43 protein-coding genes and 1 pseudogene (2 of these 44 cut by a window edge) are annotated in these 57,671 nt (G+C 64.1%); 22 read left to right on the forward strand and 22 right to left on the reverse strand.

The features are described from left to right. The 7 genes from ACYCVF_RS03235 to ACYCVF_RS03265 form a co-directional block, all read left to right on the forward strand. Positions 1-791, forward strand: partial view of a GNAT family N-acetyltransferase gene (locus ACYCVF_RS03235; protein WP_459597099.1) — the 3' portion only. It extends 400 nt beyond the left edge of the window; 791 of the gene's 1,191 nt are visible here — the last part of the coding sequence; its start codon lies off the left edge, out of view; its stop codon occupies positions 789-791. Between the two features lie 119 nt (positions 792-910). Next, entirely contained in the window at positions 911-2,059 is a 1,149-nt protein-coding gene (locus ACYCVF_RS03240; protein WP_459597100.1) for a glycosyltransferase family 4 protein, read from the forward strand. After that, positions 2,049-3,089 (forward strand): glycosyltransferase family 2 protein, encoded by a 1,041-nt coding sequence (locus ACYCVF_RS03245; protein ID WP_459597101.1) that lies wholly within the window; start codon positions 2,049-2,051, stop codon positions 3,087-3,089. The genes ACYCVF_RS03240 and ACYCVF_RS03245 overlap by 11 nt, the downstream gene beginning before the upstream one ends. A gap of 659 nt (positions 3,090-3,748) precedes the next feature. Further along, on the forward strand, positions 3,749-6,493 hold the full coding sequence (locus tag ACYCVF_RS03250) for an Ig-like domain-containing protein (protein ID WP_459606479.1): 2,745 nt from the start codon (positions 3,749-3,751) through the stop codon (positions 6,491-6,493). Between the two features lie 286 nt (positions 6,494-6,779). Next, positions 6,780-8,522: a type I secretion system permease/ATPase gene (locus ACYCVF_RS03255; protein WP_459597980.1), complete on the forward strand. Its 1,743-nt coding sequence runs from the start codon at positions 6,780-6,782 to the stop codon at positions 8,520-8,522. Further along, complete coding sequence (locus ACYCVF_RS03260; protein WP_459597103.1) at positions 8,519-9,832, forward strand: HlyD family type I secretion periplasmic adaptor subunit; 1,314 nt, start codon at positions 8,519-8,521, stop codon at positions 9,830-9,832. Before ACYCVF_RS03255 ends, ACYCVF_RS03260 begins: the two co-directional genes overlap by 4 nt. Before the next feature lie 825 nt (positions 9,833-10,657). Continuing rightward, positions 10,658-11,272 (forward strand): transglutaminase-like cysteine peptidase, encoded by a 615-nt coding sequence (locus tag ACYCVF_RS03265; protein ID WP_459597104.1) that lies wholly within the window; start codon positions 10,658-10,660, stop codon positions 11,270-11,272. A 4-nt stretch (positions 11,273-11,276) separates the two neighbouring features. On the opposite strand, the gene ACYCVF_RS03270 is transcribed toward ACYCVF_RS03265, so the two are convergent. Together ACYCVF_RS03270 and ACYCVF_RS03275 are read right to left on the reverse strand one after the other, a co-directional pair. After that, positions 11,277-12,272, reverse strand: a complete 996-nt coding sequence (locus ACYCVF_RS03270; RefSeq protein WP_459597105.1) for a methionyl-tRNA formyltransferase — start codon at positions 12,270-12,272, stop codon at positions 11,277-11,279. 1 nt (position 12,273) lies between these two features. Next, positions 12,274-13,236, reverse strand: coding sequence for a hypothetical protein (locus tag ACYCVF_RS03275; protein WP_459606478.1), 963 nt, complete (start codon positions 13,234-13,236; stop codon positions 12,274-12,276). Positions 13,237-13,761: 525 nt separating this feature from the next. On the opposite strand from ACYCVF_RS03275, the gene ACYCVF_RS03280 reads away from it, so the two are divergent. After that, entirely contained in the window at positions 13,762-14,010 is a 249-nt protein-coding gene (locus ACYCVF_RS03280) for a hypothetical protein (protein ID WP_459597107.1), read from the forward strand. A 69-nt stretch (positions 14,011-14,079) separates the two neighbouring features. Here the strand turns inward: ACYCVF_RS03280 and ACYCVF_RS03285 are convergent, their stop codons facing one another. Further along, complete coding sequence (locus ACYCVF_RS03285; protein ID WP_459597108.1) at positions 14,080-14,424, reverse strand: H-NS histone family protein; 345 nt, start codon at positions 14,422-14,424, stop codon at positions 14,080-14,082. Between the two features lie 914 nt (positions 14,425-15,338). Between ACYCVF_RS03285 and ACYCVF_RS03290 the strand changes: the two genes are divergently transcribed. From ACYCVF_RS03290 to ACYCVF_RS03300, 3 genes and pseudogenes are all read left to right on the forward strand, one after another. Then, positions 15,339-16,016, forward strand: a complete 678-nt coding sequence (locus tag ACYCVF_RS03290; RefSeq protein WP_459597109.1) for a response regulator transcription factor — start codon at positions 15,339-15,341, stop codon at positions 16,014-16,016. A 451-nt stretch (positions 16,017-16,467) separates the two neighbouring features. Then, positions 16,468-16,785, forward strand: a pseudogene (locus tag ACYCVF_RS03295) (hypothetical protein); the annotation flags it as partial. Between the two features lie 589 nt (positions 16,786-17,374). Further along, positions 17,375-18,232, forward strand: coding sequence for an SDR family oxidoreductase (locus ACYCVF_RS03300; protein WP_459597110.1), 858 nt, complete (start codon positions 17,375-17,377; stop codon positions 18,230-18,232). Positions 18,233-18,337: 105 nt separating this feature from the next. On the opposite strand, the gene ACYCVF_RS03305 is transcribed toward ACYCVF_RS03300, so the two are convergent. Further along, positions 18,338-18,853 carry a YciE/YciF ferroxidase family protein gene (locus tag ACYCVF_RS03305; RefSeq protein WP_459597111.1) on the reverse strand — a complete coding sequence of 172 codons (516 nt, stop codon included), beginning with the start codon at positions 18,851-18,853 and terminating at the stop codon, positions 18,338-18,340. A gap of 87 nt (positions 18,854-18,940) precedes the next feature. Between ACYCVF_RS03305 and ACYCVF_RS03310 the strand changes: the two genes are divergently transcribed. The 3 genes from ACYCVF_RS03310 to ACYCVF_RS03320 all read left to right on the forward strand — a co-directional run bounded on the left by ACYCVF_RS03310 (position 18,941) and on the right by ACYCVF_RS03320 (position 22,065). After that, complete coding sequence (locus ACYCVF_RS03310; RefSeq protein WP_459597112.1) at positions 18,941-19,135, forward strand: hypothetical protein; 195 nt, start codon at positions 18,941-18,943, stop codon at positions 19,133-19,135. Positions 19,136-19,261: 126 nt separating this feature from the next. Beyond that, entirely contained in the window at positions 19,262-19,444 is a 183-nt protein-coding gene (locus ACYCVF_RS03315) for a hypothetical protein (RefSeq protein WP_459597113.1), read from the forward strand. A 299-nt stretch (positions 19,445-19,743) separates the two neighbouring features. Beyond that, positions 19,744-22,065, forward strand: a complete 2,322-nt coding sequence (locus ACYCVF_RS03320) for a molybdopterin guanine dinucleotide-containing S/N-oxide reductase (protein ID WP_459597114.1) — start codon at positions 19,744-19,746, stop codon at positions 22,063-22,065. A gap of 43 nt (positions 22,066-22,108) precedes the next feature. Here the strand turns inward: ACYCVF_RS03320 and ACYCVF_RS03325 are convergent, their stop codons facing one another. Then, the gene (locus ACYCVF_RS03325) at positions 22,109-23,083 is read right to left on the reverse strand and encodes a helix-turn-helix domain-containing protein (protein ID WP_459597115.1); all 975 of its coding nucleotides are present in this window, start codon (positions 23,081-23,083) and stop codon (positions 22,109-22,111) included. Between the two features lie 343 nt (positions 23,084-23,426). On the opposite strand from ACYCVF_RS03325, the gene ACYCVF_RS03330 reads away from it, so the two are divergent. Continuing rightward, complete coding sequence (locus ACYCVF_RS03330; protein WP_459597116.1) at positions 23,427-26,306, forward strand: ATP-binding protein; 2,880 nt, start codon at positions 23,427-23,429, stop codon at positions 26,304-26,306. A 25-nt stretch (positions 26,307-26,331) separates the two neighbouring features. Here the strand turns inward: ACYCVF_RS03330 and ACYCVF_RS03335 are convergent, their stop codons facing one another. The 3 genes from ACYCVF_RS03335 to ACYCVF_RS03345 form a co-directional block, all read right to left on the reverse strand. Then, positions 26,332-27,282 carry an alpha/beta fold hydrolase gene (locus ACYCVF_RS03335; protein WP_459597117.1) on the reverse strand — a complete coding sequence of 317 codons (951 nt, stop codon included), beginning with the start codon at positions 27,280-27,282 and terminating at the stop codon, positions 26,332-26,334. Between the two features lie 167 nt (positions 27,283-27,449). Continuing rightward, the gene (locus ACYCVF_RS03340; RefSeq protein WP_459597118.1) at positions 27,450-28,157 is read right to left on the reverse strand and encodes a hypothetical protein; all 708 of its coding nucleotides are present in this window, start codon (positions 28,155-28,157) and stop codon (positions 27,450-27,452) included. A gap of 118 nt (positions 28,158-28,275) precedes the next feature. Continuing rightward, positions 28,276-31,134 (reverse strand): ATP-binding protein, encoded by a 2,859-nt coding sequence (locus ACYCVF_RS03345; protein ID WP_459597119.1) that lies wholly within the window; start codon positions 31,132-31,134, stop codon positions 28,276-28,278. Between the two features lie 320 nt (positions 31,135-31,454). Between ACYCVF_RS03345 and ACYCVF_RS03350 the strand changes: the two genes are divergently transcribed. The 6 genes from ACYCVF_RS03350 (at position 31,455) to msrA (ending at position 36,484) form a co-directional block, all read left to right on the forward strand. Next, the gene (locus ACYCVF_RS03350) at positions 31,455-32,123 is read left to right on the forward strand and encodes a sensor histidine kinase (RefSeq protein ID WP_459597120.1); all 669 of its coding nucleotides are present in this window, start codon (positions 31,455-31,457) and stop codon (positions 32,121-32,123) included. Between the two features lie 45 nt (positions 32,124-32,168). Continuing rightward, positions 32,169-32,858: a VOC family protein gene (locus ACYCVF_RS03355; protein ID WP_459597121.1), complete on the forward strand. Its 690-nt coding sequence runs from the start codon at positions 32,169-32,171 to the stop codon at positions 32,856-32,858. Between the two features lie 241 nt (positions 32,859-33,099). After that, the gene (locus ACYCVF_RS03360; RefSeq protein ID WP_459597122.1) at positions 33,100-34,413 is read left to right on the forward strand and encodes an epoxide hydrolase family protein; all 1,314 of its coding nucleotides are present in this window, start codon (positions 33,100-33,102) and stop codon (positions 34,411-34,413) included. Between the two features lie 31 nt (positions 34,414-34,444). Further along, positions 34,445-35,293 (forward strand): enoyl-CoA hydratase/isomerase family protein, encoded by an 849-nt coding sequence (locus ACYCVF_RS03365; RefSeq protein ID WP_459597123.1) that lies wholly within the window; start codon positions 34,445-34,447, stop codon positions 35,291-35,293. 110 nt (positions 35,294-35,403) lie between these two features. Then, the gene (locus ACYCVF_RS03370) at positions 35,404-35,826 is read left to right on the forward strand and encodes an OsmC family protein (protein WP_459597124.1); all 423 of its coding nucleotides are present in this window, start codon (positions 35,404-35,406) and stop codon (positions 35,824-35,826) included. Positions 35,827-35,968: 142 nt separating this feature from the next. Next, positions 35,969-36,484, forward strand: coding sequence for a peptide-methionine (S)-S-oxide reductase MsrA (gene msrA, locus ACYCVF_RS03375; RefSeq protein ID WP_459597125.1), 516 nt, complete (start codon positions 35,969-35,971; stop codon positions 36,482-36,484). Positions 36,485-36,501: 17 nt separating this feature from the next. Here the strand turns inward: msrA and ACYCVF_RS03380 are convergent, their stop codons facing one another. The 8 genes from ACYCVF_RS03380 to ACYCVF_RS03415 all read right to left on the reverse strand — a co-directional run bounded on the left by ACYCVF_RS03380 (position 36,502) and on the right by ACYCVF_RS03415 (position 49,273). Continuing rightward, positions 36,502-39,345: an ATP-binding protein gene (locus ACYCVF_RS03380; RefSeq protein WP_459597126.1), complete on the reverse strand. Its 2,844-nt coding sequence runs from the start codon at positions 39,343-39,345 to the stop codon at positions 36,502-36,504. Between the two features lie 320 nt (positions 39,346-39,665). Then, positions 39,666-40,826, reverse strand: coding sequence for an MFS transporter (locus ACYCVF_RS03385; protein WP_459597127.1), 1,161 nt, complete (start codon positions 40,824-40,826; stop codon positions 39,666-39,668). 59 nt (positions 40,827-40,885) lie between these two features. Next, a complete protein-coding gene (locus tag ACYCVF_RS03390) occupies positions 40,886-42,217 on the reverse strand; it encodes an ATP-binding protein (RefSeq protein ID WP_459597128.1) in 1,332 nt (443 codons plus the stop codon). Further along, a complete protein-coding gene (locus tag ACYCVF_RS03395; protein WP_459597129.1) occupies positions 42,214-42,924 on the reverse strand; it encodes a response regulator in 711 nt (236 codons plus the stop codon). Before ACYCVF_RS03395 ends, ACYCVF_RS03390 begins: the two co-directional genes overlap by 4 nt. Before the next feature lie 90 nt (positions 42,925-43,014). Beyond that, on the reverse strand, positions 43,015-44,976 hold the full coding sequence (locus tag ACYCVF_RS03400; protein ID WP_459597130.1) for a MacB family efflux pump subunit: 1,962 nt from the start codon (positions 44,974-44,976) through the stop codon (positions 43,015-43,017). Between the two features lies 1 nt (position 44,977). Continuing rightward, complete coding sequence (locus tag ACYCVF_RS03405; protein WP_459597131.1) at positions 44,978-46,210, reverse strand: efflux RND transporter periplasmic adaptor subunit; 1,233 nt, start codon at positions 46,208-46,210, stop codon at positions 44,978-44,980. After that, complete coding sequence (locus tag ACYCVF_RS03410; protein ID WP_459597132.1) at positions 46,207-47,766, reverse strand: efflux transporter outer membrane subunit; 1,560 nt, start codon at positions 47,764-47,766, stop codon at positions 46,207-46,209. Before ACYCVF_RS03410 ends, ACYCVF_RS03405 begins: the two co-directional genes overlap by 4 nt. A 1,138-nt stretch (positions 47,767-48,904) precedes the next feature. Next, the gene (locus ACYCVF_RS03415) at positions 48,905-49,273 is read right to left on the reverse strand and encodes a hypothetical protein (protein WP_459597133.1); all 369 of its coding nucleotides are present in this window, start codon (positions 49,271-49,273) and stop codon (positions 48,905-48,907) included. Positions 49,274-49,569: 296 nt separating this feature from the next. On the opposite strand from ACYCVF_RS03415, the gene bamA reads away from it, so the two are divergent. After that, complete coding sequence (gene bamA, locus ACYCVF_RS03420) at positions 49,570-52,080, forward strand: outer membrane protein assembly factor BamA (RefSeq protein ID WP_459597134.1); 2,511 nt, start codon at positions 49,570-49,572, stop codon at positions 52,078-52,080. A gap of 104 nt (positions 52,081-52,184) precedes the next feature. On the opposite strand, the gene ACYCVF_RS03425 is transcribed toward bamA, so the two are convergent. The 6 genes from ACYCVF_RS03425 to ACYCVF_RS03450 all read right to left on the reverse strand — a co-directional run. Then, positions 52,185-53,417, reverse strand: coding sequence for a hydantoinase/carbamoylase family amidase (locus ACYCVF_RS03425; protein ID WP_459597135.1), 1,233 nt, complete (start codon positions 53,415-53,417; stop codon positions 52,185-52,187). Beyond that, the gene (locus ACYCVF_RS03430; protein ID WP_459597136.1) at positions 53,410-54,195 is read right to left on the reverse strand and encodes an ABC transporter ATP-binding protein; all 786 of its coding nucleotides are present in this window, start codon (positions 54,193-54,195) and stop codon (positions 53,410-53,412) included. The genes ACYCVF_RS03425 and ACYCVF_RS03430 overlap by 8 nt, the downstream gene beginning before the upstream one ends. After that, the gene (locus tag ACYCVF_RS03435) at positions 54,192-54,965 is read right to left on the reverse strand and encodes an ABC transporter permease (RefSeq protein WP_459597137.1); all 774 of its coding nucleotides are present in this window, start codon (positions 54,963-54,965) and stop codon (positions 54,192-54,194) included. Before ACYCVF_RS03435 ends, ACYCVF_RS03430 begins: the two co-directional genes overlap by 4 nt. Before the next feature lie 71 nt (positions 54,966-55,036). After that, entirely contained in the window at positions 55,037-55,981 is a 945-nt protein-coding gene (locus tag ACYCVF_RS03440; RefSeq protein WP_459597138.1) for an ABC transporter substrate-binding protein, read from the reverse strand. Positions 55,982-56,087: 106 nt separating this feature from the next. Beyond that, positions 56,088-56,816 carry a histidine utilization repressor gene (gene hutC / locus ACYCVF_RS03445; protein ID WP_459597139.1) on the reverse strand — a complete coding sequence of 243 codons (729 nt, stop codon included), beginning with the start codon at positions 56,814-56,816 and terminating at the stop codon, positions 56,088-56,090. Beyond that, positions 56,813-57,671: the 3' portion of a formimidoylglutamate deiminase gene (locus ACYCVF_RS03450; protein WP_459597140.1), read on the reverse strand. The gene runs 500 nt beyond the window's last position; only the last 859 of its 1,359 coding nucleotides appear in the window; the start codon falls outside the window, past its right edge; its stop codon occupies positions 56,813-56,815. Before ACYCVF_RS03450 ends, hutC begins: the two co-directional genes overlap by 4 nt.

A 57,671-nucleotide genomic window follows, 5' to 3' on the forward strand; every position in this document is an offset into this window, starting at 1 on the left:
CGGAGATCAGCTCCTCCCTCGTAAAACATGCCTGCGGTCTTCCGACCTGGTGGTGCGCCGATCATCTGATCAGCCCGCAAGCTCACCGGTTGCGTGCACTTCCGGAGAAAGCTGGCTCGTTCCTGGCTGGCCTTCCGAAGAAGGGGCGATACAACCAGCGCAAACGCGTCGAAGATATCGCCTGCGCTTTTGCGGAAAGCAGGATCGAGCGATTTGGCTCGTCGGCCGACCTGGATCAATTGATGCGTGACGCGGAGACCATCGCGGCCAAGTCTTATCAGCGGGGGCTGGGTGTAGGGTTCTCGGAAACGCCGATCATCCGATCGCGCCTCCGTTTCGAGGCAAGCAAGGGCTGGCTGCGAGGATACATTCTTTACCTCGACGGCCAGCCGGCCGCTCTCTGGATCGGCTCGCTACGCAATGGCGTCTTTCTCAGCGAGTATGTGTCCTACGATCCTGCCTACGCGAAGTATGGCCCCGGCCTCCACCTGATTCTCAGCGTATTGGAAGAACTGCAGGCGTCGTCGAGCCGGCCGGTGCGGCTGATCGACTTTGGCATCGGCGATGCGACCTACAAGGAGATGCTGGCCAACCTCTCGAGACAGGAATCGACAGTTTACATCTTCGCCCCGCGATTGAAGGCGGTCAGCATCAATCTCCTGCGCACCTGCGTCGGCAAGATGAATCGTCTGGCCAAGAGTTTTCTGCGGAGATCGTGGCTTGCGGGAATTAAGCGAAAGTGGCGGACCGGGATTAGCGGCCAGCCGTCCTATCGGGTGCCGCCGTCATGAGTGTGAAAGCCCGCGATTGGGACCGCAACAGGACTGAGGCGGAGGGCGTGGCTCCCGGAGACATGGCGGGAGATCCTGGACGTGTTGGTGAGGATCGAGCCTTTGAGCGCGAGGTCGCAATGAGCGTCTCACTCGGTGTGCTCATGCCGCTGCCGCTCAACGGAATGGGAGTCGGCTATACCTGCAGTTCCCTCGCAAAGGGCATGGCGAGCGAGAATTTCGACGTGACGCTCGTGACGCCGCGGGCGCAGTGGGCGTTGCCATCGGTAAAGCTCGTCCAAGTCCTGCCGGATTGGGCGCGATACATCCCGTACCGGTACGTGCGAGGCTGGGTCGGCCGTAGAATCGAGGGAATATTTCTCTCTTCTATCGATGACTCTCCATCCAGGAGGGGGGCAGCCTATCTTTGGCCGGATGCGAGCCTGGGTACCATCCAGGAGCTGAAACGGCGCGGCGTCACCGTCTTTCGTGAACAGTTCAATTGCCACACGGGGACAGCAAAGAGGATTCTTGATCAGGCGTACGAGCGGCTCGGGGTGGGCGCGGCGCACGGGATCACGTCCGAGAAGGTCGAACGTGAAGCGCAGGTCCTGGCAGCGGTGGATCACGTGTTTTGTCCCAGTCCGCTGGTCGAGGCCTCATTGTTGGAGAACGGCGTACCTCGATCCAAGTTCTTGAACGCGAGCTATGGTTGGGAGCCGGCGCGGCTTTCCGGAAGGCGGCCGTTGCTCGCACCGAGCGCGGGCGTCACAGCGGTGTTCGTCGGTGCTATTTGTGTGAGGAAGGGAGCCCATCTGCTCCTGGACTACTGGGCCCGAAGCGGGGTGAAGGGAAGGCTCGTGCTTGCAGGGGAGATGGAGCCTGCCATCAAGGAGAAATGCGCCGGCCTTCTTGCCAGGGATGATGTGATCGTATTCGACTACCTCAAAGACGTTGGCGCGCTTTATCAATCGGCCGACCTGTTCATATTCCCTTCGCTGGAGGAGGGGAGTCCCTTGGTCATGTACGAAGCGTGCGGCTCTGGACTTCCGGTCATCACGACCGAGATGGGGGCCGGGCGGTTCGTGCGAGACGGTCATGAAGGCTTTGTGCTCGATCCCTACGATGCGCCGCGTTGGGTCGAGGCCATTCGTTCGCTGGCCGGCGACCTCGGGCTTCGGCGAACCATGTCCGAGACCGCTGTCGCGCGCGCAGAACGTTTCGTTTGGGCTGAGGTCGCCAGCCAGCGCCGTCAGCAGATCAAGGAATGTCTTGGCAATGGCCTCTGATCGCGCAAAGCTTGCCGTGCTGATCGTCGGGTACCGCAATCCCGACGACATTAGGCGTTGCTTGAGGTCGCTCGCAGCGTCCGATTGGCAGGAATTTGAAGTCTTCGTTTGCGAGAATGGAGGGAGCGAAGCTTTCGAAACTCTGGTAGATGCGCTGATCGGTCAGGAGCGGATGCTGCCATGCATTCAGGATGAAGATGATGCCGCCGTGGATGCACCCGGCGGACGCTTTGGCTCTGTCGTCAAATGCCGATTCCAGGACCGGCCTGTTGTCGTTCGAATTGGACTCGCGACGGATAACCTCGGTTATGGCGGCGGGGTAAACGCCTGGCTCGAACGCCTGCTCGGCACGCGCGGCTGGGAAGCCGTGCTCGTTCTCAATCCCGATACCGAGGTCCATGCTAGCTGCCTGACGGAATTCATGGCCAAGGCAAATCAGGGTTTCGGAATGATCGGCGGCACCCTGGTTTTTGATCATGCGCCGGACAAGATCATCAATTATGGGCTTCAATGGTCGCCCGTGACAGGCCGGGTTCTCGCCGTCGGCAGGAATTTGGCGGCCGGCACCTCTCCAGCGCCGGAGGTGCTTTCACGGATCGATTCGATCAGCGGCGCCTGCGTGCTGGTCACGCGTGGGTTCATCGAGGACGTCGGATTGATGGCCGAGGACTATTTTCTCTATATGGAGGATGTGGACTGGGGGCATCGCCGCGGTAAGCACAGGATCGGCTTCGCGGAACGAGCGATCATACGTCACGTTGGCGGCACCGCTATCGGTTCTGCGACGGACCCCAGAAAGCAGTCATTCCTTTCGGTCTATCTGTCGGCGCGCAACAGCATCCTCTTCGCTCGCCGGTGGGCTGGACGCCGATGGGTGCTTCACTTTGGATGGGGTTTGCTACACGCCGTCAGGTACGCCGCTATTGGCGCTCCTTTGGCCGGGAAGATCACCCTCGTCGGCCTCATGGACGGTGCACGAGGAAAGTCCGGGAAGCCCGACGCATTCATGCGATTGTCTCGGTCCCGATAGGCGCCAAGAATTTCCAGCTTCGATTTCTTGAGGCGAGCCTTGTGCCTGTATGTTCTGCGCGGGCGGGCATGTCGGTAAGCACCTCAAATTCCACGCAGGATGGGGCCGCGTCTGAGTCCGGGCAATCCGGGTGGCAGCGATCCGCGCTTGGCAGTCTTCGCCCCCGAGCAGCTCGGTGGAATTGGTTGAACTCGCCCAAATATTGTGGCGTTGGCTTGGCGTATTGGCTTTGGTCAGGACGGCCGGCTTACTTTGTCGCAATGACCCCTGTTATTTGTTGCCGTTAAGTTCATTATTAGGAAGCCAGTATTGATTCGCGGCGCAAGTTCTCTGAGCCTTCCTAGGCCATTCTATCACCGGCAAATTTGGCTGCCGGTGTCCTGCGTGCCCGGTAATAATACGAGTTTCGTCAGATGCATGCGGTGCGGTATAAATGCGTCTGGATAAGCCGCGTATTTAATTCGTGTCGCGTGAGTGTGGCGGTCTGAGCCAAACATAACCCCAGCACAGCCTCGTTGTAGTCCAAAAAAAGTCCGTGGTACTCAGCCAAGAGTTGCCGTGGCCGAGATGATCGGCTCCAAGCCTGGCGTGTCGCTCTGGGGGACTCTCGAAATTGAGCGCATGCCGTCGGCGGTAATTAAATCAGGAGAACAGGGTAGATGGCAATTAACGACGGCTCCGCAAATGCTCCAATTGGAACGCCGCAGCTTCCGAACTTGCTCGATTCCTACGGCGCGAACCGGCCCGGATGGAATGTCGCGGGCGTGGATTACTACGTGGGGGTGCCTCAGGGATTAACGCTGAAAAATCCGGCGACGATCTCGATGGCCGGGGTATCGGTGGATACGGCCAATCACATCGTCACAGTGACGGGCAGCAACGTTGCGCTCGACGGCTATGATTTCTCGCTCAACGGTGGCTGGGGCGTCGTCGTCCAGGGCGCCAATACGACGATTCTGGATTCCAACTTCAAGGTCGGGGCCAACGGCAACAAGCCGATCTTGATGACGACGTCGTCATCGAATCTGACGGTCAAGTACAGCACGCTTGACGGCAATAACAACGGCAGCGTCAGTGGCCTCATTGAACATCGTGGTTCGGGCACGCTGACCGTGGAGTATTCCTGGCTCAAGAATGCCGGCGGCGACATGATTCAGATGCACAATGGCGGCAAGTCGGCCGGCCTTGTCGCTGAATATAATCTGCTTCAGAACGCCGGAATGGCATCCGGTGCGCACGGCGACTACACCGAGTTCATGGATGGGCCGTTTACCGCCACCATCATGTACAACACCACCACCCAGAACGGGGGGGCGAGCCAGGGCTTCATGGTGGAGCCCGACATCGGCAGCAGCCCGGGCACAATTGTTTCCGGCGAAATCGGCAATAATGTATTCACTGGCAGCGTCAACGCCTTCACTGGCGTCACGGTGGCAGATATCCAGAATACGTTCACAGTCCACGACAACTACTTCGATCCGTCCAGTTCGTCTTCGGGACTGGCGTTCGGCGGCGTCCGGGGCGGTCCCAACGACTCCAGCTCGAAGTCGATCTATATCCACAACGTCAACATGAAGACTGGTGCCGTCCTTCAGGATGCAAATGCGCCGACATCACCGACAGCGCCGACGTCGCCGACCGGGCCGACTGCGCCCACTATCGCCTCCATCTCGAACGATAGCGGCACCGCTGGCGATGGCATCACGAACGACAACACTCTCGAGCTGAAGGGGAAGGCGGCTGCCGGCAGCGCGGTCAAGGTCTATGACGGCACGACCCAGATCGGTTCGACCACTGCGGACTCGAGCGGGAATTGGGACTACATCACAAAGGTGCTGACTGACGCCAAGCATACGCTCACCGCAACGGCGACCAATTCATCGGGGCAGACCAGCGCGACGTCGGCTGCGGTGGTGGTCACCGTCGATACCAAGGCGCCGACTGCGCCGACCATTGCTAGCAACAAGGTGAACAGCGCCAATCAGGTGGTGATGTCGGGCAATGCCGAAGCGGGCAGCGCCGTAAAGGTGTTCGACGGCACGACCCAGATCGGGACCGCGACGGCAAACAGCAGCGGTGTGTGGGCCTATACGTCCGCTGCCCTTGCGGTCGGTGCGCACAGCCTGACGGCGAAGGCCACGGACGTGGCAGGCAACATCAGCGCGGCGTCGTCCGTGGTCACGGCCAGCATCACCTCGACGTCCCCCACCGCTCCGACATCTCCCACCACCCCGACTTCGCCCACTGCCGGTACGGTGATCGAGTCGGCCGGTGCGACACGTCTCGTTGAGAGTGGTGACAAATACTACCTCAACAGCAGCACCGGGACTGGCCCGTCGCTGAAGTATAAAGGCGTGGAGTTTGTCGAGGGGTCAGATCACACCTGGGCGCCGATCGGTGCGGAGAAGTCGGCGACCGGCTATCAGGTCGTCTGGAAGGAGGCGAGCACGGGTCGGTACACGGCCTGGAACACCGACAACAACGGCAACTACCTTTCCCACGTGGCCTTGGCCGGCTCCACGTCGGGCGGCACCGTGTCTGGTACGAGCTCTGCCCTTAAGTCGCTGGAGACGACCTTCCAACAGGATCTGAACGGTGACGGACAGATCGGTTCCAGCACGTCCACACCGACCTCCCCCACCTCTCCGACGTCTCCCACCTCTCCGACGTCGCCCACTGCTGGCACGGTGATCGAGGCGGCTGGTGCGACACGCCTCGTGGAGAGTGGCGACAAGTTCTACCTCAACAGCAGCACCGGGACGGGCCCCTCGCTGAAGTATCACGGCGTGGAGTTTGTGGACGGGTCAGATGGCAGCTGGGCGCCGATCGGTGCGGAGAAGACGGCCACGGGCTATCAGGTCGTCTGGAAGGAGGCGAGCACGGGTCAGTACACGGCGTGGAACACCGACAGCAACGGAAACTACGTTTCCCACGTCAGCAGCCTGACCGGCTCCACCTCGGGCGGCTCCGTGTCGGGCACGAGCTCAGGCCTTAAGTCGCTCGAGACGAGCTTCCAGCAGGATCTGAACAGCGATGGACAGATCGGTACTTCCAGCACAACTGCGTTGTCCACGAGCAGCACTCAGGCCGTCGCTACGTCAAGCCCGACAGGCAACGTACAGACGAGCACTTCGAACGATGAAGTCTTCGTTGGCACCACCAAGGCCGACACGTTCTCGTTTGCCGCGAATTTCGGCAACGATGTCATCAAGGACTTCACTGCCAGCGGACCTGCTCACGACACGATCCAGTTCAGCAAGAGCGTGTTCGACAGCTTTGCGAGTGTTCTTTCCCATGCGACCCAATCGGGTCAGGACGTCGTCATCGCGACGGGGGACGACACGCTCACGCTGAAGAACATGAAGGTCGGTTCGTTGACCAGCCAGGACTTCCACTTCGCGTAGGAGTCGGGCGAACCACACAGGCTAGTATTCAACAACTGTCTCGGGGCTCTTGGGGGGCCCCGGCGCAGACGGGATTGAAGGGCGGGTTGTCATGACTGACATTGGACGGCGGGGGGTGATCCCCCCGCCTGCGAATCTTTATCGAATCCCTCTCATTGTGCATTTGTCAGGACTATGGTCGGCCGGACGGCAGTGGGCCGGCGACGCCGAATTGCCGACGGCACGACTGGCCGGTTGGGCCAGGCGTTTGGTCGAAGGCCTCCGGCAGAGAATATTCGCTGATCGCATGCGGTCGACGGAGGATTATGAGGGGCCGCAGTCGGAGATGTCGGCATTCCTGCGGTCTTGCCGCAGGATCTTCTGGGCTCTCGCGGCCTTCAGCGGAATGAGCAATCTGCTCATGCTCACCGGTTCGTTCTTCATGCTGCAGGTCTATGATCGGGTGCTGCCCGGGCGCAGCATACCGACCTTGGTGGCCTTGATGGTTCTGGCCACGGTCCTTTACCTGTTTCAGGGCGGGCTCGACTTCGTCAGGGGCAGGATCTGCGTGCGGGTCGGCCGGTACTTTGATGAAAGGCTGGGCATTCGCATATTCGACGCGCTCGTTCGTCTGCCGTTGAAGACCAGGGCCGATGGCGACGGCTTGCAGCCGGTTCGGGATCTTGATCAGGTCCGCAGTTTCCTGTCGAGCGGCGGGCCGACTGCGCTGTTCGATCTGCCCTGGATGCCGATCTATCTGGGCGTTTGTTTTCTCTTCCACTTCTGGATCGGCGTCACCGCGATGGCCGGCGCGCTGGTGCTCGTCGGCATTACGATCCTCACGGAAACCCGGACGCGCGGACCGGCGAAGGCGTCCTCGCGTCTCGCAGTCTCGCGAACGGCACTGGCGCTCGAGGGGCGACGAAATGCCGAGGTTCTGCAGGCCATGGGCATGCGGCAACAGGCGGCGTTGCGTTGGCGGGATGTCAACGCGAAGTATCTCGCGGCGCATGAGCGAGCCAGCGATGTCGCGAGCGGGCTCGGGGGCGCCTCCAAGATCTTCCGGGCGATCCTGCAATCGCTGGTTCTTGCCGTTGGCGCAGTCCTCGTCATCAACCAGGAATCGACGGCCGGCATCATCATTGCCGGATCGATCCTCACTGCGCGGGCCTTGGCGCCCGTCGAAATGGCCATCGCGAATTGGAAAGGATTCGTCGCTGCGCGACAATCGGGACAACGGCTGGATGCTTTGCTGAAGCTCCTGCCCGGCGAAGAGGAGCGGCTGGCATTGCCTCCTCCTGTTGAAACTCTCACGGTCGAGAATCTCTATATCGGGGCTCCAAACTCGGAGAGGCCCACCGTCAGTGACGTGTCGTTCCAGCTGCGGAGCGGGCAGGCGGTCGGCATCATTGGACCGAGCGGATCCGGCAAATCGACGCTGGCACGTGCGCTTGTGGGGGTTTGGCCCGGCATTCGAGGCCGGATCCGGCTTGACAATGCCGCGCTCGATCACTGGTCTTCTGACGCCCTCGGCAAGCACATTGGCTATCTACCCCAGGACGTCGAATTGTTCGACGGCAGCATTGCGATGAACATTGCAAGGTTCGACCCGCAGGCAACCGCCGCCGTCGTCCTGGAAGCCGCGCGTGCCGCCGGCGCGCACGACCTCGTCCTCTCCCTTCCGGACGGCTACGGCACGAAGATCGGCGAGGGAGGGCTGGCGCTGTCGGCAGGGCAGCGGCAGCGTATCGGGCTCGCACGTGCCTTCTACGGCAAACCGTTCCTGGTCGTGCTCGATGAGCCCTCCTCCAATCTCGACGCCGAGGGCGAGGAGGCGCTGACAGAAGCGATCCTGAACGTGCGTCGCCGCGGCGGGATCGTCGTCGTTGTCGCCCATCGTCCCAAGGCGCTTGAAGCCGTCGATCATGTCCTGTGCCTCGGGGAAGGCAGGGTTCAGTCTTTCGGCAAGAGAGAGGAGGTCCTCAGGAAAGTCTTGCGGAATCCCGTACCGCTCAAGGTGGTCGCAGAAGCTCACGGAGGCGGCCGATGAGCAGCCTGGTGTCACCGGCGATGCAATCCATCCAGCGCTACATGATCGTCGGAATGATCATGTTCGGTGTGGTGACTTTCGGCATCGGCGGTTGGGCGACGACGAGCCAATTGTCCGGCGCGGTGATCGCCCAAGGCGTGGTCGTGGTCGATTCGAGCGTCAAGAAGGTTCAGCACGCCACCGGTGGGATCGTGGGAGAGTTGCGCGTGCGCCAGGGCGATCGCGTCAATGCAGGCGACGTCTTGATCCGCCTCGACGAGACTCAGACGCTCGCGAATGCGACGATCGTCACGAACAGCATCGATGAGCTGCTCGCGCGGCAGGCTCGTCTCGAGGCCGAGCGCGATGGTGCCGAGCAGGTCGTGTTTCCCAAGGTGCTGCTCGACCGGGCCAGGGAGAACAACTCCGAGGCGAGCCGTGCGATGACGGCGGAGCGGAAGCTGTTCGATCTTCGCCGTCAGGCAAGGAGCGGCCAGAAGGCGCAGTTGCAGGAAAAGGGTGCGCAGCTGGAAAACGAGATCAAGGGCTATTCGGGGCAGACCGAGGCAAAGCAGAAGGAAGTCGAATTCATTCGGCAGGAGCTGGAGGGCGTGCGCAGCCTCTGGCAGAAGAATTTGGTGCCGATCACCCGGCTCAATTCCCTCGAGCGCGACTCCGCCCGTCTCGAAGGCGAGCGCAGTCAGCTCGCAGGAATGATTGCGCAGTCGAAGGGCAAGATCTCCGAAATCGGGCTTCAGATCATTCAGATCGACCAGGATTTGCGGACGGAAGTCGGCAAGGACCTGATAGAAACGCGTTCGAAACTCTCCGAGCTGGGCGAGCGCAGAACTGCGGCGGTCGATCAGCTGAACCGGATCGATATCAGGGCACCGCAATCCGGCCGCGTCCACGAGCTCAGCGTCCACACCGTCGGGGGTGTCATCTCGCCCGGCGAGCAGATCATGCTGATCGTGCCTGACGCGGACTCGCTCGCGGTCGAAGTCAAGATCGCACCGCGCGACATCGATCAAGTCTATGTCGGGCAGACCGCGACCATGCGGTTCGCGGCGTTCAACCAGAAGACCACGCCCGAAATCGACGGGGAGGTCAGCATGGTCTCGGCAGATATCACGCAGGATCAGCGCGCCGGCACGAGTTACTACACGGGCCGTGTCCTGCTGAAGCCGGAAGAGCTGGCGAAGCTCGGCTCGGCCAAGCTGCTGCCCGGCATGCCGGTCGAGGTCTTCATCAAGACGGCAGGTCGGACCGCGCTTTCGTACCTGCTCAAGCCGCTGCAGGATCAGGCGGGGCGCGCGTTCAAGGAGCGCTGAGTTGATGCAGGATGGCGGCGGCGCTCGACTGCATGTGTTCGGGACTGGCGCCCTTTCCCTGGGCGTCGGTGTTGCGATCAGGCCCTGACAACTCGGCCGGGCGATCGCAAGCACCGGGCGTGGGCCTGCCAGTTCGACGGAGGTCCGTCTCAACCCGGACCGGTGTCTGCGATCTGGTTTGAAAGATTGACCGCAGCATTCTGGTCATCGGCGGGCCGGAGGAAATCGAGTGAAACGAACGCGGCGAGATCGCCCTTTCGATTAACCGTAGTAAATCGCGCGCCTCTCGAGGGCTCGCCCGCGCAGGATGTTCGTTGCCAGTCGAAGAAGCGATGGGGTGCTCGAACGAGCGTCCGCTCAGGACGTCCATCCGTTTGGCGCGCAGGCTCATTGCGGCCACGAAGCAGAGTATTGAAGCTTCAACTCCCAGAATGACGAGTAGCTCGACTGGCATTCGAAATCGGTCCTGTCCGAGGAAGCTCGCTGACGTTTTCTGGCTCCAGTGAATAATTAAATCAATGAAAAATTATATGGACACAAAATAATCGTCCGCCACTGCGCGACGCAGGCCTGTGCCGCGCCGCGCTTCAACCCCCTCCATCAAAGCAAGCGGCGTCGATCGAGGTCTCGCTACATCTCCTCTGTTCCCGAGTCAGCTCTGCAGGCGCTGCCGGCGAGACCGCCGTGTCTTGCGATGGCCTATTCAATATCCGTTGCCATTTAAATTAAATATATTTAAAGTAATTTAAATGCCTTTCCAGGCTGCCGGACAAGCCCGCGCCGGGCGGACCCGACACTGTATGGCATTCGAAGGGGGATCGGCAGATGCAGCGGACCTCGGGCACGGCGATCGCGGTAGCCATAGCGATCATGATCGCGGGCGTTCAGTGGGCGCGTGCGGCATTGTCGGCCATGCCAAGGGTCTCCCGAGCGGACCTTGCCCACATCGAGTTGGGGCGCCCCGCTCTTCCGCCCCTCACTTACACGACGTTCTGCCTGCGTTATGCGGCCGAATGTCGCCCGCGACGCTCTTTCCGCGGCGGACCGATTCGCTTGACCGAGAAGCGCTGGACCGACCTGCGGGAGATCAATCGCTCGGTCAATCAGGCGATCGAGCCGGCTCGCAACGAACGTGGTATTGCGGGTGAGGCGTGGACGATCAACCCCGCTCGTGGCGATTGCAACGACTACGCCGTGAGCAAGCGCCACGAATTGCTTCGGCGCGGCTGGCCGCCGCGCGTCCTCCTGTTGAGCGAAGTCGTCGTTGATTCCGGCGAACATCATCTGGTGTTGCTCGTGCGCACGAGTGACGGCGACTTCGTGCTCGACAATCTCACGCCACAGGTCAAGCCGTGGTCGCAGACGCTCTATCGCTGGCTTCGCGTGCAAAGCCCGGGTCGTGACGGGCTCTGGGCCACCGTTGGACGAGAAGGGGTGTAACGTATCAGGGCTGGAACCGCTGCTCGAGCGAAACTAGCCTGTCTTCAAGCGCAACGATCCGGCGGAGAAGGGCGAGGCGCGACAGCCCGAGGGTCGCCCGTGTCGATCCGATGACGGAAGCGGCAGCACACGGCCCCCCGGAGTCGTGAGGAAGGACGCTGAAGATGCGCAGGACGCCGTCGCCGGTCAGCACATCCACCCAGCCCTCGGAAGATGACCGCCCAACGATCCGGCCTGGTACGCGGCCGATATAACGGGGAGCATCAAGCCGCGGCGACGCGTTGGCGATAGTGAGCCGCTGTCCGTCCAGGTGGGTGAAGGCACCAGGAAATGGCGGCGTCAAGGCGCGGATCAGCCGATCGATGATATCGGTTGGCTGCCGCCAGTCTATTTCTCCATCGTCCGGAACACGAGTGCAGCCATAGGAGGCGTGGTCGGTATTCTGAGACGTCCCTTGGTCGCCCGAGATCGCTCCGATGACGACCCTGCCGAGCTCACGTTCCTGAATTGCGTTGAGGCGCTCGTAGAGTGAGGTGACCGTGTCGTTCGCGCCGATCGGGATCGCCTGCTGAAACAGCAGATTGCCGCCATCCAGATCCGGGATCACGAGGTGAATGCTAATCCCGGCAGTCGTCTCGCCATTGATGATTGCCCAGTTGACGTTGGCGCGACCGCGATATTGCGGCAGAAGCGAATAGTGCACGTTGATGAAGCGACATGATGCAAGAATGTGCGGCGGGATAATCCGATCGAATGAGGAAATCACAACGGCCGCCGGGCGTGCGTCCGCGATGACGTTCTGAAGTTGAGCCAACTCCTGCAGCTCCGTGAGCGGGATGGCGCGAGCTTGCGCAAATGCCCTTAACTCGCCAGCCTCGGGCTGGGCCGGTTTTCGGAAGATCTGGACCACGCGGCACCGCGCAGCCAACGAGCGGAGCGCCGTGAAGCCCGTCGGTCCGTCCGCGAGGAGCACGACATCGGGCTGCAGCCGCTCTGTCATCTCACCCCTGCCACGGTACGAGCTGAGCGAAACCATCCTGTGTAATGGCGCCGCCGCGGCGCACCCATTCGGCCGCGCGCAACCCGCCAGTCTGCAATCGTACGATCGCCTCGGGTCCAATCTCGGACAGCAGAATGCCCATATGGCCCTGTCCGACGGATTGTGTGGGCCAGACCGCAAGTTCATTGACGGCCAACGCCGCTCGATCAATATCGCCCCAGAACTGCACAACGACGGTGCCGGCTGGCGCGCATGCGGCCAGATGCGCAGCCTCCGCCTGGCCGACGCGCGGCGTGTCCGCTGGTTGCAGGGCGACGACGAAGGCGTCCCATTCGCCCGGGTGAACCGCCGCAACGCTATTGAACGTCTCGACGGTTGCCCCAAGGCTTGCCAGCCCGCTGTGCAGCGGGGCCAGAAAGTCATTGTCGCAGAGCAAACCGATCTTGTTGCCGAGAACGGCCAGACCGCAGTCGTGCAACTGCTTCACGGCGAGCGGGCCGAGGAATGAGAAGATATTGACAGCGGGGTGTCGTTCGTTGACGCCGACCACCGGGATCTTGCGCCGTGCGCACGCTTCGATGTCCAGGTCTTCACGACGAAATTCCCATGCCTCGAACATCAAGGCGATCACGGAGTCGCCGCGCAGTTGGGCGATCAGCGCAGCTGTAAGAGGACGAAGATGGCCACTGTTGGTTACGATGTCGACCTTGTGAAGTACCTCCGGACTGATCTTCTCGAGTATCTCGATACGATCAGCGACGCCTAGGGGGATCGCCAGCTCCAAAGTCTCCCTTTTTGCGTCGGCCACTGTCCCATGGCGGCCCGGTTTCGTGAACGCGTAGACGTGCTTGGCACCGGCCATTGCAGCGAGGACTGGGGTCACGGCATAGGCACCGGTCGCGGCTTCAGTCAGCACAGTCATTCCCGACAGGTCCAGTCCCGTTTCCGCGAGCGCGAGCTTCATGAGCGTCCGCAGTCGAACGGACGAGAAGCCCGGCCTACAATGGGCTCTCGTATCCGCATCGCCAGATCGCAATTGCGCGACAGTAGTTCCGCTCCCGGTCATTGATTGATCCCGTTGTTGGCGCTAGAAGACGCGGCTTCATGAGGCTTTCGACCGGTGCGCTCCGGATATCCGATCATGCACTGCCCGCAACACGTGGCGGAGCGGGTCGGGCATGGGTGCACTGAGATGATCCTGCCGGCTCTTTGGCCGATCTACTGATCTTCTGGTCTCGCGGCCCAACACCGCAGCAGCTATTGGATGGTGCTGTTTTTCGCCCCAAGCCACGGCCCTCTCATTTAATGTAATATTAAATTTTGGAATATAGATGTCAAATTAAATGATATCGGCGGGGAGGTGCCTCTGGCTTGAGCAGCGGCTGGGGAGAAGTCGCGTCCAATCGACGCCGCGACGGTGGGGCGTTTCGTTGTTTAATAAAAAATTAACATTTTAACTTGCGCGATTCTTTGGCGGCCGTTAACCTGGATGAGCTGGATCATGGAGGGCATGTCGATGGCTCACCCGGATACCGAGAATGAAGATCGCCGTGAGTTCCTGAAGAGCTGCGGAAAATTCGCGGCCGTTACACCTCCGGCCATGACGCTGTTGCTTTCCACCTCGCTGACTTCTACCGCCATCGCCAGTTCCGGCGGGCGAATTGTGCGGGGTAACAATGGCTTCGGCAATGGGGGAAATGACGGCAGCCCTAATGGGAAACCGGACGGCAGCCGTTAAGAGTTCGAGCCGAGAGGCAAAGGAAGAGCCTGCCCACCGGCGACGAACGCCAGTCGGACAATTGCAGGCTCAGCCGGTCCGGCGGCGCCTTTGTCCTGATGCGCGGGCAATCAAGAGATCGTTCAGCTTCTTACCGGCTCGAAGCTGAGCTTTCAGCCATCGAGGCTGCTTCCCGCGCCCCGACCAAGTTTCGGACGGATCCTTCGGGTTCTGGTATTTCGGCAACACGGGAGGGTACGGCCGGCGCAGACGTTGCTGGGCCTGGGTCGGGACCGCAGTACCCTCAATCCTCCGAAGCCTCTCTTCGAGCTTGGCCTTTTCCGCAGTCATCCGGCGACTAAGAACAGCCGTGACCTCATCGTAAAGCCGCCACAGCTCGGCTGTGGTCATGGATGCCCAGTCGTCGTTCCCCATCGAAGCCGTCCCAAGTCCCCCAAACCGAAGCAGGAGGGGAATTATCAGGTCGAGCCGGGGTCCGGCAAGCACGATCCTCTCGCGCGGCGGCGCCAGGGTGCAATGCGGTGCTTGGTGTTACCGGATCAGTCCGTGCCTCCGATCGGGCGGTCTATTCCCTGGCACTCTCCGCCTGCAGGCTCGTCGCCTCGGCGAAAGCAAGCGCTGCTCGGCCCTCAATACGCGATTACGCAAGTTCTGCAATTCGGCAAATTGAACGATGAGAGCTTGATGAGTTTCACGCAAAACAACTGAAGAATACATGTGACCACCTACTCATTGCCAACGACGCCTCCCGTGACCGCTTATTGAAGTTGCTGAATTGACGAAGATGCAGCTCCAATTTGGGTGACCGGTTTTCATCGGTGCCTACAGGACTGCGATCGCAGCCATTTTCGTGCTAAATCCCAGCTCGCTTCGATGAATAGTATTCTTTTTGTTCTCCCTCTCTCAGAGGGGGCTCTTTTGAATGGCCTCGCTTTCGACGAAATTACGCCGAATGTTAGATTTAAATCGTGTGTGTCCCAATATATCGTTCGTAATAGAACAGCAACGAAGTTAATTCGTTGTTGACCATAATATCAAGGTCGCCATCAGGGGCGCCGACGATTTTCCGAGCAAATCTATGAATTCAATCCAGAGGTTCCGTTTTCGGAACTCGCGGTCTTTGAATTCTGCGGGGAGCACCGCATGTTCGTGGTGCGGTGCGTCATTTTGCTCAAGTCCGGGTTGTGCAGCCATCGAACGTTTGCCGCGTTGGGTAAGACTAAACAAGGCTACGAGGCGCCGGAGCGGACCGGTTAGGCCTCCGCGTCTCAAGAGATTGTTGGACTAAACGGCCGCACGGGGGGTTGTTAGCGACAAGCTGGGGAAGCATGCGCCGGATCAGAATTGTCATCGCGGATCGGCACCCGATCGTACTACAAGGGATCAGGAGCGTTCTTGCAGCGCAGCGTGATTTTGCGATCGTTGCGTCTTGCAGCGATGGCGCAAGCTGCATTGAGGCAATCCGATTTCTCGTGCCGGACGTCGCACTTGTCGATGACGCGCTGCCCGATCTCAGCCGGCAGCAGATTCTCGCTCCCGCACATGCTGGAGGCGCCGGTCCGGCGGCAGTCTTCTTCGCAGGTATCGCTGCCGATTGTGAGTTGCAAAGGCTCGCCTTGGATGGCGCCTGCATCGTCCTGTCGAAGGATTCGGATGCGGAGATGCTGGTCGCAACCCTGCGGAGAGCTGCCCAGGGCCACGGAGCGGCCTCGCCGAACACTGGGAAGGTCGGCGGAGACCCCCGCGCCGGTGAAAAGGCGCTGAGCTCGCTGACGGACCGGGAGCGGCAGATTGTGCGGCTGGTGTCGGAGGGGCTGTCGAACAAGGAGATTGGGCGGCGCTTGAACATTGCCGCCGGCACGATCAAGGTCCACCTTCATCACATCTTCCAGAAGCTTGATATCAGCAATCGTACGGTTCTCGCGGCATTGGCGATTTCGCAGAACGAGTTGCATGCGGCGCCACGCGAGCCGGCTTCCCCCGGTCAGCATCGGGATCCAGCCTGAGTGAAATGACGAGGCCCCGTGATTTCGGGAGCGTGCGCGGCCCCGGCGAAGGGCGAGCCGCCAACCTTGATTGCGGCTTGGGTTCCTGTGGAGCGGACGCCAGTTGGCCGGAGCTTCCGTGAAAGCCCGACCTCGGGGGTTTCCGGACCCGATCTGGTCCGAAAGGCCGTCGCTGGTCGGGCTCCGGATCTCGATGCCCCGGCGGCCGATGGAACTGCAAGCTTCGCAATAGTCCATTGTAGCCAAGCCTGCGCTCGTCCGAATTAAATATGGGATTGAACGCATTGAGTTGCGAGCCAAATCCGGGCGGCAACGGTTCGGAAACCTCGGAACGGACAGGGAAATTGTGGGCGAGCCCGTCGCAGCGCACGTCCGGAGCCTCCCGCCGGGCGAAGAAAATTCTTGGCTGAAAGTGGATTTAATATATAATAACGGAAATTAAATTTTAAATATAGGAGAGCGCATCGTGACCCGGGACGGCAACGAAGACGACGACCGGCGGGCGTTTCTGAAAACCTGCGGAAGATTTGCGGCCGTGACACCCCCGGCAATGACCCTGCTTCTATCCACGTCCCTGACCTCAACAGCCATCGCAAGTTCAGGCGGCCTGCATGCAACGAGGCAGAGCGACGGGGGCCGATCATTCTTCGACAACGATCGGTCATCCGAGGCAGGGCCGGGAGGCTCCACGGGAAGCTCCAGCGGCGGGACATCAGGCGGTGGGGGGGCGCCTGGCGGTCGCTCGGCCGGATCATCTCGTCCCGGAGGGACCTCCGGCGGCGGATCGGGCGGTAGCAACGGGCCCCGAGGTGGCGGAGGAAGTGCCAACGGGCCCTCCGCAACCGGCGGCAGCTCTGGAATTCCAAGCGCCAATGGCGGGGTCGATTGTGCAGATGAAGAGAACGAGGAGAAGCGCAGGGCCGATTGCCCCCGCGCCAGCACTCGGATTTCGAGCGCAACCGACTCCAGCCGGTAGAAGTCTTCGCGGTCCATGATCGGACCTCGTCGGCTGCACGGTAGCGCCAGGCTGGGCCTTGCTCGAGCGAGCCAAACGTTGGACCGAAACCATGTCCGGGCAGCGGAAGGGCCTCTTCGCGCACCGCCGCAGCGCTCATGCGGACGCAACATGCCAAATGTTAGTGCGTTCACTCCCGAGCGAGCTTGCGCGGTGGCACCCGGATTTCACGCGGCTTCTTGCCTGCGTCGTTGGACATTGCAAGCTGCGACTGGGCCCGCTTTTCCCGAAGCTGGGCTTCGGTCCATGGTGCCATGCCTAGGGTTGGACCGCCGCGACGGACTCAACACCAGGAACACTTTCGGCGGCGCTCCGTTAGCGCAGCAAACTCCGGGAGTTGTCCATGACCGACTATCCAAAGCCGCCTTATCCCTCGCAGCAGCAACCGATGCCCGGTTCGACGCGCGCCATGCAGCCTCGACCCGATCATGGTGAGGAGAGCTACAAGGGGGCCGGCCGCCTGGCCGGAAAGAAGGCCATCATCACCGGCGGCGATAGCGGCATCGGCCGTGCGGTCGCGATCGCCTATGCTCGTGAAGGCGCAGACATGGTCATCTCCTATTTGAACGAGGACGAGGATGCATCCGAGGTCAAGGCTCTGGTGAAGCGGGAGGGACGCAACGTCGTCCTGATCCCCGGAGATATCCGCAACCCCGATCACTGCCGCTCCATCGTGCGTCGCACCGTCGAGGAACTCGGCGGCATCGACATCCTCGTCAACAACGCGGCCCATCAGGCCTCGTTCAAGGACATCGCGGACATCAGCGACGAGGAGTGGCAGCGGACGTTCGAGACCAACATCCACGCCATGTTCTATCTGACCAAGGCCGCCGTCCCGCACATGCGGCCGGGAGCCGCGATCATCAATACGGCCTCGGTGAACTCCGACATGCCGAACCCGAGCCTGCTGGCTTACGCCACGACCAAGGGCGCCATTCAGAACTTTACCGGCGGGCTCGCCCAGATGCTGGCGGGTAAGGGCATTCGGGTGAACGCCGTTGCGCCGGGACCGATCTGGACGCCGCTGATCCCGTCGACCATGCCGGAGGAGACCGTGAAGAACTTCGGCAAGCAGGTGCCGATGCAGCGCGCCGGCCAGCCGGCCGAGCTGGCGACGGCCTATGTCATGTTGGCGGATCCGCTCTCGAGCTACACTTCCGGCGCAACATTGCCCGTCACCGGCGGCAAGCCGTTCATCTGATCGAATGTGCCGGTCCGCGGCGCGATGAGAGCCGTCCCGGCGACCCGACGACGCCGCGAGCGGGGCCGCCAGATCTCGATGAGTGTCTCGATCAGTCCGCCTCGATCACGCCGCGTTGGATGCCTTGGCGTTGACGCCCTTGCGCAGCGCCACCGTGTTCAGCTTGGTGTTGGCGGCCTTCTCTTCGTTCAGGTTGGTGGTGAGGAAGCGCACGATGTCGTCGTGGCCAAGTTCCTCGGCCCATGCGATCAGCGTGCCGTAGCGGCACATTTCGTAGTGCTCCACGGCCTGTGCGTTCGCCACGATAGCGGCATCCAGCACGGCCTTGTCCTCGATCTCGCCGGCCGTCTCGTCGGCTTCCTTGATGAGGCCGTCGATGGCCGGACAATGAGTGCCGCTCGGCTCCTTGCCGAGTTTCGTGAAGACCTTGTCGAGGCGCTCGATCTGCTTGTTGGTCTCTTCCAGATGGGCTTTCAGCCCGGCGACGAGGTCCCTGTTCGTCGCCTTGTCGATCATCTTCGGCAGCGCCTTCAGGATCTGCTGTTCCGCGTAATAGATGTCCTGGAGTCCGTGCAGCAGCAGGTCTTCCATCGATTTGATGTCCTTGGTGAAGAATCCCATAAAAGACGTCTCCTTTTCACAATGATGGCAGTGGAACGCCGTGCGGCCATGGCTGTTCCATCCCCGCATGCAGATCGGGAGAGCCGAATGAGCGATGGAGTGGATCATCTTGCGGGCCTGCTCGGACGTGCGGCGATGGACGTGTGGGGCGACATGCCTCGCGACATCCAGGAAGCGCTGTTCGAGACCGCCATGAAGGGACGTCCGACGGAGCGTGAGGAGCTCGCGCGGTTGCTGCACGAGCGGCACCCGCGCACGCTTCATCCGGCCCGGCCAGCCTGACGCAGCATCGCAGGAACGATCGCGCCAGCTCCTGATTGGTGAATTGGGTGGCCGTCGTCGAATCGCTTCGAACGAAGCCGCCGGAGCCGTGTCGCCCAACCGTGTCCGATTTGTGAGCCGACCGACGTGACTGAGATTAACATCGGAAAATGGTACGACCCGCTCTCGGAGCGGTGGATCGTGCCTCGCCAAACTCACGGCATCGCCGCCTTCGAGCAGTCGAGCGCGGAGAAAGTGCCGGAGATGCACAAGGGAGCAGAGACGCAGCGGATCTGGGACCTGCTGGTCGACTGCTGCGCACGTGGCTGATGCCAACTCCGGCATCCTTACGCTTGGTTTCAATCGGGCGCAGGTGGACCGCGGGTGCAGGTGGACCGCGGGTATCGAGCTAGCTTCCCCACTCGGCAGGCTCTCGTCGATACGGTGGAGCGCTCGTGGCCCCTCCCGGCAGCTGAAAATCCTTGCCGCGATGTCTGAGGTTGTCCAGCGTTGCTGGCCTTGCACGGGGCAGGTCAGCGTTTGCGTCAACCCTGATCTCGATGACGTCCGGAGCGGATCGGTATATTACCGCCCCGACTCCAGAGCGACGCCGGAATAAGGATCAGACGATGGACGATATGATTGGCTTCCCCGACCCTGGTCTCGACCTGTCGGACGGCTTCAAGCCGCATACCTCGCATTGGGGGGTGTTCTCCGCGCGTCAGGGCGCGGCCGGGCTGGAGGTCAGGCCCTATGCGGGCGATCCCGATCCGAACGGCATCGTCGACAATTTTCCCGGCGCGCTCCGCCACCAGGCACGCATCGCCCAGCCCGCGATCCGCCGCGGCTGGCTGGAGCGTGGGCCGGGCCCCGACGATCGCCGCGGCCGCGACGAATTCGTCTCCGTCAGCTGGGAGAAGGCGCTCGATCTCCTGGGGGACGAACTGGCACGCATCCGCGACACGCGCGGGCCGGGCGCTGTGTTCGGCGGCTCCTATGGCTGGTCGAGCGCCGGCCGCTTCCATCACGCCCAGAGCCAGGTGCATCGCTTCCTCAACATCGCGATGGGCGGTTATGTGCGCTCGGTCAACTCCTATTCCTCCGGAGCGTCCTCGGTGCTGCTGCCGCAGATCCTGGCCGGCTACGAGGAGATCACCAAGCGCAACGTCACCTGGGAGCAGATCGCGGATCATACCGAGGTCGTGCTGGCATTCGGCGGCATGGCGTTGAAGAACTCCATGGTGGCCGGCGGCTCGATCAGCAAGCATGTCGAGCGCGGCGCGATGGCGGCTGCGCGCCGGCGTGGCTGCGAGTTCGTCCTGGTCAGCCCGCTCCGCGACGACCTGCCGGTCGAGGCCGGCGCCGAATGGATGACCTGCGTGCCCGGCACCGACACCGCGCTGATGCTCGGCATCGTCCATACGCTGGTGAGCGAAGGCCTGCATGATCAGGCCTTCCTCGATCGTTACACCGAGGGCTGGCCGGTCTTCCTGCGCTATCTCACCGGCGAGAGCGACGGGCAGGCCAAGCACGCCGAATGGGCCGCCGCGATCTGCGGCGTCGAGGCGGATGTGATCCGCAAGCTGGCGCGGCGTCTTGCCGGCAAGCGCGCGCTCATCACCGTCTCCCATTCGCTTCAGCGCGCCGAGCATGGCGAGCAGCCGGTGTGGATGGGCATGGTGCTGGCGGCGGCGCTCGGCCAGATCGGTCTCGCCGGGGGCGGCTACGCCTATTCGCTGGGTGCGATCGGCTATTACGGCCGCCGCGTCAACGACGTGCCGGGGCCGACGCTGGGGCAGGGCCGCAACGGCGTTGCCGATTTCATCCCGGTGGCGCGCATCGCCGACATGCTGCTCAATCCCGGCGGCACGTATCGCTACAACGGCGAGACGCGCACCTATCCGGACATTCGCCTCGTCTACTGGGCCGGCGGCAATCCGTTCCATCATCACCAGGACCTCAACCGCCTGCGCAAGGCGTTTGCGAAGGTCGACACGCTTGTCGTGCACGAACTCGCCTGGACCGCCACCGCCCGTCACGCCGACATCGTGCTGCCGGCGACGATGACGCTGGAGCGCGAAGACATCGGCTATTCCACCAACGATCCCCTGATGGTGGCCATGCATCGGATCGCCGAGCCGTTTGGCCTTGCGCGCGACGACTACGACGTCTTTGCCGACCTCGCCGAGCGTCTCGGGGCGCGCGAACCATTTACGGAAGGCCGCACTTCACGCCAATGGCTCGAGCATCTCTATGAGCCGACCCGCGCCTCGCTTGCCAAGCGTGGCCTGGAGGCGCCCAGCTTCGACGAGTTCTGGCGACGCGGCAGCCTCGTCGTGCCGCAGCAGCCCGATGACGGCGGCAGGCTGCGTCGCTTCCGCGAGGATCCCGTCAATCACGCGCTGCCGACGCCGAGTGGACGCATCGAGATATATTCGGCGAAGATTGCGGCCCATGGCGATGCGGATTGTCCCGGCCACCCGGTCTGGCTCGACAAGACCGATCTGCCCAGGCCTGGCGCGCCGTGTTTTCTCGTCGCCAACCAGCCGGTGACGCGTCTGCACAGCCAGCTCGATTTCGGCGGACATTCGCTGGCTGCGAAGCATCGCGGTCGCGAGGTCGCGTGCATGAACCCGGTCGATGCGGGCGCGCGTGGCATCGAGGACGGCGACATCATCCGCCTGTTCAACGAGCGCGGCGCGTGCCTCGCCGCGGTCCACGTCACCGACGGCATCGCCGCCGGCGTCGTGCAGCTGCCCACAGGCGCCTGGTACGATCCGATGGATCCCGAGGACGAGGCGCCGCTCTGCGTTCACGGCAATCCGAACGTGCTCACCCGCGATATCGGCACCTCATCCCTCGCGCAGGGCTGCACCGGCCAGTTGACGACGGTCGAGGTGGAGAAATTCACAGGCAATCTGCCGCCGATCCGCGCGTTCGATCCGGTGTAGGATTTGACACAAGAGGACCGGGCGATCCAGTTCGCCGGATCGGCTAGGCGGGTGCGCTGGCGATCCACTCCCGCTCGAAAGACGCACGCCGCCTCGGCCGTGCTTCGGCGTCGAGCTGTCCGCCCGCATTGGCCAGACGCCAACGTGCCGGAGAACGGCCGCTGATGCGCTTGAAGACGGTGGAAAAATGCGCCTGCGTGCTGAAGCCGACGGCAAGCGCGATTTCTGCCAGTGGCCGCTCGGTGGTTGCGAGCAGCGTCTTCGCACGCTCGATCCGGTGATTGAGCAGATATTCGCGCGGACGATATCCGGTCGCGGTGCGGAACTGGGCCGCAAAATGCATTCGTGACAGGCCGGCGACATTGGCGAGTTCGGACAGGCTGATGCAACGGTCGAAATGATCGGCGATATGTTGCTCGACCCGCCGCAGCCGCCATTTCGGCAAGGCGTTGACCCTGGCGCGCGGCAATTCCAGCCGGGCGAGATGCATCGCAAGCGTCCGGCCGATGCAGCGCGCGAATTGCCGGTCCGTCGCGTCGCCATGTTCGATCATTGCCTTGACGAGCTCGGCGGCGAGCGGATCGCGCAGCACGATGTCATTCAGCCCGTCGGCGTGCGCTGGAAGATGGTCCGTGGAGATGTGGACGTGCAGGAAGGCGCACGGCGACTGGAATTGCGCCCCGAGCGGCTTCGAGGGGGCGGTGATGTAGAGCGACCCCGCCGGCATGGCGCCTTCGAAGACGATCCGGCCATCCCGTGTGAGCTTCGCATGAGTGGCCTTCAGGGCAATACCGACGAAATAGCGATCGTCTGGTGTCGTCGTTTCGTGCGACGACGTGCTCCGCGGGTCATCCCATAGCGAGATCGTGATGTCTTCGATCATGTCCTTTGGAGTGCGATCGATCTGACGCCATTGGCTTTCCCGGGCGATCGCATGTGCGGGGCGAAGACCCCCATGATCTTGCGGGAGGGCCGGAACGTCAACCCAGGCATGCGCCACGTGCAAGTTGCTCGACATCGTCGTCCTCTCCTGGTTTTGCCACTGCTTGCGACGGCCGGCAGGGCGCGCAACCAATGCTTCCCATGCTGAGAGGATAAACGTGCGCTGGCTAGGACGCCCGTTAGGGGTGATTAGGAACTGTTAGATTCTGTGGGTGCGCATCAGGTGTGACAGCTCGTCGCAGAGGGCCTGATTAGAACCAATTTGTTATGCATTTCCGCAGAGCGGAGGAGCCTGAGGAAAGCGCATCGGGCGGACCGACGCGCCCATATGATACTGGTACAATGCCTTCACTGGACCACGCAGCGGCGCCTTGTATAGTTGCGGCGCGTTTCGAAGAAGCCGACAAGATGAGCGCGATGTGACCGAGCTTTCGGCAGGACATGGCCGCCGTAGCGGCGACACTGGTCCGAACCTCGATCTCGATGCCGTCTTGTTCGGACCGTTCTCGCTGCGTTCGCGGCTGCTGGAGAAGGACGGCGCGCCAGTCAAGCTCGGCAGCCGGGCGATGGACATTCTGCGTCTGCTTGTCAGCCGTGCCGGCGAGGTGGTGCCGAAGAACGAGATTCTCAGCTACGCGTGGTCCGGCCTCTCCGTTGAGGAGATCAGCTTGCGGGTCCATGTCGCGGAGCTGCGCAAGGCGCTCGGCGACGGCAAGGACGGCGCCCGCTACATCACCAACATCCCGGGCCGGGGCTACTGCTTCGTCGCGCCAGTGCGGCGTGGCGAACGTGCAGAGCCGCCTGTGACCGCGTCGCGGCCGCCCGAAGCGTCAGCCCCGCCACCGACTCTGCCACGTCGCCTGGACCGGATGGTCGGGCGGGACGACGTCGTGGCCGAGCTGGCAACACGCCTCGTCCGCGATCGCTTCGTCACGCTGCGAGGGCCGGGCGGCATCGGAAAGACCACCATTGCGGCCGCGCTCGCACATGAGATGTGCGACAGGTTCGAGGGCAGCGTCCATTTCCTCGAATTCGGTTCGCTGCAGGACACCGCGCTGGTCGCAAGCACGGTTGCTGCCGCGCTGGGCCTCGTCGTGCATCACAACGATCCCGCAGGCAGCATCGTCAATTTTCTGCGCGGCCGACGGCTACTTCTTGTTCTCGACAGCTGCGAGCACGTCATCGACGAGGTCGCGCGTCTCGCAGAAGCCATCTACCGTGAGGCGCCCGGCGTCGCCATCCTCGCGACCAGCCGCGAGTCGCTGCTGGTGGAAGGGGAGCGGATCTTCGAGCTGGCCCCCTTGCCCGGTCCGCCGCAGGACGCCCGCCTCAGCGCGGGCGAGGTGCTGAATTATCCCGCTGCGCGTCTGTTCGTGGACCGCGCCATCGCGGCGGGCCATCGGGACGCCATCACGGACGAGGATGCGGAAATCCTGGTGCGGATCTGCGGCAAGCTCGACGGCATCGCGCTCGCGATCGAGCTGGCCGCCGCGCGCGCCGGCTTCTACGGATTGCGCGAGATGGCGGCGCTGCTCGACAGCCGTTTCCAGCTCGAATGGCCCGGGCGGCGAACGTCGCCGCCGCGCCAGCAGACGCTCGGCGCCACGCTCGATTGGAGCTTTGACCTGATCGGCGAGAGCGAGCGCATCGTGTTTCAGCGCCTCGCCGTCTTCGCGGGCTCCTTCACGTTGCAGGGCGCAATCGCGGTGGCGGCTGACGCGGCGACCGCGGAGGATCGCGTCGTGCATGCGCTGGAGCAACTCATGGTCAAGTCACTGGTGTCGGCGCAACCGGACGGCCCGTCGCGGCGCTATCGCCTGCTTGATGCAACGCGTGCCTATGCCATGCAGAAGCTAGCCGATGGCGGCCAGGCCGATGCGATCGCGCGCCGTCATGCCGTATATGTTCAGCGAACGCTCGAAGCCGGCATGAAAGAGCCGGGCAGTCGAGAGCAGGCGTCCCGCGCGCACGAGCGGGCGGGCCTGCTCGCCGACGCCCGCGCGGCTCTGGCATGGAGCCACGCCAATGCTGACGGCGTTGGCCTGCGCGTGCCGCTCGCAGGTAGCTGCACGAGGCTGTTGGTCGAGCTCAATTTGCTGAACGAAGCGCGCATATGGTCCGATCGGGCACTCGCAACGCTCGACGAAGTCGAGCGGGGCGGCAGATGGGAGCTCGAGCTTCAGTCGGCCCTCGGTCACGCCCTCATGTTCACCGAGCGCAACAGCGAGCAGGCGGAAGCGGCGCTCAGGCGAGGGCTGGAGATTTCGGAAGCGCTCGGCGATCATGCCAATACATTCCGGCTACTGTCGCGGCTGAATATGTTCTACCGCCGGACCGGCGGCTATCGGCATCTGGTGCCGACTGCGCGTCACGCCGAGCGGATTGCCCGCCTGATCGGCGATACTGCAGGCGTTGCCGGTAGCAAGACGCTGCTCGGCGTGTCCTATCACCTCGTCGGGGACCAGCTCGAGGCGCAAGCCCATCTCGACGGGGGCGTGCGCGACGATGCCGCGCTGCGTGGCACGCAACCCGGACATTTCGCCTACTCGCGCACGCCGCAGATTCCGCTCGCGCGCGTGCTATGGCTACGCGGCTTTCCTGATCGTGCGCTCGAATGCATCCGCCTGCTCGTCGGCGCCGCCGCGCCGCGCGACGTGGTCATGCATTGTATCGCATTATGCTGGTCCGCCTCGGTGTTCGGCTGGGTTGGCGACTGGTCCTCCGTCGAGACCATGACCGGTCGCTTGGCGAGGCATGCGAACCTGCACGGGCTCGTTCCTTACGAAGCCGTCGCGACCGGCTTTCGGGCGCAGGCCATGATTGCCCGTGGCGAGGTCACCGGCGGCATCGACCTGTTGCGGACTGCGCTCCCGCGTCTGCACGCGGATCGCTACGAACTCTACGCATCGGCGTTCGCCACCGACCTGTCCCAGGCGTTGGCGGCGCTCGGGCGGCTGTCGGAAGCGCAAGAGGTGCTGCACGAGACCATTGCGCGGGTCGAGCGGGAAGGCGGCGCCTTCGACATGCCGGAGCTTCTCCGTATGCGGGGAGAGCTCGAGGCGCATGGCGGGAATCTCGCAGCTGCCGAGGCAAGTCTGGCAGCGTCGGCGACGCTCGCCGAGCACCAGGGCGCATTGTCCTGGCTGTTGCGGACCGAGATGTCGCTGGTGCGACTGCGCGACCGGCAGGGTGTGCCGGATTCTCTTGAACGGCTCGCCAGCACCTATGCCCGGTTCTCCGAGGGGTTCGACACCGCCGATCTCAGGGCGGCAGGGCTGATGCTGGATCAGCCGGCTTGATCACGTGCGATCGGAAATCCCGAGCCTAGCCCTTGTCCAGGCGTGCAAGGAAATCGCGCACGACCGCGGCGATCTCGTCGGTGGCTTCATCCAGCGCGAAATGGCCTGCTTCCAGGATGTGAACCTCGGCATCGGGCACGTCGTCGCAATAGGCGGTCGCGCCGGCGACGGTGAAGGACGGATCGTATTTGCCCCAGACCACCAGCGTCGGCGGCCGCGTCTTGCGCAACCAGTCCTGCCATGTGGGATAGGAGGCGACGTTGGTCCGGTAGTCCAGGAACAGCGTGGCCTGGATATCGGCCTGACCGGGGCGCGTCAGGAACGCGTATTCGTCGCTCCAGGTGTCGGGGTCGTAGCGTTCGGGGTGCGGGCTTGAGCCGAGATGCCGCTGACGCGTTGCCGCCAGCGAGGTGAAATTGGCCTTGAGCGCCTCGAGTTCGTGGGCCGGGTCGGCCCAATACTTGCGACGCGCTTCCCAGAGCGGGCTCAAGCCCTGTTCGTGCGACACCGCATTCTGGATGATAATGCCGCGGACGCGCTCGGGGTGTGCAAGCGCCATGCGAAAGCCGACAGGACCGCCGTAGTCCTGCATGAACAGGACGTATTTGCCGAGACCGAGCTTCGTCGTGAGCTCGCCGATCACGCCGGCGATGTTGTCGAACGTGTAGGTGAAAGCGGAGGGCGACGGCGCGCTGCTATTGCCGAAGCCGGGATAATCAGGTGCGATCACGTGATATCTGTCGGCAAGCAGCGGCAGCAGAGGCTCCCACATCCGCGACGAGGAGGGGAAACCGTGCAGAAGCAGCACGGTCGGTGCGTCGGCGGGACCAGCCTCGCGGTAGAAGATCTCGAGGTCATGGATACCGATGGTGTGATAGCTGATCGAACGGCGGCTCGAGCGCAAGTCTTGTGCCGAGGCGTTCGCAGTCGCGCAGGCCAGGGCCGCCGAGAGCGCAAGGGAGGTTGGAACCTTCATGTCATTGCTCCGCGTGTAGGGTGACGATGCATCGGAGGTGCCTGCGACCATCTGCTCGCAGCGGATGACCTTGATGCTCGTCAGCGCAATCTGCACCCAAGGTGGGCGGTTGGCTCGTTATGTATTGTTAGACGTTGAGATGTGCCGTCAGACTGGCGCGGGTCGTCCTACTCGAAGGCGGCGTCGAAGATCTCGACGTCCATCAGAACGGGTTTGGCGATGACCGTTCCGTCGGGCCGCAGCGTCTGCGCGCGTCGAAGTGTCGGCACGACGATGCCGCCGAAGCTGTCGTGAGCCCAGGAGTATTGGGCGACTTTCATCCCGAAGAGATCGTGATCCGTCCGACGTTGCAGGGCGCTCTCGTCGAAATAGAAGATCTGTTCAGGCGCGAGCGTGATCAAATGCGAGGGGAATTGTGCCCGCAGCCGCCGCCACGTTTCGGCGCCCTCACGCCAGGGCGGCAGCTCCTCGATCATGACGTCGGGACGGGCGAGCAGGAACGGGTTGGTCAGATAGTTCCAGATGGCGACGCCGCAAAAGAACACCAGATGCAGTTCGTCCGCGAGCGCAGGCAAGCCAACCTCGGGAAACGCGAGGCTCGGGTTGCGCCAGGTCCGCAGGACCTCGCCATCCAGGCTCTCGATCGTGATCGCGTCGGGTTGAAACGAGCCAGCGTGCTCGCCTCCGGTGATGCCGGTGAAGCGGAGCGACTGCGCGCGGGTCGAGCCTTCCGCGGTCACATCCTTGAATTCCCGGGCATGGCCGGCGCTGGAGAACAGCGATCCGCTGATGGAAAGGTGGAGCGTGAACCGGTTCAAGCTGTTCCAGTGGGCCAAGCCGCCGCTGGCATCGATTACGTCGTCAAGAAGCGCCATGTCCCGCCAAATCCACCATGAAGTGTCGCCACCATGGCGGGGCGCAGGCGGCTTGGCGTGTTAGAAGTTGTTAGGACTTGCGAGCGGGTGCTTTGACGGTATCCTGTTGAAGATGCTGTCAATTCAGGGTGCCCAGCAGCTCCCTTGCGGCGACCAGATCGCGGGTCTGGAGTCCCTCCTGGTAGCGCGCGACCAGAGGGGCGAGCAGGTCGCGTGCGTCGCTGGCTTTTCCGGTCTGGCGCCAGATGCGGCCGAGACTGATCGCGCCGCGGAGCTCCCAGCCGGCGGCGCATTGTCGCTGCGCCAGATCGAGCGATCGGCGCAAGCAGCTCTCGGCCTCCGCAGCGTTGCCCGATCGGGCGAGAATGTCGCCCTTGACCCTGAGCATCTCCGGCATGTCAAAGGACTCCCCATGATCGGGGATCTCAGCGATTGCCTCGTTGATCGTCTGCAAGGCTTCGTCGGGCTGATTCTGGGAAACGAGACCCTCCGCGAGCGCCGTCGCAAACACGGTCGTCATGATCCGGTGCCGTGTCGCGTACAACGTGGCCTGACTGCGGCGAAGGTGTTCGATGCCGCCAGCAACGTCGCCGCGGCGCAGCAGTAGCTCGCCTTTCTGGCCGGTGCCGACCGCGTGATAGGGGCCGAGGAAGTGCCGCGCCGAATGCTCGATCAGCCGCTCGATCAGGATTTCGGCGTTGTCCCAGTCGCCGACCCAGAGGAACACGTAAATCGTCCAGATCAGGGAGATGCCGAGGGTCAGCGGCTGTTCGAGCAGCTCAGCCTCGCGAACGGTGTATCTGGCGGCCTCGATCGCACGCTCGGGCCGGCCGGTGAGCCAGAGGCCGCGCGCCAGCGCCACCAGCGCGACGATGCGGTCGTCATAGCCGAGATGTCCGATGTTCAGCCGTTGCGAGCCGGGATTGTGCACCATCGCGCTCTCGCAGAACCGAACTGCCTTGTCCTGGTTACCGATCAGATGATGCGCGACGCCCAGCATCCATTCGACGTTTAGCGTGGCGGCGGGATCGTTGAGTTTTCGCGCGACGCTCTCGCCCTGTTCGCCGGTTCCCAGCGCGCCGTGAAAATCTCCGATCCGTGTCAGGTAGATGTGCAATCCGCGCAGCAGCCAGAGCTGCCAGTGCAGGTCCTCGAGCTCCCGGGCAAGCTGGAGACTGCGCGTGAACGCCGACCGCACCGCTTCGGTGTTGCCCTGCGTGAACATCACGGAGACGCCGAGCGCGGCCTGCAAGGTCATTTCCTTCCGGCCGTCCACGGCGCTCGTATCGAGCGATGCCAGAGCCTGCTGGGTCCATCGGTAGCATTCCGTCAGCAATGTCAGTTCGAGGAAGAACTGGGCCGCCGAGGCCGCCAGATCCACGCCGATCGTCCGGTCGCGGCGGTCCGAAAAGCTGAAGGTCAGCGCGGCCCTGACATTGGGCAAATGGTCGGCATAGGGGAGGAAGCCGCCTGCGCTCTGCATGCCCGTGGATTTGAGGGCAATGTCTTGCAGGAAATCGCGGAAATACTCGGCGTGTGCGCGCGCGACGCGGTCCGCTTCTCCGTTCTCGACGAGCTTGTCCGCAGCGAAGGCGCGGGTGGTGTCGAGCAGGCGGTAGCGCAGCCGCCGCTCCGCAGGAGAGGTCGCGATCAGGGATTTGGACAGCAGGTTCGAAATCGCCTCGGCGGCTTCAGGCTCACGGATCCCCTGGCAGGACGCGACAGCAAGCGCGGCCTCCAGCGTGAACGGCCCGACGAACACCGACAATCCGCGCAGCGTCGCGCCTTCGGCCGGCGGCAACAGGTCGTAGCTCCAGGCGAGCGCCGCGCTCAAGGTTTGGTGCCGCGGAATCGCGGTGCGCCGTCCCCGCCACAGCAGCGAAAAGCGGCTGTCCAGCAGCGAGGCCGTCCCGGCAATGCCATAGGCGTTCACGCGCCCGGCTGCGAGTTCGATCGCGAGCGCAATGCCGTCCAGTCGCCGGCAGATATCGGCGACCAGCGGCGCATCCTCATCGCGGAGCTCGAATTCGCTTAAACTTTCGGCAATGCGTTCAACGAATAGCTGGCTTGCGGGATAGGCAAGGATGTCAGCAACACCGAGCCCGTCGCGTTGCGGCGGGCAATCGAGCGGAAACAGCCGATGGACGCGTTCGCCTTCAGCCCGAAAGGATTCGCGGCTGGTGGCCAGAATGTGCAGCTGCGGTGCTTCGCGGACGAGGCGCTCGGCCAGAGGGGCGAGTTCGTCGAGGATATGCTCGCAACTGTCGAACAGCAGCAACACCCGGCGGCTGCGCAGGACCGCCAGCAAGTTCGGTATCGGGTCTTCGGAATTGACGGTCAGGCCCAGCGCGGCCGAAATCGTTCCGGGGACCAGCGGAGCATCTGTCAACGCGCCGAAATCGACGAAGCACACCTGGCCGTCGAAGGCTGCGAGCTCGCCCTGCGCGACTGCGAGTGCCACCGACGTCTTGCCGATCCCGCCGGGGCCGACGATTGTGACGAAGCGATGGTGGGCAAGCTCGGCGGAAATCCGCTCGACCGCATCGTCCCGGCCGATCATCTTCGCGAGTGGCGAAGGCAGCGAGCGCGGCGAAGCGGCGGGCGGGCTCGCCCGGCTCTCCGATGGAGCAGGCCGGAGCAGCGGAGCCGCGAAGCAATAGCCGCGTCCCGGAACGTTGACGACGTAGCGGGAGCCTTCGCCGGCATCGTCCAACGGCTTGTCATTCAAGGCCTTGCGCAGCGTCGTGATGTGGAAGCGAAGGCTGCCTTCGTCGACGTTCACGTCGGCCCAGATGCGCTTGATCAGCTCCCGCTTGTCAACGACCTCTCCGGCGCGCTCGACGAGAAAAATGAGGATGTCGAGCGCTCGGCCGCCGAGGTGAAGCGGTGCGCCATCCTTTTCGAGCCGCCGCGATTTCGCGAACAGGCGGAACGGCCCGAAGGCAATGACCGAATCCTGGTCGTTAGTGTCCGGCACGGGCCAACAATTCCAGTCAATGAGCTGAAGTCTGCAATTTGATTACCAGAACGAGACGTCCAGTACACCGGCCGAAAGTGGCGAAATCGCGTGGCGACTGCCGATCGCAGCGAGACGTGTGTCGCAAATTTTGCTTAAACGCGAGCGGTTTAGGACGCGGCTGCGACAATTCGTCAGCGCGCCTGACCTTCGAGGCACGGGTGCCCGCCGCAAGATGCGGGCGCCGCCGATCATAACAGAATCTTGCAACGTCTAACGGGCAAAGCGCGCGCGACGCATCCACTATAGCCGTGAGATCCTGTTTCAATGGGGAGGCTATGATGTCCGGTATCGGCGCTCGGGCGAACGACCACGTCGTTCGACCCCCATTCGTCGCCAGTCTCGAGGATCAGTCGCGTGACTGGGAGCTCGTGCTGCGGGAATCCCACCATCGCATGAAGAACACGCTGACGCTTTTGGGTGCGTCGGTCCGCCGCGACTTCACGCGTGCGAGTAAGAGGGATGTGTCGCTGGCGGTGGACCGGCTCGAACGGCGCATCGTTGCCTTCGGACGGCTCTATCAGCTCCTGTCCGACAATGACGATCCGTCGGCTACCGCCGTGGAGCCGTTCTTCGAAAACCTGTGCGGCGCCCTCTCCGAAGCGGTGCTGGAGCCGGCAGGCATTCGCTGCGAAGCCGCGATCGAGAGCGGCAGGTTGCCGGCTGCTCAATGTCATCGGCTCGCGCTGATGCTCACCGAACTGGTCACGAATGCGGCGAAGCACGCTTTTCCGAACAGAAGTGGTGCGCTGATCCGCATCGAATTGGCGAGCCGCGACGGCGCCTGGCTCTGCACGGTGGCCGACAACGGCATTGGTGCGACCGCTCCGCTTCAGGGCACCGGCAGCCGGATCCTCGAAGGGCTCGCGCGCAGCATCCGCGCGCAGTTGCACGGCGAGGCCGGGCAGGGCGGCACGCGGGTGACGATCGTGATGCCGACTGTCGCATGAAGCCCTTCCGTGTCTGCAACCGCGTCTCACATCAGGGAGTTCGACATGACCACCATCGAAATCGATCGCGAAACCGGGACCGGGTCCTCGACATCGCGCAACATTGACGTGAAGCTCGAGGTCGTCGTCATCCCCGTGTCCGACGTCGACCGTGCCAAGGCGTTCTACGCGCGCCTCGGTTGGCGACTGGACGCTGATTTCACGTCAGGCGACGATTGGCGCGTGATTCAGTTCACGCCCCCGGGGTCGGCCTGCTCCGTGATCTTCGGCAGGAACGTGACGGCCGCAGCGCCAGGCTCGGCGCGAGGTCTCTACCTGATCGTCTCCGATCTGGAGGCGGCGCGGAAGGATCTGCTCGACCGCGGCGTCGAAGTCAGCGAGCCGTTCCACGGTGCCGGGGACGTTCATGCCGGGCCCGACGAGCCTTATCTGTTCGGCAGCGTTCGCGTCGACGGTGCCGACCCGAAACGCGGCAGCTATAGCTCATTCGCCTCATTCAGCGATCCCGACGGCAATGGATGGCTGTTCCAGGAGGTTACGACCCGGCTGCCCGGGCGCATCGCGGGCGGCGCCACGACGTTCCCTTCGGCGACCGATCTGGCGGCGGCGCTGCGCCGCGCGGCGGTCGCGCATGGCGAGCACGAGACGCGGACCGGCGGACACGATGAGAACTGGGCGGAATGGTACGCCGACTATGTCGTTCGCGAGCAGGCCGGCCAGCCGCTGCCGTCGTGAATTGCAGCCGACCCAGCTCCTGACTTTGGCCGATACGGCACGCGATGACTGACCTGTCGCGCACCGTCCCGTCTCGGCCTCGCGTGTTCTGGTTCATCGCGCGGACTCGCAAGCGCTAACGCGGCCTAACAAGCCATAACGAGCAAATCGGACTTGCCCGCGCCAATCTCTGCACAGAACGAACCGACGTGCCGCTCTCGAACCCGATCACCGGCGCCGGTCGAAGCAAGGGAGATCCAAAATGACGACGCAAGTCCGCACCGACATCCTCAATCCCGACCGCCGTCAATTGCTGAGCCAGGCCGCGATGGGCGCGGTCGCCGCCAGCGTGTCGAGCCTGCTGCCGCTGCATCCGGCAAGGGCGGCGGCGAGTGGCGCGATCCGTCCATTCCACGTCAGCGTGCCCGAGGCGGACCTGCTCGACCTCCGTCGTCGTCTCGCTGCCACGCGCTGGCCGGATCGCGAGATCGTCACCGATCAATCGCAGGGCGTGCAGCTGAGGACGGTGCAGGCGCTCGTGCGCTACTGGCAGAGCGACTACGACTGGCGCAAGATCGAAGCGCGGCTGAACGCTTTGCCGCAATTCGTCACCGAGATCGACGGTGTCGACATCCACTTCATTCACGTCCGCTCGCGGCACGAGAATGCGCTGCCGATGATCGTCACGCATGGCTGGCCGGGCTCGATCATCGAGCAGATGAAGATCGTCGGCCCGCTCACCGATCCGACCACGCACGGCGCCAGGGCCATGGACGCGTTCGATCTGGTGATCCCCTCGCTGCCCGGCCACGGCTTCTCGGGCAAGCCGACGGAGCTCGGCTGGGATCCCCAGCGGATCGCGCGCGCCTGGATCGCGCTGATGAATCGGCTCGGCTATAGTCGTTATGTCGCGCAAGGCGGCGATTGGGGAAATGCCGTCACCGAGCAGATGGCGCTGATCGCGCCGCCGGAGCTGCTCGGCATCCACACCAACATGCCCGCGACCGTCCCTGACGACATCGCCAAGGCGCTGCAGCCCGGCGGAACGCGCCCGGCGAACCTTTCGGCCGACGAGCGCCTTGCCTACGACCAGCTCGATGATTTCTACAAGCACGGCCTCGGCTACGCGATCGAGATGTCGAACCGGCCGCAAACGCTCAACGGTCTCGTGGACTCGCCGGCGGGCCTCGCGTCCTGGATGCTCGATCACGATGCGCGCAGCGCCGCGATGATCGCGCGCGTCTTCGACGGCAGGACGGAGGGCTTGTCGCGCGACGATGTGATCGACAACATCACGCTCTACTGGCTCACCAATACCGCGGTGTCGTCGGCGCGGCTGTACTGGGAGAACAAGCTGGTGTTCTTCGCGCCCAAGCACGTCAATATCCCTGTCGCCGTCAGCGTCTTCCCGGACGAGATCTATGCCGCGCCGCGCAGCTGGGCCGAGAAAGCCTATCCCAAGCTGATTCACTACAACCGCCTCGACAAGGGCGGCCACTTCGCGGCCTGGGAGCAACCGGCACTGCTTTCTGCAGAAGTGCGGACGGCGTTCCGTCCGCTGCGGCAATCGATCTGAGATGCGAACCCATACATCAGGAGTGCAAGCAATGAACGGTCCCGAACGCAACTTCACGACCGGTGACATCCGCCTCGAGCGCCGGCTGCCGTCTTACTGGCGCGTCACCTTCGACATGCCGCCGGTCAACATCTTCGGCCCCAGGCACCTTCCACTGCTGGGTGACGTCGTCACCGCGATCGAGACCGATCCGCAGGTGAAAGTGGTCGTGTTTGACAGCGCGATCGAAGGCTTTTTCATCACGCATTACGACTTCCTCGCGCCGCTGAAGGATTCCCTCAGCATCCCGCCCGGGCCGACCGGTCTTCAGGCGCTGCCAGACATGCTGGTGCGCCTCAGCCGCGCGCCGGTCGTCTCCATCGCCTCGATCCGGGGCCGCGCGACCGGTGTCGGCAGCGAGCTCGCGCTCGCCAGCGACATGCGTTTTGCCAGCCGCGAGAAGGCGATCCTGTCGCAATGGGAGGTCGGCGCGGGCCTCGTGCCCGGCGGCGGACCGATGGCGCGGTTGCCGCGCCTGATGGGCCGCGGCCGTGCGCTCGAAGTGCTGCTCGGCGCAGACGACATCCACGGCGATCTCGCCGAGCGCTATGGCTATGTCAACCGGTCGTTGCCGGATGCCGAGCTCGACGGTTTCGTCGAGGCGCTCGCGATGCGCATTGCGTCCTTCGACAAGGAGGCGATCGCCGAGACCAAGCGCCTTGTCGATGTCGCGAGCCTGCCGCCGGATGTCGAGATCAAGCCGGAGTGGGATGCGTTCCTGGCCGCGCTCGGCCGCCCCGCGAGCCAGAGCCGCCTCAAAGCGCTGTTGGCGCGCGGCTTCCATCGCGCCGGCGACGTCGAGAACCGGCTCGGCTTCCACGTCGGACAGATCGGGAGCTGACGGAACCGTTGCGACGCTCGGCCGGTTGGAGCGGCGGCAGGCGGTCACGCCGATGCCGCCTTCCACCGGTACAGAGCGATGGTGCGCAAAGGCAAACGAGGAGAACTGAGATGATCCGCAAGGCAAAAGCAGTTTGGAAAGGCACGGGCCGCGACGGCACCGGCCATCTGACGAGCGAGTCCGGCGTGCTGGCCGAGACGCCCTATTCATTCAAGACGCGGTTCGAGAACGAGAAGGGCACCAATCCCGAGGAGTTGATCGCGGCGGCCCACGCCGGCTGTTTTACGATGGCCCTGGCCTTCGGCCTTCAGATGGCGGGTTTCACACCCGACGAGCTATCGACGGAAGCCGCGGTGACACTCGAGCCCGAAGGCAAGGGTTTCAAGATCAGTAAGTCCGCGCTGACCCTGCGTGCAAAAGTGCCGAACCTCGACGAGGCCGGCTTTGCGAAGATCGCCGGCGAGGCCGAGAAGAACTGCCCGGTGTCGAAGGTGCTCAACGCCACGATCACCCTCGACGCCAAGCTGGGCTAGAGGCAAGCGTTTGCCTTGGGTCCATCCGGTTCTAGGAACCGGGTGGACATTCATGCAATGCATGGCTTTTTGCCCGGCGGCCGAAGCATATATATGATGTGCAGATGCAAAGCGGACAGAGCGATCAATTGGGAGCGGACAGATGACGACAGAACGCGCAGTTTTGGCCGGGGGCTGCTTCTGGGGCATGCAGGATCTGATCCGCAAGCAGCCGGGCGTGATCTCCACACGCGTCGGTTACACCGGCGGTGCGGTGAAGAACGCGACCTACCGCAATCACGAAGGTCATGCCGAGGCGATCGAGATCATCTTCGATCCCGCCAGGACCAGCTTCCGCACGATGCTGGAGTTCTTCTTCCAGATCCATGATCCCACCACGTTCAATCGCCAAGGCAATGATCTCGGCACCAGCTACCGCTCGGCGATCTTCTACACAAGCGACGAGCAGAAGCGGATCGCCGAAGACACCATTGCCGACGTCGAGGCGTCCGGCCTGTGGCCCGGCAAGGTGGTGACCGAGGTTGCGGCCGCTCGCGAGTTTTGGGAAGCCGAGCCGGAGCATCAGGACTATCTCGAACGTTATCCCGACGGCTACACCTGCCACTTCATCCGGCCCGACTGGAAGCTGCCGCGGCGTGCAGCTGCGATGGGAGGTTAGCGCGCATCTTCGCGCGGTCAGTTGCGGAGCTGCGCCATCAACTCCCGCGCGGTGCGCATGTCGGCGATCTCGGTGCCCTCCGTGAACGATCTTGAGACGTTCTTCAGAGCGGCCAGAGCGTCCGCGTTCTGGCCGGTCCCCATCTTCAGCCGCGCAAGGCTGATCGCGCAACGCAGCTCCCAGAAGCGCGCGCCCTGCCGGCGGGAGATCTCCATGGCCTCGCGAAAGCGAGCCTCCGCGTCCCCTGAATGCCGCGCGCTCCGCAGCATCAACTCTCCCTTGATGCGGATCAGTTCGGGGAGATACCATAGCTCCTGACGATCGTCGCAACGGGTCAGGACATCCTCGATGACGTCGAGGCCGCGATCGACCTGGTCGGCTTCGCCAAAGCACGCCGCGAGCTCGCCGAGCAGGGGAAGAAAGCGCGGCAGGAAGCGTGCATCGCCGGCGCGATCGAGTTCTTCGCGCAGCAGCGGCAGGCCGATCGCGACGTCGCCGCGCTTGGCGACGACGGCGGCATTGAAGGCTCTTGCCCACAGGCCCCACAGCCGGATCGCGTGCCGATCGGTGTGCTCGAGCAGCTCGCTGCCGTGGCGTTGCGCGGCGTCGAGATCGCCGGCCCAGAAGGCGACCGGGCATGCGGCCTGTCCGAGCACGCTGCAGAAGGTCAGGGCGTGGCCGTTGGCCCGGCCTTCGTCGATGTTTCTTGCCGCCAGCGCCCGGGCCTGGTCGGCGAGACCTTGCAGCCACAGGATGCGGGCCCGGAAATATTGCGTCGAGATCCTGAGGTCGAGCGGGAAGATCTTGGGCTTTTCCGCCAGCACGTGCAACGATGCGCTGACCCGGTCGATGCACCGTCGCGCCTCGTTCTGGTCGCCGAGATAGTGCAGCGCAACGGCCATCAGACGGTCGCCCAGCATGAGGTCGGTCTTGTCGGGAGAGTTCGCTGCCGCGTTCGCAAAACGATCGGCGATCGAACGGGCCTTGCCGAACTGTCCGTTGTTGAACTGGTCGATGCACAGGCCCCACAAAGCGCGCAGGCGGAAATCCTTGTCGTCGAGCCTGTCCGCGAGTTCGAGAGTCGTTTCCAGGATCGGGCGCGCCTCGCGGGCGCGGCCCTCGCCATACATCAGCGACCAGCCGAGCGCCGACAGCAGCTGCATGCGGATGCGGTCGTCGTCCCCGCTGTCTCCGAGAGCTGCGAGCGCCGTTCTTGTCCGTTCGCGGCATTCGGCGAACGACGAAAGGCGCACCCACAGCGTGACCGCGGCCGCAGTCAGCGCGATACCGAGCCGGGCGTCGCCGTCGGGCGCAAAGGCCCAATCCAGCGCGGCGCGCACGTTGTCCTGCTCCCCAGCATGCATGCTCAGCCATTCGGGCAGCGGTGTCGACGTATCCGCCTCCGCCCGCTCGAAGAAGTCTCGAAAATGCTCGGCATGGCGCCGCGCGAACTGCCTGACTTCACCGAGCTCGTTCAGCTTGCCGAGCGCGTAGGTGCGCGTGGTGTCGAGCAGGCGATAGCGCAGCGCCCGCGAACCGGATGGCGAGATCAGCGATTTGGTGACCAGGCTGTCGATCGCCTCCAGCGTCTCCGAGGCGCTGAGGCCATCGCCGGATGCGACCGCGGCGGCCGCCTCCGGTGCGAACGGCCCGGCGAATACCGACAGGCGCCGCAGGGTGGCGCTTTCCGCGGGAGGCAGCAGGTCGTAGCTCCAGTCGAGCGCCGCGGCGAGCGTCTGGTGCCGCGGCACGGCCGTGCGCCGCCCCCGCCATTGCAGTGAAAAGCGGCTGTCGAGCAGGGAGGCCGTGCCGGCGATGCCGTACGCATCGACGCGGCCCGCCGCGAGCTCGATCGCCAGCGCGATGCCGTCGAGACGCCGGCAGATGTTCGCGACCAGCGGCGCTTCTTCCGCGCTGAGTTGGAACGGACCCGAGCTCTGCGCGATGCGCTCGACGAAGAGCTGAGCTGCGGGGTAGGCTAGGACCTCGGCGACGGCGAGCCCCTCGCGCTCCGGCGGACAATCCAGCGGGAACAGCCGGAAGATCCGCTCGCCTTCGCTGCGGAACGACTCGCGGCTGGTCGCGAGAACGCGAAGCTGCGGCGCTTCGCGAACGATGCGCTCGACGACCGGAGCCAGCGTGTCCAGCACATGCTCGCAACTGTCGAGGATCAGCAGGGCCGGTCCAGTCCTCAGATATGTCAGGAGGGCCGGAGTCGGATCCTCCGAGCTGACGGTCAGCCCGAGCACCGAGGCGATGGTGGTTGTGACATGGCTCGCGTCCCTGAGCGGACCGAAGTCGACGAAGAAGACGCGCCCGCCGAGATCCGCCGAGCGGCGATGACCCACCGTGATGGCGACGGCAGTCTTGCCGATGCCGCCCGGGCCGACCACGGTCATGAAGCGATGGAGCGTCAATCCATTCGAGATCTTCTCGATCACCTCCTCCCGCCCCACCATCCTCGCAAGCGGAGCCGGCAGGGAGCGGGGAGGGACGATTGCGGGTGGGGCTTGGACGACCGGCGGAGCTGCCTGAGCGAACGGCGCGACAAAGCAATAGCCGCGGCCGGGCACATTGATGACATAACGGGCCAACTTGCCGGTATCGCCGAGCGCCTTGCGCAGCGCCGCGACGTGGAAGCGCAGACTGCCTTCGTCGACGTTCACGTCGGCCCAGATACGCCTGACCAGCTCCCTCTTGTCGATGACTTCGCCGGGGCGCTCGGAAAGCAGGATGAGAATATCGAGCGCGCGGCCGCCGATATGAAGCGGCGCACCCTCCTTCTCCAGGAGGCGCGACTTTGGAAACAGGCGAAATGGCCCGAATGAAACGACCGAATCTTGATGGTTGTCAGCAGGCACGCCATTGGCCCGGGGAACGGGAGACAAAAGGTATCTTGTTCCCGTCTAGCAGAACGAGACGTCCAGTAAACTGGCCGAAAGCCGCATGGCAGATAGGCCAGCGCAGATGGCTTTGGGTTTGCCTCGGGCGGCACAAAATAGTGCCCGCGAACGAATGGCTTACGTTGGCATGCCAGGACCATGCCCTGGGCGGCTGACCGGGTGAGACCATTGCCCGCCGTGGCGCTTTGCTGCGACCTGTCGGTTCGCCAGCCAGCCCCGCCTCATCCGATCACCTCGGCGGACCGGCTCTTCATCCATGAATCCGGCGGCAAGGCCGCTCACGCATCGACGCGCGATCCTTCGCGCTGCTCCGACGTGACGATCCGTGCCGACAGTGTGACGAGGCCCATCAATGCGGCCAGCAGCCAGAACGCCAATGGCAATCCGCCAAGCCGTGCGACGAAGCCTACTCCGGCAGGGCCGATCAGGATCCCTGCATAGCCCGCAGTCGTGATCGCGGCGACAGCAAGCCCTGTCGGCATCACCGTCTGCCGCGCCGCCCGGCGAAACAGCACCGGCACGAGGTTTGACGCGCCGAGTCCGATCAGCAGGAATCCGCCGATGGCGACCGCGGCAACGGGCGCCGTGAGCAGGACCACGAAGCCCGCGATCGCGATGAGGCTGCCCCAGAGCAATGTCGTGCGGTCCCCGATGCGCGCCACCACCGCGTCGCCGCCGAGCCTTCCTATCGTCATCGCGATCGAGAACACGATGTAGCCGGCTCCGCCTTGCGCCTCGGTGACGAGCCCCGCGCCGATCACGAGCAGCGCGCCCCAATCGAGCATCGCGCCTTCGACGAGGAAGGTGATGGCGCCGAGCAGCGCAAGCAGCAGCACCGATCCGTGCGGCAGCACGAACAAGGGCCCCTCCTGCACCTGCACGGAGCGAAGCAGGCGCGGCCAGGTGACAAACATCGTGATCAGAATCAGGACGGAGCAGATCAGCGTGCAGGCGAGCGCGCCGAGTTGCAGCGAAAGCAGCGCCGTCATCAGCGCGGATCCAGCGAAGCCGCCGATGCTGAACAGTGCGTGGAAGCCGGACATCAGCGGGCGTGCCGCGGCGCGCTCCACCTCCACGGCATGGATGTTCATGGCGACGTCGATCGAGCCGAGCGCGGCGCCGAACGCAAAGAGCGCCAGCGCCAGCGACATGGGAGAGCTTGCGATCGCGAGCAGCGGCAGCACCAGCGCGAGAGCGAACCCGCCCGCAACGATGATCGGCCTGCTGCCGTAACGTGCGCTGATGAGGCCTGTCAGCAGCATCGCGACGACCGAGCCGACGCCGAGGCTGAGCAGCAGCAGCCCGAGCACGCCGTCGTCGACCGCGAGCCGCGCCTTCGCGAACGGCACCAGCGGCGCCCAGCACGCGATGCCGAAGCCGGCGACGAGGAAGGCGAGCCGGGTCGCAAGGCGCGTGGCCGGCCGGTCGGCAGAAGACATGAGAACTCCGGGGAAAAGCAGGGGCGGGGCGGAGGAGTAACCCGACGAATGCCGCGGCTTTATGGCCGAGCAGGACTCGGATCGTCGCGGTCGACCCTCGAAAGCTGCAAGCGGACGCGCAGGCCGTTCGGCTCGTTGTCGAGCAGTTGAAGCGTTCCATCATGCGCGGTCACGATCGCCCGGGCGATCGAGAGGCCGAGGCCAAATCCCGCCGTCTCGTCCATGGTCCGGGCGTCCTCGCCGCGTACGAAGGGTTCCAGCATTGCCGCCTTCCTCTCGTCGGGAATGCCCGGTCCATTGTCGCAAACGTCGACGACGAGCTGATTCCCCGACGTCAACAGTGAGACCTCGACTTCAGTTCCGAAGCGCGTCGCGTTCTGCACGAGGTTGGTGACCGCGCGGATGATTTCGTCCGGCCGCAGGACGAACGCCGCCCGGTCGGGACCCGAATAGCTCACCGCATAGCCGCAATCGGAGAACTGTTCGCAGACCATCTGCAGCAGCGCGGCGACGTCCACCAGCGTCGGCTTGACCGGACTTTCACTGCGCAACAAGGAGAGCACCGACTCCAGCATCGACTGCATCTGATCGAGATCGCGCACGGTCTGCATGCGCTGGGCCGCATCCTCGATATATTCCGAGCGCAGCCGCAACCGCGTGATCGGCGTGCGCAGATCATGGCTGATGGCGGCGAGCATGCGGGTTCGCTCGTTCATCAGCGCCGTGATGCGCTCGCGCATCCGGTTCAGCGCCCTGGCCGCGGACTTGATCTCCTCCGGCCCGTTTTCCGGCAACGGCGACGAAGACCGGTTCAGGCTGAAATTCTCCGCCGCGCGCGCGAAGGCCAACAGAGGCGAGGACAGTGCGCGGCCGGCCCATATGCCGAGCAGCGTGACGCTCGCCACCAGGAACAGCAGCGTGGAGGTCCAGAGGCCGCTGACGAAGGCCGGCATCTTGGACCATCCGATCGTTGCCTCGAGTACGTCGTCGCCCGCGACGTAGAACCAGACCCGGTCCTGCTGCGCGCCGGTGCCGGGAATGAATTCGGCCCGGCCGCCAAGCGCTGACGGGATGGCCATGGGCGTTCGCGTCGGCAGCGGCGTCGCGGAAGTGGAAACACTTTCCCGCAATTGCAGCTTGAGCGCCGGAAAGGTCCGGCTGATGCTTTCGAGGACGACCGCGCGTTCCGCCTTGGGCGTATTGCCGATGATCTGGGCGATCAGCTCGAACTGCTCGACCGGCGCATCGGTCAAGAGCTTCGGACGGCTGAGCAGGAAATACCCGGCGATCAAGACGTGGATCAGGACCAGCGAGACCAGTACCAGGGCCGCGATCTGGCCGCTGATCCGCCTGAAGCTGAACAGCGCCAGGATGCCGGCGGCGCGGCTCATGCTTCCTCCACCACCGGCGTGAAGACGTAGCCGCCGGTGCGGACGGTCTTGATGACGGACGTCTCTTCCGTACGGTCGAGCTTGCGGCGCAGCCGGCTGACCAGCACGTCGATGCTGCGGCCAAAGCTGCCGCCGGGACGGCCGCGCGTCATGCTCAGGAGATTGTCACGGGTCAGGATGCGGCCGGCCCGTTCGCAGAAAGCCTGCAGCAGATCGAACTCGGCGCTGGTCAGCGGCACCTGCGCGCCCTCGGGGTCGCGCAACTCCCGCAGGCGAAGATCGATCGTCCACCCCTGGAATTTGAGCCGCGTCGCCGTGGTGGTCGCATGCTCGCTCGATTGCCGTCGCAGCACGGCGTTGATCCTGGCAACGAGTTCGCGCGGGTTGAACGGCTTCGGCAGATAGTCGTCGGCACCCATTTCGAGGCCGAGGATCCGGTCGAGGTCCTCGCCCTTCGCCGTGAGGATGATGATCGGCGTCATGGACTCCATGCGCACGCGGCGGCACAGGCTGAGGCCGTCCTCTCCCGGCAGCATCAGGTCGAGCACGATCAAATCGACCTTGTTCTGCGAGAGGTAGCGGTCCATCTCCTTGCCGTTGGTGACCGCGCCGGCCGAGAACGAATGCTCGCGCAGATAGCGCGAGATGAGGTCGCGGGTCTGCCGGTCGTCTTCGACGATCAGGATGTTCTGCGTGCCTTGGGTCATGACTGATATCGCATCGGGGGGGCCGATCGTTGGTCGATTTGCGGACGATTGTCTCGTCCGAAGAACTACGGTCATGGTTCAATCCTAGAATTAGTCACGGCTCAAAGCCACTACGGGGTCGAGGAAAGCGGCGCGGCGGGCGGGGAAGAAGCCGAAGGCGACCCCGATACCGGTCGAGGTCAGGAACGCCGCCCCGATCGAAAACATCGAATAGGTGACCTGAAACCCCGGCATCGCGAAGTTGATCGCCGTGCCGAGCAGGAGCGCGATCAGAATGCCGGCGATGCCGCCGATCGACGAGATCAGCGTCGCCTCCACCAGGAACTGCTGGAGAATGTCGCTGCGCCTTGCGCCGACCGCCATGCGTACGCCGATCTCGCCGATCCGCTCGGAGACCGACACCAGCATGATGTTCATCACGCCGATGCCGCCGACGACCAGCGAGATCACCGCGATCGCGGCCACGAGGAAGGCCAGGGTCTGTGTCGTGCTGGTGATGGTGCGGCGGATGTCGTCGGTGTTGAGGATGACGAAGTCCCTGGTGTTGTGTCGCTGCGTCAGCAGAGTGGTGACCGCATCCTGTGCCAGCGCGGTCGAGATCTCGTCGCTGATCCGGAGCAGGATGCTGCGCAGCGCGCGGTCGCCGGTGAACTGGGCCTGTACGGTGGTGTAGGGAAGATACACAGAGAGGTTCTGGTTCGAGCCGAACCCGCCCTGCTGCTGGGCAATGACGCCGACGATGCGGCAGGGCACCTTGCCGAGCCAGATGACGCGACCTATCCCTGCGGTCTGGTCGTCGGCGAAGAAGGTCTTGCGGGTGTTGTCGTCGATGACGACCTGCCGCTCGATGTTGCGAACCGCATCGGCGTCGAACAGGCGTCCTTTCGCGAGCTTGGCGCCCTTGACCAGAAAGTAGCTCTCGCCGACGCCGTTGACCAGCACGTTCGATTCGTTGCCGCGGTAGCGGATCGTCGTGCTGGTCGAGACCGTCGGCGTGACCCCGGCAATGAAACTCTGCTGGCCGAGCGCGCGGGCATCGCCGAGGACGAGCGTCTTGATCTTTCCGGCACGTGCATCGCCGAAGTCCTTTCCCGGAAACACCTCGATCGTGTTGGTGCCGAGGCTCGAGATGTCGGACAGCACCTTGCGCTGGGAGGCGTTGCCGAGCGCGACCACGGACGACACCGCAGCGATGCCGATGATGATTCCGAGCATGGTCAGGAACGCGCGCAGCCTGTGTGCGGCCATCGCCACCAGCGCCATCCGCGAGGCTTCCCGCAGGCGCCGCAATGCACCCTGCCAGCCGCGACCGCCCTCCCACGAGCTCCGCGGGACCGGAGGCGGCGGTTCGGACATGTCCGCGGTCTCGGTTCGGCGGTCGGCTGCGATCCTGCCGTCCCGCAGTTCGATGATGCGCTCCGCCCTTGCCGCGACGTCGGCATCATGGGTGACGATGATGATCGTCCGCCCCTCCCGGTGCAGCTCCTTCAGAATCTTGAGGACTTCCTCGCCGCTGCGGCGGTCGAGCGCGCCGGTCGGCTCGTCTGCCAGGATGACCTCGGCGCCGTTGATCAGCGCGCGTGCGATCGAGACGCGCTGCTGCTGGCCGCCCGACAGCTGGTTCGGGCGATGGCCGCGCCGGTCGTTCACACCCAACCTCGCCAGGAGCTTTTCGGCGCGCGTGCGGCGCTCCCTGGCCTTCATCCCGGCATAGATGGCGGGGATCTCGACGTTCTCGGCGGCCGAGAGGTCGCCGAGCAGATGATAGCGCTGGAAGATGAAGCCGAAATGTTCGCGGCGCAGCGCTGCCAGCGCGTCCGCATCGAGCTCGGAGACGCTCTTGCCGGCGACGCGGTAGGCGCCGGAGGTCGGGCGGTCGAGGCAGCCTAGGATGTTGAGCAGCGTCGATTTGCCCGAGCCGGACGAGCCGATGATCGCCACCATCTCGCCGGGCTGGATGCTCAGCGACAAATCGTCGAGCGCGACCACGCTGCTGTCCCCGGCCCTGAACTCGCGCCGGACGCTCTCGAGCGCAATGATGGGATCGGCCATCTCAGGGACCTCCGGGCGGGCCGCCGGGCATGCCGCGCGATGCGGTCTGCTCGTTGGCTTCTCCGGTGATGACCCGGTCGCCTTCATCGAGGCCGGATCTGATCTCGACCGTCGTGCGGTCGTTGAGTCCGGTCTTGACCTCGCGCTCGTGGACTTCACCCGATGCATCGAGGGTGCGGACGGTGCTGCGGCCGTCGGATTTCCGCATCAGCGCGAGCGCGGGGATGACCTTCACGCGCTTGGCCTCACCGGTGATGATGTGCACCTCGGCGGTCATGTAGGTCCGCAGCGAAAAATCCTTGTTGGGGACGTTGAAGACGCCGATGTAGTAGATGGCGGTGCTGGTGGAGCTCGATGAACTCGAACTCGTGCTCGAGCTCGACGTGGTGGTCGAGGAGAAGCTGGCGTCGCTCTTGATCGATTCGGGCGCCGGCTCGATCTGCTCCAGCCTTGCCTCGTAGCGGTGATCCTGGTCGCCCAGGATGGTGAAATACAGCGCCTGGCCCGGCTTGACCTTGACGATATCGGCCTCGGAAATCTCGGCACGCACGGTCATCGTCTCGAGCTGGCCGAGTACGACGATGGTCGGCGCAGACTGCACCGCGTTGACCGTTTGCCCTTCCTGCACGACAGTGGCGAGCACCGTGCCGTCGATCGGGGCAGTGATGCGAGTGTATTCGAGGTTCACCCGTGCCGTCTCGACGCTGGCTTCGGCGCCCACGATCAGCGCCTCCAGGGCCGCGATCTGGGCCCGGGTCTGGCGCACCGCGGAATCTGCGCTGTCGAAATCGCTGCGCGACGTCGCACGTTGCGCCAATGTTGCCTGCTGGCGCGCCAGGTTCGCCTCGGCTAGCACCAGCGCAGCCTCCTTTTCGACCTTCTGCGCACGGTAGTTCTTCAACGAAGCTTCCGAGTTCCGTAAATCGTTCTGCTTGGTGACGGGATCGATCTGGGCGATGACGTCGCCGGCCTTGACGCGGTCGCCGACACGCACGTTGAGCGCGGTGATCCGGCCCGACACCTGCGCGCCGACGGCGGTCAGGCGCGCCGGCTTGAGCGTGCCGCTTGCGAGCACCTCCTCGCGCAAATCGCTCACAGTGACCGGCGCGGTGATGTAGGACTGCGCCTTGCTCGATGTGCCGGGAAAACGCGTGGCCGCCACGACGCCCGTTACGATGACGGCCATCAGGGCGGCGGCGATCTTCAGGCGCTTGGCGGTGATGATATCAGTCACTTCACCGTCTCCCGGAAGTGAGGTCCCGTGTTGGTGTCCACGATGATGGGCGTCGATGTCTCGACCGGATCGGTCCAGCCGCCGCCGAGCGCCTTCGCGAGGGAAATGTAGTCCTTGGCCGCCGACACCTTGCTCTGGATCAGCGAATCCTCTGCCGAATAGAGCGAGCGTTCGGCGTCCAGCACGTCGATGAAACTGGCGCTGCCGGTCTCGAAAAGCGAACGCGACAGCTGCGCGGCCTCGCGGTAATTCTTCGCCGCTTCGGTCAGCTTGGTTGTGCGGACGCGTTCGCGCGACAGCGAGACCAGTGCGTTCTCGACGTCTTCAAGCGCGGTGAGCAGGGTCGAATGGAACGTCGCGAACGCCTGGTCGCGTTGCGCCTCAGCGATCTTGACCGTCGCCAGGCGCTTGCCCGCGTCGAACACCGGCACTGTGACCGAGGGTCCGACCGACCAGCTCACGCTGGAATATTTTGCGAGGTCGCCGGCGCGCAGCGCGGAGGTGCCGACCGAGCCGGTCAGCGACACCGCAGGATAGCGATCGGCCTCGGCGGCACCAATCTTGGCGGTGGCCTGGGCGAGCTTGCGCTCGGCGCTGGCAACGTCCGGGCGGCTCATGAGGAGATCGGCGGGCAGGCCCGCGGGCAACGGCATGCGCGGTGCAGGCACGGGCGCGGACTTTGCCATCAGCGAAGCGACGCCGTCGGGCGACCGTCCGAGCAGGATGCCGAGCCGGTGAATATCGGCCGCAAGCGCCGCCTGATAGGTCGGAACGTTCGCTTCCGTGCTCGCCGCTTGTGCCGTCGCCTTGGCGAGATCGACGGCGTTGCCGCTGCCGGCCTCGTATTTGCTGCGGGTCAGCTTCTCGGTGTCGCGCTGCGAGATCGATGTTCGTCGCGCCAGCGCGATCCGCGCCTGGTAGCCCCGCGCCTCCACGTAATAGGCGGCGACGTCGCCGATCAGCGTGACGAGGCTGTTGCGCAGATCCTCCTCGGCCGATTGCTGCCCACGCACCGCTGCTTCGATGCTCCGTTGCGTGCCGCCGAACAGGTCGAGCTCCCAGCTCGAATCGAAGCTCGCCTGGTGCAGGGTGTAGGGCGCGGTGTCGATGACGGCGGAGGCGGAGCCCACGCTGGTCTTGTTGTCGGTCACCGAGGCCGATCCGCTGACGGAGGGAAACAGGCCGGCGCCGGTCTGCTGCACCGTTGCGCGCGCCTCGCGCACGACCGCCTTGGCCTTGGCGACATCGGGGTTGGCTTCGACGGCCTGTTCGATCAGCCGGTTGAGCAGGGGGTCACGCAGGCGCAGCCACCATCGATCGAGCGTGCCGGTCTGCCGCCGGGACGTGGGTTGCGCGCTCCAGTGCGACGGCATATCCAGCCTGGGAGGCCCGGCATAATCCGGCCCGACGGCGCAGCCAGCCAATGTGGCACCCAACATCAGCGCGACGCAGGCCGATCCGGCGTGCGACAGGGCGGCGCGCAGTGGGGGCGGCGTCGGGTGATGGTTCTCCTCTGCGGATGGCGTGGGAACGGCGACGAACAAGTGTGACGGCATCAAATCGGCTGAGATCCATGAGCCTTGCCGCGGGACGTGCGGTGCCCATGGCCTTCGGAAGGGTACGACGAACAGGACCCACTAGCCGCGCGATCGTGGCCTTTCGGCAGCCGGAATGTTGCTGGATGTAAACAGATGTTGCGGGGCATCTCGCGCCCGCCGCCTGGTGCCTGCAAGGCAAGACATCGAGCCTGTTTTGCCGCTGCGTCAAGCCTTCTCTGCGAAAATATTCCACTTTACCGAAATTCGGTTTTGCCGTATGTCTCGCCCATCCCGGCTCATCCTTGAGGGGCGATCGTGTGGTCGTCATGTTCGCGAGCCGGGCTTGCGGTGGACGCGGCAGCGTCGGGCGCGAAAGGCCGGGGGCAGGGCGGATTGCTCTCCGTGAGCCCTGGGCATCGCGCGGACGAACGGCGCTGCCAGGCTTCGTCTCGCCTGCAAGTTTCCGGCTCCGTCGACAGGGCCGGGAAAACTGCGGCGAAATGGCGGGCCGTGCGTACGGCAAAACCGTGTGGTCCTGGCCGTCGTTGCTACGGTCAAGCTCTTGCGAATGCGGCAGCTGCGTCAACCGGCGCGGGTGCCGGTGACTTTCGCCGGGGCGAGGGAGGCCAGAGGGAACTCGGCTCCCGGGAGAGCGCGGCATAAGCCGTCCGACCATCGCGCAGGGAAGGCCGAGTGATCGGCACCACCTGTATGCTGCTGTGCGGTTCTTCTGCGTGTGCATTTTGCGCAGCAGACCGCGGGTGCGTTGTCAGCACCCGGCCTTCCCTGCCCCCTCTTGCTCAGAGGGTGGAGCGATCAAGCAAAACTCGGGCGGATTGCGCCGCGAGAGCGCGAAGGCGCGTCTGCGATCTGAAATGGACGTTAGAGAGTTGTGATGCTGCCCCTTGCACCGTCATTGCGAGCGCAGCGAAGCAATCCAGAATCTTTCCGCGGCGACAGCCTGGATTGCTTCGCTGCGCTCGCAATGACGGTGGATGCAACGCTGCGTCGTACCTCGCTTTCGTGCCCCGGACGCAGCGCAGCGCTACTTCAGCGGTGCGCTGCAGAGTCGGGACCATGTTGCAGCATCGTACCGTGTGGCTCGGTCCCGGCACAGCGCCACCGCGCTTGCGCGTTGGTACACGACAGAGTCAGATCACCACGAAATCGGAATCCTCTGCGCGAATCCGCCCAGATCCGAGTCGGGGCTCAGGGGCTGGCGATCGAGCGGCCGGTTGTTGTTGCCGCGCGCGAACGAGGCGCCGGGCGGCAAGGCGTAGTCGGTGAACTTGCGCTCGCCGGGCAGCACCTCGGTCCCGCCATCCAGCCACGATCGCTTGCTGACATAGAGGCGCGTATGCGGACCGGACTGATAGGACCGGTTGGGTCCGCGCGGACCGTATTCATAGACGGCAGTTTGGGCCGTCTGTTGTCGATCGCGCTTGCCGGTGGTTGCTGCATGCGTGGTGAGGGTCGATGCGAGGAGGGCGACCAGCACCGTTCTGGTCATGACGAGCGCGTTCATCGGCTGATGCCTCATGCGAATTCCTGATGACGTCGCCTCTCGCACCGGCTCGAGAGGCTGTAAAGAATTGACGCGTTGCGCGATGTTGCTGCGCGCTAGCGCGGCTGGGCCGCGAGCGCCGCGACCCGCATGCCGCTCATTCGCCCCTGAAAGCCTGCGCGGTCGTCATGGCGGCCGTACGCTTGCGGCTGATCGGCCAATCAAATTCAACGACCGGAAACAGTACAGCAACATCAAGGCCACACCGCAGCCACAGCCGTCTCGTTTCAGAGTGGGAGGTGCTCTTGAGGTGTGGAATGTCGGTGTTGCGGGCCTTGCTGATCGCGGTGGTGATGGGTGGTGTATCGATTGCGAGTTCAATTCCCGTCGTGTTGCCGCAGCCGGCGGCCGCGCAGACCGTGGAGACGATCGTGGTCGAAGGTAACCGCCGCGTCGAGGCCGAGACGGTTCGCTCATACTTCCGGTCCGCGGCCGGCGGTCGCCTCGATCAACCAGCCATCGATGATGGGCTCAAGGCGTTGATCGCGACCGGCCTGTTTCAGGACGTGAAGATCGATCGGGCCGGCGGTCGCATCGTGGTGTCGGTCGTGGAAAATGCGGTGATCGGCCGCATTGCCTTCGAAGGCAACAAGAAGATCAAGGACGAGCAGCTCTCGGCCGAAATCCAGTCCAGGCCGCGTGGAACCTTCTCGCGGGCATTGGTGCAGTCGGACACGTTGCGGATTGCCGAGATCTATCGGCGCTCGGGACGCTACGACGTGCGGGTCACGCCTGAAATCATCGAGCAGCCGAGCAACCGTGTGGATCTCATCTTCACGGTCGAGGAAGGCGTCAAGACTTCGGTGAAGGCCGTGGAGTTCATCGGCAACAGCGCCTTCTCGGCCTCGCGCCTGCGCGACGTCATCAAGACCCGCGAGAGCAACCTGCTCAGTTTCCTCGGCAGTAACGACATCTACGATCCAGACCGCGTCGAGGCGGATCGCGACCTGATCCGCCGCTTCTACCTCAAGAACGGCTTCGCCGACGTCCAGGTCGTCGCCGCACTCACCGAATACGATCCGGAGAAGAAAGGCTTTCTCGTTACATTCAAGATCGAGGAAGGCCAGCAATATCGGGTTGGATCGGTCGATTTCCGCTCCAGCATTCCCAATTTCGACGCCGGCTCGCTCCGAACCTATTCGCGCGTCGGCGTCGGCGCGCTCTACAACGTCGAATTGGTCGAGAAGTCGACCGAAGAGATGCAGATCGAGGCCTCGCGCCGCGGCTATGCCTTTGCCGTGGTTCGTCCTGCCGGGGACCGCAATTTCGATGCACACACCGTCTCCGTCGTGTTCAACATCGACGAAGGCCCGCGGACCTATATCGAGCGCATCCAACTCCGCGGCAACACGCGCACGCGCGATTACGTGATTCGTCGCGAATTCGATCTCTCGGAGGGCGATGCCTACAACCGCGCGCTGGTCGATCGCGCCGAGCGGCGGCTGAAGAACCTCGACTATTTCAAGAGCGTCAAGATCGTCACCGAGCCGGGCTCCTCCAGCGACCGCGTGATCCTGGTCGTCGACATGGAAGAGAAATCGACCGGCGACTTCTCGATCTCTGGCGGCTACTCCACGACCGACGGCGCGCTGGCCGAGGTCTCGGTCTCCGAGCGCAACCTGCTCGGTCGCGGCCTCTACGGCAAGGCCTCGGTTAGCTATGGTCAGTATTCCCGCGGCGTCTCGCTGTCCTTCGTCGAGCCCTATCTGCTCGACTACCGGCTGGCGCTCGGCTTCGACACCTATTGGCGCGAGCAGAAGTCGAACAGCTATACGAGTTACGGCGTGACCACGCTGGGCTTCTCCCCGCGCCTCGGACTGGCATTGCGCGAGGACCTCTCGCTCCAGCTCCGCTATTCGCTGTATCAGCAGAGCATCTCGCTCGCGAGCGCCTACAACAACTGCAACAACAATGCGGCGAATTCCTCGCTGGCCTTCAACCCCACTCCCGCCTACATCCAGAACGTGCTGGGCGGCGTCGACCCGACCAACTCCACGAGCTCGGGCGTCTACGGCTATGGCTGCTACGGCGACGGCGAATCGAGCCTGCCGGTCCGCAAGGAGCTCGCGAACGGCGCGACCTGGACCTCGGCGCTCGGCTACACGCTGAGCTACAACACCCTCGACAACACCAAGAACCCCACCGACGGCCTGCTGGTCGATTTCAAGCAGGATTTCGCGGGTGTCGGCGGCGACGTCACCTATCTGAAGACGGCGTTCGATACCAAATACTACACGCCGCTGATGTCCGAGATCGTCAGCGTGATCCACCTCCAGGGCGGCCTGCTCAGCAAGCTCGGCGATCAGGACCTGCGCATGCTGGATCACTTCCAGATGGGCCCGAACCTGGTGCGCGGCTTCGCCTCCAACGGCATCGGTCCGCGCGACATCACCTATTGGAGCCTGGGTTCGAGCGGCGACGCGCTCGGCGGCACCAAATATTGGGGCGCCTCGATGGAGCTGCAGATGCCGTTCTGGTTCCTGCCGAAGGAAGTCGGCCTGAAGGGCGCAGTCTACGCCGATGCCGGCTCGCTCTGGGGTTACCAGGGTCCGACCTCCTGGTCGGCCACGGGCGAAGTCAATACCAAGGCCTGTCCGACCTGCGGACTGCAATATGACGACGGCAGTGTGGTGCGATCGTCGGTCGGCGTCGGCCTGATCTGGGCCTCGCCGTTCGGGCCGCTGCGCTTCGACTATGCCGTGCCGCTCACGAAGGGCAAATACGACGTGGTTCAGGAGTTCAGGTTCGGCGGGGGTACGTCGTTCTAAAGCGGAGCGTTTTCGAGCGAAGTGGACACCGGTTCGCGTCAAGAAAACCCGTCAAAACAAGAATCCAGAGCCGCGTTCCGATTCCAATCGGAACGCGAAAGGCTCTAGCCGCCGAGAATGCGGCGACAGGCGTCGACGAAGACCTGTGCTCCGGTGACGATATCGGCATCCGCGGTGTTCTCAGTCCAGTGATGGCTGATGCCCCCGATCGACGGCACGAACAGCATGCCCGCGGGCATGACGGTCGCGAGCATCTGCGCATCGTGCCCGGCGCCGCTCGGCATGCGGACGGATCGGCCCCCGGCCAAGGTCTTGCTCGCGGCCTCGATCGCATCCTGGAAGCCGGAATTCATCATTGCGGGTGCGCCAGTGCGCAGCTTTTCCACGGTGACGGTGCAGGGACCCTGCGCGTTGACATCGTCCGCCATCGTGTGCAGCAGCGCTTCCAGCCGCGCGATGACGGCCGGATCGTCGTCGCGGATCTGGAACAGCATCTCTGCGCCGCCCGGAATGATGCTCGGTGCGCCCGGATCGAGTGCGATGCGGCCGGTGGTCCAGACCGTGCGCGGACCGCAGGCGGCCGGAAAGCGTTCGTCGATCGCCACGCAGAATTTTGCCAGCGCGAGGCCGGCATCCTTCCGCACCGCCATGCGCGTGGTGCCGGCGTGGTTCTGCTCACCCGTGAAAGCGATGCGGTACTGCCAGATGCCGACGATGGAGGTCACGACGCCGATCGCAAGCTTGCCGCTCTCCAGCGTGTCGCCCTGCTCGATATGCGCCTCCAGATATCCGACGTGCCGCCCCGGCTCGACGCTGATGCGCGGGCGTCCGGCGAGACCCATGTCGGCAAGCGCATCGCGCATGGTGCGGCCGCTGGTGCGGTCGCGCGCTGCGTCGATGTCGGCCTCTGTCACTTGTCCGACATAGGAACGCGAGCCGAGGAAATGGCCGAAATGTCCCTCCTCGTCGCACCAGGCGACGACTTCCACTGCGCCGCTGAGCGATGGATCGATGTTGAGCACGCGTGCGGCTTCGAGCGCGTAGACGACGCCGAGCGGACCATCGAGCCAGCCGGCGTAGTTCTGGCTCTCCAGATGCGAGCCCGCCAGCAGCTTCGGCCCGGGCTTCGTGCTGGTGCCGATCACATTGCCGATGCCGTCAATCGTCGCGGAGAGGTTGGCCTCGGGCAGCTTCTGAACGAGCCACTCCAGCGAAAGCTTGTGCGCCTCGGAGAAGGTCGGCTTGTGCACGCCGGTCTTGTAGGCACCCATGGCACGGAGCGCATGGAGGTCGGCGAGGACGCGAATTCCGTCGGCGCGGGGCAGGGTGTCAGGCATGTTCGGCAACTTTCAGCGCCTCGGTGCGGATCTCCTCGACCAGCCGCTCCTTGAGCTGGACGAATTCCGGCGTGGTCTTGATCTTGTAGGAGCGCGGGTGTGGCAGGTCCACATTGATCTCGGCCTTGATGCGGCCGGGGCGCGCGCTCATGACGATGACGCGGCTGCCGAGGAAGATGGCCTCCTCGATGTCGTGGGTCACGAACAGCACCGTCTTCTGATCGCGCTCCCAGATCCCGAGCAGCATCTCCTGCATCAAGGCGCGAGTCTGGTTGTCCAGCGCGCCGAAGGGTTCGTCGAGCAGCAGGATTTTTGGGTCATTGGCAAGCGCGCGCGCAATTGCCGTGCGCTGCTGCATGCCGCCAGAGAGCTGCTTCGGCCAGTGGTTCTCGAAGCCGGACAATCCGACCCGGCGGATGAAGGCGTCGGCGATCTTGTTGCGCTCGTCCTGCGCCACCCCGCGCTCACGCAGGCCGAAGGCGATGTTTTCGCGTACCGTCAGCCACGGGAACAGCGTGTAGGACTGGAACACCATGCCGCGATCGGCGCCGGGGCCAGTCACCTCGCGCCCGTCGAGCGTGACGCGCCCGCTGGTCGGGCGATCGAGGCCGGCGATGATGCGCAGCAGCGTGGATTTGCCGCATCCGGAGGGGCCGAGGATGGTGACGAAGTCGTTGTTGCCGATGGTGAGGTCGGTTGGCTCCAGCGCTCTGGTCGACGCGTTGCCGTGGCGTGCGGGGAAGGTGCGCGAGACTTGTTCGATCTTGAGAATCGTCATGCGAGCTTCCAGGGGAACAGCCAGGCGTTGAATGCCTTGAACAGGAAGTCCGAGATCAGGCCGATCAATCCGATCACGATGATGCCGAAGATGATCTGGCCGGTGTTGAGCAGCGCCTGGCTGTCGGTGATCATGTGGCCGATGCCGGAGGACGAGCCGATCAGCTCGGCGACGATGACGTAGGTCCAGGCCCAGCCCAGCACCAGCCGCAGGATTTCCGCGATCTCGGGAGCGGAGGAGGGCAGCAGCACCCGGCGGATGACGCCCCGGTCGCCGGCACCCAGCGTATAGGCTGCCTCGACCAGATCGCGCCGCGTGCCGCCCACGGTCACCGCGACCATCAGGATGACCTGGAATACCGAGCCGATGAAGATCACGAGCAGCTTCTGCAACTCGCCGATGCCCGCCCAAAGGATCAGGAGCGGAATGAAGGCGGAGGCGGGCAGATAGCGCGCGAATGAGACGAACGGTTCGAGGAATGCCTCGACCGGCTTGTAGGAGCCCATCAGCACGCCGAGCGGCACCGCGATGACCGCCGCGAGGGCGAAGCCGCCGACGACGCGCCAGATCGTCATGCCGATGTCGAACAGGAAGCCGTGCTTGGTGAGCAGCTCAATGCCCTCCTGCACCATGGTCAGCGGATTGGCGAGGAACGTTTTCGACACATGGCCGCCAAACGTCGCCCAGGACCAGAGGGCGACGAACAGCACGAAGAACGCGAGGCCGTAGGCCACGCGCTGCCTCGATGTAACAGGGTCCAGGGGACGCATCAGACTGTCTATCCGAAATGTCGATCATGCGCCGGTCCCGCGCTTCAGCGGAACCGGCGGCTTGAAGCGGTTTACTTGATGAAGCTCGCGTCGAAGAGGTCCTCGACCTTCGGCGCGGCCTTGATGATGCCGATCTCGAGCAGGAGGTCGGCGGCCTCCTTGTTGAAGGTCAGGAAGTCGCCGGTGAAGAATTTCTGGTTCGCGGCCTTGTCCTGCCAGCGCAGATATTTTGCCGAGTTCCCGAACTGCTCGGCGGTCTGCTTCACGTCGGCGCCCATGATCCCGTAGGCCTTTGCCTGGTCCTTGGCGATCATCTCGAGTGCCTCGAAATAGCTGTCGGCGAGCGCCTTGGCGGCCTTGGGATTCTCCGTCAGGAATTTCGGCGTGCAGCCAAAAGTATCCATGACCATCGGGTAGTCGAGCGTGGTGGCGATGATCTTGCCCTTGTCGGGCGCTGCACGCACGGTCGACAAATATGGCTCGTAGGTCATCGCGGCGTCGTTCTGGCCGGAGACGAAGGCCTGCGCGGCCGCGGCCGGCTCCAGATTCACGACCGTGACGTCCTTGACCGAAAGGCCATTCTTCTTGAGCATCCAGGCCAGCGCGAAATAGGGCGAGGTGCCGGGTGCGGAGGCCGCGACGGTCTTGCCCTTCAGGTCCTTGATCGCGGCGACGTCGTTGCGCACCGCCATGCCGTCGGCGCCATAGCTCTTGTCGAGCTGGAAGATCTGCTTGGCGGCGACGCCGTTGGCGTTCCACGAGATCCAGGTCTCGACCGTCGTCGCCGCGCACTGGATGTCGCCGGAGGCGATCGCGAGGTGGCGGTCCTTCTGCGGGATCTTCTTGATGGTGACGTCGAGGCCGTTCTTCTTGAAGATGCCGGCCTCCTTCGCCAGCGTCAGCGGCGCGAAGCCGGTCCATCCGGAGATGCCGACGCCGACCTTGACGTCGTCGGCGAGCGCGGGAGTGGCGGTCGCGAGGGCAATGATTGTCGCAAATACTTTCGAACTACGCATGTTTGTCGTCCTCTTGCCGATCGATGGATTGACGTCCTGTTGATCATTGTAGGTCCATGTGGACCGTTGCCCGAAGCGTTGCACGATTTGTGCCGACATCCTCCTCTCAACCTCCCTGGAATCGGGCGACAAGGCGGTGAGAATCGCCAGGGTAGAGCAGCCGCACGGCTGTGATCGTGCGTGTGCTGCGCCAGGTATAGCGGTCGATCACGAGGCAGGGCGCGCCGACGGCGATGTCGAGCGCTGCCGCCGTGCGATCATCCGCAACGATCGCGCTGATCGTATGCTCGGCCTCTGTCCATGGGACATGATGAAGCAGCCACGAGCCGGGTGGCTCGCGCGAGAAGTCCGCAGTCGCGGCATTCGGCACCGACGATAGGTCGATCAGCCTGTCCTCGACCGCGAACGGCACGTTGTCGGCACTGTGCCGGCAGGCGATCGCGATCACCTTGCCCGCCTTCTTGACGCCGAGACGGTCGCGGTCGGCAGCGGTCGCCACACGCAGCTTGCGGCCGATCAACTCGTAGCCGTAAGCACGCCCGAGTGCGGTGATCTCGGCGCGAATGTCGGCGATCTTGAGAACCGCAGATTGATGCTGCGGCCTGCGAACGAAGGAGCCCGCGCGCCGCCGCCGCTCGATCAGATCGGCCTGTGCCAGCTCCGACAGCGCCTTGTTCACGGTCATGCGCGAGCAGCCGTAGCGGGCCACCAGTTCGTGCTCGAACGGAATGCGATGGCCGGGCGGCCACTCGCCGGTCAGGATGCGCTTCTCGATGTCGGCGCGGATGCGCTTGTAGAGCGTCGGCTTGTCAGCGGTGTCGGTCGCGAGGCTCATGCGACGAGCCTCCGCACGGTCGCATTGAAGCGTTCGCGCGCGGCTTGGCGCAATCTGTGTCGTCCGCTTTCCACGACCTTGTCGCCGCCGGCCCAGACGCAATCGATCGCGCCGCTGCCTGCGGCGAAGATCCAGCCGTCGATGATCGTGTCGCCGGCGCGCCCCGACAATGAAGGGTGCGCCGTATCGAGCGTGACGATATCGGCGCGCGCTCCTTGCGTGAGGCCGACCGTCCTTTGCGCCAATGCCTGTGCACCACCCGTGAGCGCATGATCGAACAGCGTGCGTCCCGTCGAACGGCCTGCACCACTGGAGAGCACGTTGCGCTGACGGTGCTTGAGCCGCTGGCCATATTCGAGCTGACGGAGCTCGTCGGCGACCCCGACCAGCACGTTGGAATCGGTGCCGACGCCGAAAGAGCCCCCCGCAGCGAGAAATTCGCGCATCGGGAAGATGCCGTCGCCAAGGCTCGCCTCGGTGATGGGGCAGAGGCCCGCCACCGCGCCGGCTTTCGCGAACGCAGCGATTTCCTCGTCCGTTGTGTGGGTCGCGTGAATGATGCACCAGCGCCGGTCGACGGGCGCGTGTTCCAGCAGCCATTGCACCGGCCGCCATCCCGACCAGGCCAGGCAATCCTCGACTTCCTTGACTTGCTCTGCCGCATGGATATGCACCGGCCCGCCGTTGGCGAGCGGCACGAGTGCTCTCAGCTCGTCCGGCGTTACCGCGCGAAGGCTGTGCGGCGCGATGCCGATATTGGCGCCCGGCAATTTTGCGATGGCCTTGCGTGACGCCGCCATCAGCGTGGCGAACTGGTCGACCGTGCAGATGAAACGGCGCTGTCCGTCATGTGGC

This window comes from Bradyrhizobium cedriense (assembly GCF_054602315.1).

Coding starts and splice junctions, on each gene's coding strand:
- msrA (WP_459597125.1), top strand. CDS start 35,969: ATGACGACAGAACGCGCAGTTTTGGCCGGGGGCTGCTTCTGGGGCATG.
- ACYCVF_RS03270 (WP_459597105.1), bottom strand. CDS start 12,272: ATGACAGAGCGGCTGCAGCCCGATGTCGTGCTCCTCGCGGACGGACCG.
- ACYCVF_RS03415 (WP_459597133.1), bottom strand. CDS start 49,273: ATGAACGCGCTCGTCATGACCAGAACGGTGCTGGTCGCCCTCCTCGCA.
- ACYCVF_RS03260 (WP_459597103.1), top strand. CDS start 8,519: ATGAGCAGCCTGGTGTCACCGGCGATGCAATCCATCCAGCGCTACATG.
- ACYCVF_RS03255 (WP_459597980.1), top strand. CDS start 6,780: ATGCGGTCGACGGAGGATTATGAGGGGCCGCAGTCGGAGATGTCGGCA.
- ACYCVF_RS03370 (WP_459597124.1), top strand. CDS start 35,404: ATGATCCGCAAGGCAAAAGCAGTTTGGAAAGGCACGGGCCGCGACGGC.
- ACYCVF_RS03355 (WP_459597121.1), top strand. CDS start 32,169: ATGACCACCATCGAAATCGATCGCGAAACCGGGACCGGGTCCTCGACA.
- ACYCVF_RS03440 (WP_459597138.1), bottom strand. CDS start 55,981: ATGCGTAGTTCGAAAGTATTTGCGACAATCATTGCCCTCGCGACCGCC.
- ACYCVF_RS03325 (WP_459597115.1), bottom strand. CDS start 23,083: ATGTCGAGCAACTTGCACGTGGCGCATGCCTGGGTTGACGTTCCGGCC.
- ACYCVF_RS03305 (WP_459597111.1), bottom strand. CDS start 18,853: ATGGGATTCTTCACCAAGGACATCAAATCGATGGAAGACCTGCTGCTG.
- ACYCVF_RS03285 (WP_459597108.1), bottom strand. CDS start 14,424: ATGGGGAACGACGACTGGGCATCCATGACCACAGCCGAGCTGTGGCGG.
- ACYCVF_RS03365 (WP_459597123.1), top strand. CDS start 34,445: ATGAACGGTCCCGAACGCAACTTCACGACCGGTGACATCCGCCTCGAG.
- ACYCVF_RS03310 (WP_459597112.1), top strand. CDS start 18,941: ATGAGCGATGGAGTGGATCATCTTGCGGGCCTGCTCGGACGTGCGGCG.
- ACYCVF_RS03280 (WP_459597107.1), top strand. CDS start 13,762: ATGAGCTGGATCATGGAGGGCATGTCGATGGCTCACCCGGATACCGAG.
- ACYCVF_RS03410 (WP_459597132.1), bottom strand. CDS start 47,766: ATGCCGTCACACTTGTTCGTCGCCGTTCCCACGCCATCCGCAGAGGAG.
- ACYCVF_RS03425 (WP_459597135.1), bottom strand. CDS start 53,417: ATGCCTGACACCCTGCCCCGCGCCGACGGAATTCGCGTCCTCGCCGAC.
- ACYCVF_RS03430 (WP_459597136.1), bottom strand. CDS start 54,195: ATGACGATTCTCAAGATCGAACAAGTCTCGCGCACCTTCCCCGCACGC.
- ACYCVF_RS03300 (WP_459597110.1), top strand. CDS start 17,375: ATGACCGACTATCCAAAGCCGCCTTATCCCTCGCAGCAGCAACCGATG.
- ACYCVF_RS03395 (WP_459597129.1), bottom strand. CDS start 42,924: ATGACCCAAGGCACGCAGAACATCCTGATCGTCGAAGACGACCGGCAG.
- ACYCVF_RS03350 (WP_459597120.1), top strand. CDS start 31,455: ATGTCCGGTATCGGCGCTCGGGCGAACGACCACGTCGTTCGACCCCCA.
- ACYCVF_RS03435 (WP_459597137.1), bottom strand. CDS start 54,965: ATGCGTCCCCTGGACCCTGTTACATCGAGGCAGCGCGTGGCCTACGGC.
- ACYCVF_RS03340 (WP_459597118.1), bottom strand. CDS start 28,157: ATGGCGCTTCTTGACGACGTAATCGATGCCAGCGGCGGCTTGGCCCAC.
- ACYCVF_RS03390 (WP_459597128.1), bottom strand. CDS start 42,217: ATGAGCCGCGCCGCCGGCATCCTGGCGCTGTTCAGCTTCAGGCGGATC.
- ACYCVF_RS03335 (WP_459597117.1), bottom strand. CDS start 27,282: ATGAAGGTTCCAACCTCCCTTGCGCTCTCGGCGGCCCTGGCCTGCGCG.
- ACYCVF_RS03265 (WP_459597104.1), top strand. CDS start 10,658: ATGCAGCGGACCTCGGGCACGGCGATCGCGGTAGCCATAGCGATCATG.
- ACYCVF_RS03360 (WP_459597122.1), top strand. CDS start 33,100: ATGACGACGCAAGTCCGCACCGACATCCTCAATCCCGACCGCCGTCAA.
- ACYCVF_RS03275 (WP_459606478.1), bottom strand. CDS start 13,236: ATGAAGCTCGCGCTCGCGGAAACGGGACTGGACCTGTCGGGAATGACT.
- ACYCVF_RS03245 (WP_459597101.1), top strand. CDS start 2,049: ATGGCCTCTGATCGCGCAAAGCTTGCCGTGCTGATCGTCGGGTACCGC.
- ACYCVF_RS03240 (WP_459597100.1), top strand. CDS start 911: ATGAGCGTCTCACTCGGTGTGCTCATGCCGCTGCCGCTCAACGGAATG.
- bamA (WP_459597134.1), top strand. CDS start 49,570: ATGTCGGTGTTGCGGGCCTTGCTGATCGCGGTGGTGATGGGTGGTGTA.
- hutC (WP_459597139.1), bottom strand. CDS start 56,816: ATGAGCCTCGCGACCGACACCGCTGACAAGCCGACGCTCTACAAGCGC.
- ACYCVF_RS03250 (WP_459606479.1), top strand. CDS start 3,749: ATGGCAATTAACGACGGCTCCGCAAATGCTCCAATTGGAACGCCGCAG.
- ACYCVF_RS03290 (WP_459597109.1), top strand. CDS start 15,339: ATGCGCCGGATCAGAATTGTCATCGCGGATCGGCACCCGATCGTACTA.
- ACYCVF_RS03320 (WP_459597114.1), top strand. CDS start 19,744: ATGGACGATATGATTGGCTTCCCCGACCCTGGTCTCGACCTGTCGGAC.
- ACYCVF_RS03385 (WP_459597127.1), bottom strand. CDS start 40,826: ATGTCTTCTGCCGACCGGCCGGCCACGCGCCTTGCGACCCGGCTCGCC.
- ACYCVF_RS03400 (WP_459597130.1), bottom strand. CDS start 44,976: ATGGCCGATCCCATCATTGCGCTCGAGAGCGTCCGGCGCGAGTTCAGG.